We start from the raw sequence: 57,671 nt of genomic DNA on the forward strand, positions 1-57,671 counted from the left end.
AATGTTGCCAAAGGAATCCCCACCAAACAAACCCGAAAGGTCTGCCCAGTGCGGGGTATAAATCATAATTGGCACTGGCTTATCAAGCACCCTGTTGAGTTCTCAAAGAACAACCACACACCACCCGAAAGCCCCGACCAACAGGACCCCCGACCTGGGGTATCTCGTTCACCGTTTCCGGCGCTTCCGCGCTGGGCACTTTTACTACGTTACCTCACCGTCCGCCCCGTGTCAACCGGTATATCCCGGTGTGTCACGCTTTGTACGGCCTTGCTCCGCTGAGCGCACACAGCGACCAGCGCTGTGCTTGATCATCGGATTTGACAGAACCGGCCGCTACGGTCTCCCGTAGGCTCGCCCGGTGCTCTGCCGATCGACAACACTACCCGGTCGGTTCCGCCCGTCCAAATCCGCCCTGCGGCGTTTCGGTGAGCCCCACCCGGTCCGTGTCGTAGTGGACTGATGCCCTCGACGACCCGGTGCCAAACCTGGAACCTGACTCCTGGGGCTTTCGTCCCGTTTGCCCGTTCCGCGCTGACAGAGAGAAAGTTACGCGGTTTCGGGTTTGATCGTCAAATCCGCAGGTCATCGCCGGGAAGCCCGGCGCGCTGCCCGCCAACCCCGGATGCCGAGCACCCCCACCGTGGTCCCGATGACCAGTGCGGCGGCGATCAGGAGCAGGTGGATCCAGAAGAAGCCGGTCGGTGCGCTCCCGCCGACCGTCCCACCGGCCCAGGCCCGCGCGTCGTTCCAGATGGCCAGCCCGAACCTCGGCCAGATCGCCCAGGTCCACACCCCGACCCCGATCAGGAACAGCGACCAACCCCGCGACAACACCATGGTCACACGAGTATTCCAGTGCTCCCGGTCCCCACCGGGGGCGAGCACGGATGCGCACCCCCGACAGCCGCGTGCCCGCCAGGTCCGCCGTCGGCACCGACGCGGACAGTCGCTTCGTTTCCGCCATGCCCATCGGCCGAGCCAGACCGAGCCAGGCACGTCTACCAGGCCAGCCAGGCCCGCCGGGGCCAGCCAGCGCCGACCAGGGCCGGCCGAGCCAACCACGCCCGCCGTGCCGACCAAGCCCTCCGTGCCGACCAAGCCGCCCACGCCGGCCACGCCAGCCGGGCCAACCACGTCTCCCAGGGCCAACCAAGCCAGCCACGTTTACCAGGCCAGCCACGCCCGCCCGGGCCAGCCAGGGCCGACCAGGCCAGCCACGCCCGCCCGGGCCAGCCACGCCCGCTGGGGCCGGCCAGGCCCAACGGGTCAAACGGGCCAAACGGGCTGGCGTCGCCGCCGGTGGGCAGTCGAGAACCGGGTGTACCCGCCGTCTGTCGGCCCGCTACCGTTGCGGCATGACCAGCGCGCCCGCCCGGCACCCCGGAACGTCGTACGACGTCCAGGTCGGTGCGGAGCGACGCCGGCGATCCGTCGCCCGCCCGCGCTGACCCATTCCCTGCGACCGGCGGATCGAGCCGCCGGTCACCGCCGCTGTCCTCGGTCCGTCCGCAGACTCTCCCGTCCCGGAGATCCGCGTTGACGGATCCGAGCAGATCGGCGTACCCATGGATCTTGAAAGGCTGCTCACCGACCGGCTGACGCCGGCGTTCACCGCCGTGGCCGGCGGCCCGGTCGACCCCGTGGTACGGCGCTCGCCGCGCGCGGACTTCCAGTCCGACGCGGCGTTGGCGCTGGCCCGGCGGCTCGGCCGGCCGCCGCGCGAGATCGCCCAGGCGGTGCTGGACCGTGCGGTCCTCGACGACGTCTGCGCGACGGCGGAGGTCTCCGGTCCGGGCTTCGTCAACCTGACGATCGACGACGGCGCGCTGGCCGGCATGGTCGCCGCGCTGGCCGCCGACGACCGGCTCGGGGTGCCGGTGACGGCCGCACCGGAGACCGTCGTGGTCGACTACTCGGGGCCCAACGTGGCGAAGGAGATGCACGTCGGGCACCTGCGCTCCACGGTCATCGGCGACGCGGCGGTCCGGCTGCTGGGCTGGTTCGGGCACCGGGTCGTGCGGGTCAACCACCTCGGCGACTGGGGCACCCCGTTCGGGATGCTGATCGCGCATCTGGTGGACCTCGGTGAGGCGGAGGCGGCACAGGAGCTGTCCATCGGCGACCTCGACGGGTTCTACCGGGCGGCCCGGTCGAAGTTCGACGCCGACCCGGCCTTCCGGGACCGGGCGCGGCAGCGGGTGGTCGCGTTGCAGGGTGGCGATCCGGAGACGCGGCGGCTGTGGCGGCTGCTGGTCGAGCAGTCCCAGCGGTACTTCCTGACCGTGTACCAACTGCTCGACGTCACCCTGACCGAAGGCGACTTCCGGGGCGAGAGCGCGTACGACGACCGGCTCGGTGCGGTGGTGGGCGACCTCGACCGGCTCGGGCTGCTCACCGACAGCGCCGGGGCGACCTGCGCCTTCCCACCGGGGTTCACCGGGCGGGACGGCGCACCGCTGCCGTTGATCGTGCGCAAGGGCGACGGCGGGTACGGCTATCCGGCGACCGACCTGGCCGCGCTGCGGCTGCGTACCGGCGAGCTGGGCGCGACCCGGCTGCTCTACGTGGTAGGCCTGCCGCAGCGGCAGCACTTCGCGATGGTGTTCGCGGTGGCCGGGCAGGCCGGCTGGTTGCGCCCGCCAACCCGCGCCGAGCACCTCGGCTTCGGCTCGGTCCTCGGTCCGGACGGGCGGATGCTGCGCAGTCGGACCGGGGAGTCGGTGAAGCTGGTCGACCTGCTGACGGAGGCGGTGACCCGGGCGACCGCGCTGGCCCGGACCAAGAACCCCGCGCTGGACGAGGCGGACGCGGCCGAGATCGGCCGGGCCGTCGGTATCGGCGCGGTCAAGTACGCCGACCTGGTCACCGACCGCACCCGCGACTACGTGCTGGACTGGGAGCGGATGCTGGCACTCGACGGCAACACCGCCCCCTACCTGCAGTACGCGTACGCCCGGACCAGGTCTGTGTCGCGGCGGGCCGGCACCGCTGTCGACCCGGACGCCCGGGTCGTGCTCACCGCGCCGGCCGAGCGGGCGCTGGCGTTCGAGCTGCTCGGGTTCGCCACCGTCGTCCACGAGGTGGCCCGGACGATGGAGTTCCACCAGCTCGCCGGCTACCTGCACCGGTTGGCGACCCGGTTCAGCGCGTTCTACGAGCGCTGCCCGGTGCTGCGGGCAGACGGGGACCTGCGGGCCAGCCGGTTGCTGCTGACCGACCTGACCGGCCGCACCCTGCGGCAGGGGCTCTACCTGCTCGGCATCCGTACCGTCGAGCGGATGTGAGCCGATCGGCCCGTGGTCGACCCGGGCCGGGCCGGGTGGCGCGGCCCGGGTCGTCAGCTGGCCCCGGTGCGCAGTTGCTCGAAGTAGGGCTTCATCGCCGGGTAGTAGTCACCGAAGTCGGCCTTCGGGGCGTCCGCCGGGGCGTCCGGGCCGGCGGCCACCAGGAGATCGAGGTAGAACTCCCAGCCGGGGCCGATCTCGCCGACGTGCTCCTCGCTGTCGAGGTGGTGGGTGAACCGCAGTTCGGTGGTGCCGGCCGTCTCGGTGAGCGCCAGCTCGATCCGCCAGCCGCCCGACTCGTCGGCCGACGACACGGCCAGGTGCCGGGGCGCCTCGCACGCCTCGATCCGCAGCGCCGTCCAGGGGGTGCCGTCCTCGAAGGCCATCTGCAACCGGATCGTGCGGCCGGGGCCGGCGTCGCCCTCCCACCGCCCGAACCAGCGGGCGGTGCGGTCGGGTTCGGTGACGCTCGCCCAGACGTCCTCGATCGGGGCGCGGAAGGTGCGCACCAGCACCAGGTCGGTGCCGGTGAGGGTGCGGAACAACTGGCCGGTGGGGATGCCGGTCATGCGGTCTCTCCTACTGCTCGGGGTGCCGTGTCGCGGGTGCGCCGCTCACGGCGGGTGCGGTGGACCTCTGTCTCCAGCGCGTCGAGGTGCTGCGCCCAACCGCGCGGATGACGCAACCGGGCGAGCCAGTCGACCAGCTCGGTGAGCCGGTCGGTGTCGAGCCGGTAGCGCCGCTGCCGACCCACCAGCTCGCTGTGGACCAGGCCGCTGTCCCGCAGCACCCGCAGGTGGCGGCTGACGGCCGGTCTGCTCACCGGGAACCGGTCGGCGATCTCCCCGGCCGGGAGGTCACCGTCGCGCAGCAGCTCAAGGATGCTGCGGCGGATCGGATCGGATATCGCCGCCGCCACCTCGTCCACCCGGAAAGCGTAACCCATCGGTTACGGGTTTCCCGGGGTGCCCCCGTCAGCGCAGCGGGGCCGGCAGTGGGCGTACCCCGGTGAGCTCTTCGGAGCGGGCCCAGAGGTCGGCCGCGAGCTGCCGGTCGGTGGCGGTACCGCGCAGCGGCGCGAAGGTGGGCTCCGCGCGGCGGAACAGCCGGCCGGGGCCGATGTGCCGGCCGGTGGGCGCGGTCGGCACGGTGGCCGCGAAGAGCATCGGTGCCGCAGCCTCGTCGAGAGGGCGGCGCAGCGGCCCCATGACGACGGTCTCGACCCGCCGGGCGAGGGAGGGCAGGTCCCGGGAGAGGTCGGTCCTGGTCATCCCGGGGTGGGTGAGCAGACTGCGCACCGGTGAGCCGGCGGTCCGCAGCCGTCGGTCGAGTTCCAGCCCGAACAGCACGTTGGCCAGCTTCGATGTGGCGTACGCCCCGCCGGGGGAGTAGCGGCGCTCGGCGGCCAGGTCGGTCAGGTCGAGTCGACCGAGCCGGTAGAGACCCGAGGAGACGGTGACCACGACCGGCGTCCGGCCGGCGGTCAACACGGGCAGCAGCCGCCCGGTGAGGGCGAAGTGGCCGAGGTGGTTGGTGGCGAACTGGCTCTCCACCCCCTGTGGGCTCAGCCGTCGGGGAACGGTGCCGATGCCGGCGTTGTTGACCAGCGCGTCCACCACGTCGACCGCACTCCCGAGGTCCTCGGTGAAGGCGCGGACCGAGTCCAGGTCGAGCAGGTCCAGTCGACGCACGACGAGATCGGCCCGGGGGTGGTCGCGCAGGATCCCGGCCCGGACCCGGGCACCCTTGGCGGTTTCCCGGACGGCCATCACCACCCGGCCCCCGCGGGCGGCCAGGTGGCGGGTGATCGCCACGCCGAGCCCGCTGCTGGCGCCGGTGACCACGAACGTCCGGCCGGACTGGTCGGTGAGATCGGCGACGGTCCAACCGGGTGCGCTGTCCATGGGGTGCCTTCCGGTGGAGGAATGAAGTGGATTACCTATCCGATTGAACCCGGAGGTAAACGGATTGTCAATCCGATCGGATGGTCCATCCGTCGGGTTAGGCTGGCGCGGTGACGACGACACTGCGTGCGGACGCCGCCCGCAACCGGGAACGGGTGCTCACCACCGCCCGTGCCGTGGTGGCGGAAGGTGACCTGTCGTTGCCGCTCAACGAGATCGCCCGGCGGGCCGCAGTCGGCGTCGGCACGGTCTACCGGCACTTCCCGACCCGACGGGCGCTGCTGGAGGCGCTCGCCGCCGACGCCTTCGCCGCGCTGCTCGACCAGGCACGGGCGGCAACCCGCGAGGACGACCCGTGGGTCGGCGTGGAGCTGCTGCTACGGGCCTTCCTGCGCAGTCAACTTGACGATCCGGCCCTCGCCGAGGTGCTCGCGACCCCCGCTGAACAGGACGCCACCACGCAGACCACAGCCGGTCGCGCGGAGTTGGGCGACCTGGCCGCGACCGTGCTGGAGCAGGCGACCCGGGCCGGCCGGCTGCGCCCCGGCCTCACGCTGGACGATCTGCAACACCTGGTCTGCGGTACCGCGTTCGCCGCCCGGATCGCCGGCACGCCCCGGCACCGCGACGAGCTGTACCTGACCGTGCTGCTCGCCGGGGTCCGCGCACCCGACCCCGGCGAGGGGTCACGGCAGGCCGACTAACCGGGCCGGACGCACGGGTCGGCGGTCGTGGTCGACGGGCTGTCCGCCGTACGGCCGTCGGTGCCGGTCACCCGCACCGACCAGGTCACCGCCGAGGCACCGAGCCCACCCACCGTCACCTGGGCGGACGGCCCGTCCACGGTCATCGCCCGGCCCGCCGCCCGGCCGCCCGCAGGTGTCCACCGCACCCGGGCCGTCCCGAGCGTGGCACTGCCGGTGGCCCGGACGACCAGGCTCCAGGTGGCCGCGCCGCAGCGCACGTGCGCGTTCGCCGTCACCGTGAAGGGCACGGCCAGCGGCAGCGCGGCCGGCGGGTGGGGCACGGCCGGTTTTCCGGTCGGGGCGGGGACCGGCGGCATACCCGCAGGCGGCACGACGGCGGTCGGCTGCCCGGCTCCGGCCGACGGCGAAGCGACGACCGGCGGCGGGACCGCCGTGGCCGGCACACCGGCACCGACCGGACCCGACGGCGACGCACCCCGCTGCGGGGAACCGCCGCCCGTCGGGGCGGTCGACGACGTGCCACCGGACAGCTCGCCGGAGGTCACCGCCGCCTGCTCGGCGGCCGGCCCGCCGGGTGACAACGCCCAGGTCCCGGCCCCGAGGAGCAGCAACAACAGCAGCAGACCGGCGAGCCGCCGCCGGTTGCGCCGGCGGGCCGGCGGGCCGGCGGTGACCGCGACCGGCCGCTGCGGGCCGGCGGCGGTGCCCGCAGCCGCCGCGCCATCCGAGGTCACCACCGCCACGGGCGCGGCGACCGGCACCGCGTGGACGACCCGTCCGCCAGCGACGACATCCGGGGCGTCCCCCGCGACGACGGAGTCCCCCGGCGACGCAGCGGTCTCGGACGACGGAGGCGTCTCGGTCCGGCCGTCGGACGCCCCGACCGGACCGGCCGGGTCGGGGACCTCTCCCGGGGCGGCGGCGTCGACGGCACCCCCATCGGTCGGACCCGCATCGGCGGAGCCCCCGTCGGCAGGGTCGCCGCCGGCAGGGTCGGGGTCGGGGCCGGCGACCTGGCCGGTGGCGGGATCCACGTCGGCGAGTCGCGGCCAGACCGAGTCGGCGACCACCAGGAACCCCGGTGCCGTGTACGCGGTCAGCAGCGCCGCCGGATTGCACTGCTCGCGCCGGAGCAGCCCGCACCGGGCGCAGTCGTCGATGTGCCGGGCGACCCGCTTGCGCAGGGTCGGGGTGAGCCGGCCCTGCCAGTCGTCGAGCACGTCGGCCAGGGCCGGGCAGTCCCGCGCCCCGCCCCGGGCGACGAGCAGCGCACCCAGAGCCCGTTCGAGCTGGGACCGGGCCCGGGACAACCGGGCGTGCGCATGGTTGGCGGGCACCCCGAGCGCCGCGCCGATGTCGGCGGAGGACAGGTCGTGACGGATCGCCAGGTGCACCACCTCACGGTCACCGGGGTTGAGCGCGGCGACCGCCAGGTGCACCAGGTCGCGTACCTGGTCGGCGTTGACGGCGGCGGCCGGATCGGCGGTGTCGGCGACCGGCTCGGTCGCCTCTGCCAGCGGCGCGGAGCGGGACCGCTCCCGCAACTGCCGCAGGCATTCGGTCCGCACGATCGCGTACAGCCAGGACCGCAGCCGGTCCGGGTCACGCAGCTGGTCGATGCGCTGACCGGCGAGGAGGAACGCGTCGTGGACGGCGTCCGCGGCGGCCTCCGGCTCGCGCAGCATCACCCGGGCGTACGTGTAGAGCCGGTCGGCGTACCGCCGGTAGATGCCCTCCAGGCCGACCCGGTCACCCCGTCGCAGTGCCTCGACCAGCGCCCGGTCGTCCAGCGCCGTCACATCCATCCGTGCCCCCACCACTCGTCCACCGGTCCAGTAGAGCGAAGAAAAAATTTCCCGGGAACTTTCTGTTGGCATGCCGACCCCCCGGCACTCCCACGGGTGTCATCGCAGCGCCGACACCGGGAGACACCCATGACAACGACACGTTCCTCGACCCGCCGACCGGGCACCGGTCGACGCCGGTACCTGGCCACCGTAGTGGTCGCGACGCTCGCGGCCGGACTCGTCGCGACCACCTCGGTGGACGCCACCGCCGCCACCGTCCCGGGTGGCCCGACCGGGGTGCCCGGGGCCGCCGGTGTCGAGCCGCTGGCCTTCCGGGTCGACCCGGGCCTGACCGCGCCCCGGCTGTCACTCGACACCGTCGGTCGGGTCGGCACCGACCGGGAGGTCGGTGTGGTGGCCGGGCCGGACGGGAAGCCCGCCGGCCTGGTGCTCGACGAGGTGATGGTGCGGGTCGCCGGCCAGTCCGAACTGGACGCCTTCCTGGCCCGCTGGGGTGGTCAGGTGCTCGACTCGTTCGCCCCCGACGAGCAGGGGCAGGACCACCTGGTCCGGGTGGACGCCAACCGGGCCGACCCGGCGGGGCTGGTCGCCGACCTGCTCGCCGCCGAGCCACGCCAGTCCGGCGGGTACCGGGTCGGCGACGAGCGCGCGTTGCGGCTGCTCGCGCTGGCCGCCGCCGAGTGGCGTACGGGCACCGAGCTGGTCCTCGACTGGCTGGTGGAGCCGTCCGGCATCACCGACGGCCAGGTGTTCGAGGCCCCGGACATCGGCAAGAACGTCTTCGACTGGACGTTCATGCGGGCCGGTGGCGCGATGGACATCGGGGTGGCGCCGGCCTGGCAGCTGCTGGAGAGCAAGGGCCGGCTGAACAAGCAGGTGAAGTACCTGGTGCAGGACGGCGGCTTCCAGTTCAACTCCGACTTCCCCAGCAAGGTCTCGCTGCACAAGGCGGAATGGGGCGAGAGCAACACCAACGACTGCACCGGCGGCACGCCCTGCCCGTGGCACGCCTCCAGCGTGGTCCTCGCCGGGATGGGCCGGGTCGACAACGACTACGGCACCGCCGGTCCGGCCGGGCCGGTGGTGCAGGAACTGGTCGCCGTCCGCAACGGCATCGACTACTGGACGGTCCTGCGCCGGCTGGAGAAGGCCGCCGAGTCGACCCACCCGGACGTGGTCAACCTCAGCTTCACCCGGGACGTGAACCTCGGCGTCAGCCACGCGCGCACCTGGACCGACCGGCGGATGAAGCACGTCCGGGACACCGGGGCGCTGATCGTCGCCGCCGCCGGCAACAACGGCACGAACGTCGACGGCGACACCCTCTGGGTGCCCTGCGAGAGCACGCACGTCATGTGCGTGGGCGGGATGAACACGAACGCGACGGTGTCCGGCGGGTCGAACTGGGGCACCAAGGACCTCACCACGTCGGTGGAGATCTACGGTCCGATGTGTGTGGCGGGCCTGACCGATCCGGGTACGCCCGCGGTCAACACCACGAAGAGCACCTGCGGCACCAGTGTCGCCTCGCCGTTCGTGGGCGGGGTCGCCGCCCTGGTGATGGCCGCCGACCCGACGCTCACCTCCGAGCAGGTCCGCGAGATCCTCAACGACACCGCCCACGTCGGCGGGCTGGGCGACAAGGTGACCGGCAGCCAGCGCCGGGTCGACGCGCTGGCCGCCGTCGCCGAGGCGCTGGGCGTGACCGTCGGCAAGCCCACGGTGACCATCAGCACCCCGAAGACCAAGCAGAAGGTCGCGGTGAACCAGTCGGTGGACCTGTGGGGCACCGCCACCGACTTCCTGGGCAAGGAGATCCCGCTCACCTGGACCAGCAGCCTCGACGGTGAGCTGGCCACCGGGTCGCAGACGTTCGTGCCGTCGCTGTCGGCCGGCAGCCACGTCATCACCGCCAGCGCCACCGACAGTCTGGGGCGTACCGGCTCGGCGTCGGTGACCGTCACGGTGGTGGACAGCCCGACGACGGTGGGGATCATCTCGCCGCCGGCGGGGCTGACCCTCACGGCGGGGCAGTCGGTCGGACTGCTCGGCACCTCGAACGATCCGGACCTCTTCGGGCAGCTCCCCGACGCGGAGGTGTCCTGGACGGTCCGGCGCGGCAACACGGTGGTCCTGGAGAAGGCCGGTCACCAGGCCCTGCTGCCGGCGAACGCGGTCACGCCGGGGGCGTACACCGTGACGTTCGCGGCGGGTGGGGCGAGCGTGCAGCGGGCCTTCGCGGTCACCTCGGCACCGGCCGGGCAGTCCCGGCCGGTCGCCACGATCACCCTGCCGACGCCGGCCCTGGAGCTGACCACGATCGAGTCCGGGCCGAAGTCGGTCGCGTTCGTCGGGACCGGGTTCGACGTCGAGGACGGCGTGGTCGCCGGGACCCGGTTCCGGTGGACGGCGTACGGCGACGGCGGCGTCAAGCAGGTGCTGTGCCAGGGCGGCGGGGTGCCCACCGGCGAACCGGCCGACGACAAGGGCACGCCGAAGAACTGTGCTTCCTTCACGGCGGCGCTGGCCCAGCTGACCAGCGGGACGGACACCACCACCTGGTCGGTGTGGCTGGAGGTCTTCGACGCGTCGGGTCTGGTCGGCACGGACTCCGTGCCGGTCCGGATCCGGCGGGTCACCCCCTGACGGTCCGTTTCCCCATCCGAACTCCGCCCGGGGCCGACCGGTTCCGGGACCGCACGACACGAGGAGAGAACATCATGCGCAGCCAAGAGTGGACGCGGCGGACGGTCGCCCTGGGTGGTGCCCTGCTGAGCGCGGTGGTGCTCGGTCAGGTCGCGCTCAGCGGGCCGGTGGCGGCGGTGCCCGGCCTGCTGATCCGCACGACGGTCGGGCCGAGCAACAGCGTCGCCAAGTCGCAGAGCGCGGTCTGCCCGACCGGCACCGCGGTCATCGGTGGGGGTGGCGCGATCACCGGGTCGGGTCTCGGCCAGGTGGGCATGGACATCATGCAGCCGTTGGCCAATTCCGGGCTCTACTCGGTGACCGGCCGGGAGGACCCGAACGGTGTCGCCGGGAACTGGTCGGTCACCGCGAGTGCGATCTGCGCGCCGGCGCCGTCGGGGTTGGAGGTGGTGACCGGCCACTCCGCGTCCAACTCGGTCAACCCGAAGTTCCTGGAGTTGTTCTGCCCGGTGGGCAAGCGGGCCATCGGCGGCGGTGGTGCGGCCCTGGCCCTCGGCTCGGGGGCGAGTGACGTGCTCCTGGAGGACCTGCGGATCAACCAGAGCAGCGTGACGGTGGCGGGGGTCGAGGCCGGCAACGCCTTCGCGGGCAACTGGTCGGTGGACGCGTCGGTGATCTGCGTCAACCCGCTCCCCGGTGAGCAGCGGGTGATCGTGGACAGCGCCGACAACTCCACGGCCAGCCGTGCGGTCACCGCCACCTGCCCGGCCGGCACGCGCCTGCACGGGGTCGGCGGCGAGATCGTCGGCGGCGAGGGCCAGGTGCGGCTGACCGAGATGCGGCCCACCTCGTCGACCACGGCGACCGTCCGCGCCGCCGAGGACGAGAACGGTTTCAGCGGCAACTGGAAGGTGCGCGCGTACGCCGTCTGCGCGACCTGAGTCACCGGTCGTCGACCCGACGGCCACCCCTGCGGCCCTGCGGTCCCGCGCCGATTCTCCGGCGCGGACCGTGGGGCCGCCCGCCGTCGGGGCCGGGGTCCCCCCGGTTCCTCGTGCCGTCGGGCGCGGGAAACGGGCGGGGTGAGGAACGGGCGGCGGTCGCGGCGCAGGGTTGTGTCGACCTTCGCCGATGAGTAACGTCACGAATCGGTGCGACTACTCACCGTCATGGCAGGAGTGTTCCACATGACACAGACCACGCAGACCGACCTGCCCCACTGGCCGCCGGTCAACCCGGCCAGCAGCCCGTTCGCCCTGCTCGACGACGCCGAAAGGCTGCGCCTCGCCGATCAGGCGGTGACCCGGGTGCAGCTGCCCACCGGAGCCACCGCCTGGCTGGTCACCCGGCATCCCGAGGTGCGGCAGCTGCTGCGCCACCCGGCATTCAGCTCCGATCTGCAACGCCCCGGCTTTCCCCTGCTCCGCCCGTTGCCTCCCGAGGTGACGGCGGATTCCCAGGGGGCCTTCATCCGGATGGACGGCGAGGCGCACCTGCGGCTGCGCCGGATGCTCACCGCAGAGTTCATGATCAGGAATGTCCGCCGGATCGAACCGCTGATCCACCAGACCGTCTCCGAGGCCCTGGCCGACCTGGCCGCCGCCGGCCCACCGGCCGACTTCGTGTCGACGTTCGCCCTGCCGCTGCCGTCCAAGGTGATCTGTCACCTGCTCGGCGTCCCCTACGCCGACCACGACTTCTTCCAGTCCCGCAGCCGGCTGCTGCTCAACCGCCAGGTGCCGATGGACCAGCTCCAGCACGCCGCCCAGGAGCTGCGGGAATACCTCCGGTCGCTGATCGACGCCAAGCGGGCCCGGCCCGACGACGCCGACGACCTGCTCAGCCGGCTGATCCGGGAACGCGTCGAGCCGGGTGAACTCGGCGTCGACGAACTCGGCGGGATGGCCCTGCTGCTGCTCATCGCCGGCCACGAGACCACCGCCAACATGCTCGGCCTGAGCGTCCTGCTGCTGACCCGCCACCCCGGGCGGTACGCGCTCCTGCGCGACCGCCCCGACCTCGCCCCGAGCATGGTGGACGAGCTGCTGCGCTACCTCAGCATCGTCCGGACCGGGCTGTTCCGGGTGGCCACCGAGGACGTCGAGATCGGCGACCGGCTGATCCGGGCCGGCGAGGGCGTCATCGCCCTGCTCTCCCTGGCCAACCGGGACCCGGAGGTCTTCGACGACCCCGACGGGTTCGACCCGTACCGGCAGGCCCACCAGCACCTGGCCTTCGGGTTCGGGATGCACCAGTGCATCGGTCAGCCCCTCGCCCGAGCCGAACTGCGCGTCGCGCTGGTGGAGTTGGCACGCCGCTTCCCCGACCTGAGGGTGGCGGCGGACCCACAGGAGTTGACCACCCGGGACAACTCGGTCGTGTTCGGCCTGGACGCTCTCCCGGTGACCTGGTGACGCCCGCACCACGACAGCTGGGCGGGGAGGCGACACCCCGGGTGGCCGTCGACCGGGAGCGGTGCTGCGGGGCGGGCAACTGCGTCCTGACCGCCCCGGAGGTCTTCGACCAGGACGACACCGACGGCCTGGTGCTGCTACGCGACCCCGCCCCGGGGGCCGCGTCGCGCGACCGCGTCCAACGGGCCGTCGACCTCTGCCCGGCGGGTGCGATCCGGGTCGGCTGACGGCACCGGTGAGCGTCCGTCATCCCCATCCGCGCCGCGCTGGTCGGGTGCCCGGCCCCGTGACCCGGGCACCCGACCGGCGGCCGCTCACGGGAGGAGTTCGACGTACCCGTCGGTGCCGTGCACGCGGATCCGCTGCCCGTCCGGGATCAGCCGGGTGGCGTCCACCACCCCGACGACGGCCGGCAGGCCGTACTCCCGGGCGATCACCGCGCCGTGGGTCATCAGGCCACCGACCTCGGTAACCAGCCCGGCGACGGTGACGAACAGCGGCGTCCAACTGGGATCGGTGTACGGCGTGACGAGGATGTCCCCCGGTTCGAGATCGGCCCGTGCCACGTCCCGCACCACGCGCGCCCGACCCTCGACGGTCCCGGCGGAGACCGCCAGGCCGACCAGCGCGCCGACCGGCACGTCGTCCCGCTGGTACGTCCCGGCGACGATCTCGCCCTCCGAGGTGAGCACCCGGGGCGGGATGAGCGCCCGGTACGACAGGTGTTCCGCCGCCCGTCGGCGGATGAGCCCGTCGTCGACCCGGCGGGTACGGACGACCTCGTCGAGTTCGGGGAACGTGAGGTACCAGATGTCCTCCCGGTCCCGCAGCACACCGTCGGCCACCAGGCGGTCGGCCTCGGCCAGCAACGCCTGCTTGTACGCGAAGGTGCGGGTGACCATGCCGTACTTCGGGTACTCCCGGTAGCCGACGAACGTCCGGGCCCGGTCGATCATCCGTTTGGTCCGCTCGGCCTTGTCCGCGCCGCCGTCGGGCAGGGCCCGCAGCCGCTCCAGCACCTCCCGCTCCTTGTCCCGCGCCGTGCGCAGGCCCTGCTCGAAGTGCCGCCCGCCGGCCCCCGGTGCGAAGTTCCTGATGTTGCCCAGGATCAGCGGCACCAGCATGGCGGGACGTTCCCGCCAGCGGGGCCGGGTGATGTCGATCTCGCCGACCCCGCGCATGCCGTACCGGTCGAGCCAGGACCCGATGGCCACCCGGGCCTCCCGGCCACCGGCGAGCTGGTCCAGCCCGGCCAGCAGGTCGTCCGGCCCGCCGGGGGCGTCGCACTCCCGGCCGGGCCCGCCGTCGTCCGCCACCCGGCTCAGGAAGGCCACGACCTCCGGGTACGGCCGGATCGCGTCGGCGACGTCCAGCAGGGCCAGCCCCATCTCCGAGGTGACGTTGTGCGGGACGGACTGGGTGAGCGGGTCGGCGGCGTTGCGCTCACCGAGCCACTCCTGGAGGTGTTCGTTGAGCCACCAGACCGCCTCCATCCCGGCCATGATGACCGGGATGCTCCTCGGATCGATCATCATCCGGGTCAGCCGGGGGAAGTCGGTCCGGATGAAGTCGAGCAGCGCCGGCCCGGACTTCGTCCGGATCTCGCGGAGCAGGGCGGCGTTGGCGTCGTCGATCCGGGTGATCAGCTCGGTGACCAGCGCGGGATCGGTCTCGACGGGCGGTGCCGCCGGCCCGGGTGGCGGCCCGGCGGGCTTCTCGTCCGGCACCTCCCGGACGAAGTCACCGCGCTCCACGACGGTGCGCAACGCGTCCCCGATCAGCGGGTCGGACCTGCCCAGGGCCGCCAGCAGGCCGGCGCGGCCGGTCGGCGACGCCAGCTCGGGCGTCACGTCGGCGAACAACCGGCCGGCGGCCTCGTACATGGGCCGGGCGGCGATCAGCTGGTACATCGAGAACCCGAGGGGCTTCATCGGGTCGGTCATCATCTGCTGGTGGCCCACGGACACGTAGACGTGGTTGTCGGTGTCGTCGGCCACCGGGACGGGGAACAGCGTGGTGACCGGTCGGGTCTGGACGATCTGGAAGTCGTCGTCGACCAGGCACCACTCGATGTCCTGCGGCTGACCGAAGTGCGCCTCGATCCGCCGACCCAGCCGCACCAGCCGGACGACCTGCGGGTCGGTCAGCGCCGGCTGGTCCTGCCGCTGCGGGTCGACCGCCACCACCCGGGTCCCGCCGGTCGGCGTGGTCCGCACGGCGTGGCGTTTGGCGGCGATCGTCCGGGCGACGACACGGTCGTCGCGGACCCGGAAGACGTCCGCGTCGACCAGCCCGGAGACCAGGGCCTCGCCGAGGCCGAACCCGGCCTCCACGAAGGAGACCCGCCGGTTGCCGGTGACGGGATCGGCGGTGAACAGGACGCCCGCCGCCCCGGCGGGGACCATCCGCTGGACGACCACCGCCATCGCGACCCGGCGGTGGTCGATGCCGTTGCGCTGGCGGTAGGTGACGGCCCGCGCGGTGAACAGCGAGCCCCAGCACCGACTGATCTGCCGCAGGACCGCCGTCGGGCCGACCACGTTGAGGAAGCTGTCCTGCTGCCCCGCGAAGGAGGCGGTCGGCAGGTCCTCCGCCGTCGCGCTGGACCGGACGGCGTACCCGCCGTGCCCACCGAGCGCATCGAGGGCACGGGTGATCTCCGTCGCGACGTCGTCGGGGACGGTGACGTTCTCGATGGTGCGGCGGATCTGCGCGCTGAGGGTGCCGATCGCCGCCCGTTCGGTGGGTGCCAGCCGGGCCAGTCGATCGAGTTGCCCGTCGAGTCCCGACGCCAGCGCGGTGACCCGCCGGAAGGCGTCCGTCGTCACGCAGAAGCCCGCCGGCACCCGGACCCCGTCGAGCCGGGTGAGTCCACCGAGGTGGGCGCCCTTGCCGCCGACCAGGTTCCGCTGCGTCGGGTCGACCTCACGCAGCCCCCGTACGTACCGACCGGTCATCGGGCGACCTCCGGGACGGTCGAGCGTCGCCGCATGACGGCGGCCGGGTGGTTCAGCGGCCTCGAATATGTCATCGGGTACGTGGACATCGTTTCGCCTTCCGCTGGTGACAGGTCGCCGGCGCACCGTCGTGATGCATTTCCGCAGGTGGCGACCACGGCTGACGATTCTGCGGGGTGACCCGGGTCTTGCGGCAAGTCCCCCCGTCCGCTATATGTTGGGAGAGCAAGAAATGGTGCGCGCGTCGAAATGGCGAACGCGCCCGGCGAAAACGTTTTCACCAGGCCGCCTGTCGATATCGGGGCCGGGACGGTCGGCGTCAGGGCCCCGGTCGGGGACGGTCGCCGACCGGCGTCGGGGCGGTCGGGGCGGGGACGGTGGCCGACCGGCGTCGGGGGCGGTCCGGGGTGCGGTGCGGCGTGACACGCCGGTGAGCGGCGGGCCGACCTCAGCTGATCAGCGCGCCGACGTCCAGCCTTGTGCGCGCAGCCGTTCGATGCCGTCCAGCAGCAGGTCCAGCGCGAACTCGAACTCGAACTGGTCGTCGCAGCCCTGCCGCACGACGGACCCGTCGTCGTGGGAGGCCGCCTCGGCGATCTCGGCGACGTGCGGGAACCGCGCCGCGACCTCCGGCGGCAGGGACGCGGGGGGCGTCGGGGCGGCCGGTCCGGTCCGGCCGGCCTGCCGGGACGCGTCGAACAACTCCTGGCTGAAGCCCAGGATGCGGCTGCCCATGGCGTGCATGACGTGGTGGGTGAGGTCGGTGGAGAGGCCACCGGCGCGTAGCGCCCCGATCATCGAGTCGAGGTAGCCGAGGACGGCCGGCGTCGCCATGGTGCGCGACTCGATGGCGAGCGACGCCCAGGGGTGCCGGCGCAGCACCTGCCGGGCCGACAGGACACGTCGGCGGATGGCGGGCTGCCAGCCGACACCCGTCGTCAGCGGCTCGATCTCGCCGACCACCACGTCGATCATGCCGTCGAGGAGTTCGTCCTTGTTGGCCACGTGCTTGTAGAGGGCCATCGGCACGACGCCCAGTTCCTGCGCGAGGTTGCGCATGCTGAGCGACTCGATTCCGGCCCCGTCGGCCAGCGCGACGGCGGCGCGCAGGATGCGGTCCCTGCTCAGCGGCGTCCGGCGCAGCGTCTCAGCCTGCTCGGCCATCTCGGTCCCTGTCCTCGGTCGGCGAGGGAAACCTTAACCGGCATTGACAGGTGTACGCCGTACACCTACCGTGGTCGACATCTGGTGTACGGCGTACACTCCGAGGAGGGCGAGATGAAGGCGATCGTGCAGGACCGGTACGGGCCCCCCGAGACGTTGACCCTCAAGGACGTCGACGTGCCGGTGCCCACCGCCGACGAGGTGCTCGTGCGGGTCGAGGCCGCCGCGCTCAACGCGTACGACTGGCACGTGATGCGCGGCGATCCCCGGATGGCGCGGTTGGCGCTGGGCCTGACGCGGCCCCGGGCCCGCATCCGGGGTCGCGACTTCGCCGGTCGGGTCGAGGCCGTCGGCGTCGACGTGCGTCACCTGCGCCCCGGCGACAGCGTGTTCGGCGACCTCGGGGACGCCAACGGCGCGTTCGCCGAGTACGTGTGCGCCCCCGCCGCCCTGGTCGCACCGAAGCCGGCGAACCTGACCGCGCCGCAGGCGGCAGCCCTGCCACTGGCCGGGGTGACCGCGCTCCAGGGGCTGCGTGACGCGGCCCGGGTCGCGCCCGGCCAGCGCGTGCTCGTCAACGGCGCCTCCGGTGGTGTCGGCACCCTGGCCGTGCAGCTCGCCAGGGTGCTCGGCGCGACGGTGACCGGGGTGTGCAGCACCCGCAACGTCGACCTGGTCCACTCGCTCGGCGTCGACCACGTCGTCGACTACACCCGCGAGGACTTCACCCACGGGGACCGCCACGACGTGGTGTTCGACCTGGTCGGCAACCGCAGCCTCACCGCGCTGCGGCGGGCACTGACCCCGACCGGGACGCTGGTGCTCTCCGGCGGCGGCGCGTACCGGGGCGGCAGCCTCCTCGGGCCGGTCCGGCTCATCGCGCGGGGGCGGCTGCTGGCCCCCCTCGTCCGGCAGCGCGTCGTCGTCCTGACGGCGACCCCCGGCCGGGAGCACCTCGACACGCTGCGCGCCCACGCCGAGGCCGGCCACCTCACACCGGTCATCGACCGGACCTATCCGTTGCCCGAGGTGCCCCACGCCATCGGCTATCTCGAAGGCGAACACGCCAGGGCGAAGGTGGTCATCACCATCTGACCGGCCCGCAATCCGCCGGCCCCGACATCCGCGACGACGCCGACTCCACGGCCGGGCAGGCTCCCGATTCCCCGGTCAAGCGCGCCCGGCTCAGAGTTGCGTCAATATCAACTGTCAGTCAGCTGGCAATGGTGAAAGCGCTTCGATTTCCTGCTCCAGCACTGTCGGCGAGCGACGAATCTCATTTACCATCGTCGATGCAATGCCTCGTTCATCCGCCGTTCACCCTACCGACGGCCGGCCTTCGAGGCGTCCGCACCGCGCCCGGGACCGACGCACCCCACCCCGCCCGCCCCGAGGAACAGGACCCCCATGACAGCCACCGCACGTCGTACCGCCGTCCTGGCCGGACTCACCGCCACCCTGCTGGCCGGCCCGCTCGCCGTCGCCGCCGTCGCCGCCGCGACCGCCACGATCACCCTCAACGGCTCCGGCGCGAACGTCACCGGCAGCAACGTCACCGTCGCCGGCAGCGCCGTCACCATCACCGCGCCCGGCACCTACGAGATCAGGGGCACGCTGAACAACGGCCACATCGCGGTCGACACCGCCGTCACCGGCACCGTGGAACTCGTCCTCGCCGGGGCCTCCATCACCAACTCCACCTCCTCACCGCTGTACGTGACCAACGCCAGCGCGGTCACCGTCACCCTGGCCGCGGGCACCAGCAACAACCTCACCGACGCGGCCACGTACACCAACACCGGGGAGCCGGACGCCGCCCTGTTCAGCGCCGCCGACCTGACCATCGGCGGTACCGGCGCGCTGACCGTGCGCGCCAACCACGCCGACGGCATCGTCAGCAAGGACGACCTGGTCATCCAGTCCGGCACCATCACCGTCAACGCGGTGGACGACGCGATCCGGGGCAAGGACTCCCTCACCGTCAACGGCGGCACGATCGCCGTCACCTCGTCCGGCGGCGACGGGCTCAAGTCCAACGACACCGAGGCCGGCAAGGGCGTGCTCACCATCACCAACGGCACCATCACCGCCTCGGTCGCCGACGACGCCATCAAGGGCGAGAACGTCCTGAACATCTCCGGCGGCACCATCAACGTCACCCGGTCCTACGAAGCGTTGGAAGGGCTCCGGACCACCATCAGCGGCGGCAACATCACCGTCGTGGCCAGCGACGACGCGGTCAACGCCGCCGAGGAGGGCCTCGGCCACATGGAGCCGTCCGCGATCGCGTTCATCAAGGTCACCGGCGGCACGGTGGTGGCCACCGGCGGCACGGACGGCTTCGACTCCAACGGGTCGCTCACCTTCGCCGGTGGCACCGTGGTGGCCCGGGGCTCCAGCACCCGGGGCGGCGGCGAGGGCGCGATCGACGCCGACGGCCCGATCGCCTTCACCGGCGGCACGGTGGTGGGCGCGGCGCTGACCTCGCTGGCCGTGTTCCAGGCGGTGCCGAACACCGGCCAGGGCTGGGTGGCCCCCCGGTTCAACGCCAACCTGGCCGCCAACACCATCGTGCACGTGGTGTCCGGCAGCACGGTGCTGGGTTCGTACCGGACCTCGGCCACCGTCCGGGAGGTCGTCTTCTCGTCCAACCGGATCACCAACGGCCAGCGGTACGACATCTACACCGGCGGCAGCGTGACCGGCACCAACGTCGGCGGTCTCTACACCGGCGGCAGCATCACCGGCGCCACCCGGGTGCTGACCGGCGTCACCGCCGGCCGGTACGGGCGGTTCTGAGTCCGGGCCCTGCGGTTCGGGCCCGCCCGGGCCCGAACCGCGTAACCGGCCCGCCCGGGGCCCGAACCGCGCAACCGGCCCGCCGGTACACCACCGCCAGATCCGATGCCCCACCGCCGGACGCCGCACACGGCAAACGGCCGGCGGACACCCCAAGGAGCAAATATGTCGCGCTTGGTCCTGGCCGGAGTGGACCTGGTCGCCGTGGTCCTGCTCGTCTTCGCGCTGTACTTCCCGCGCCACCGACGACGGGACCTGGTGGTCGCCTACCTCGGCGTCAACGTCGGCGTGTTCGCCGTGGCCAGCTCACTGAGCAGCAGCACCGTCGGCGCCGGGCTCGGGCTGGGGCTCTTCGGCGTCCTGTCGATCATCCGGCTCCGCTCCACGGAACTCGACCAGCACGAGGTGGCGTACTACTTCTCGGCGCTCGCGCTCGGCATCCTCGGCCCGCTCTCCGGCACCTCGGTCCTGACGGTCGGCGCGTTGACGGCGCTGATCCTCGCCGTGATGTTCGTCGGGGACCACCCCCGACTGCTGCGCCGGTACCGGCGGCACGTCATCGTGCTGGACAGCGCGGTCACCGACTCGGTCGCCCTCACCGCACACCTGGAGCAGCTGCTCGGTGCCCGGGTGCACAACGTCAACGTCGAGCGCGTCGACCTGGTCAACGACACCACCGTCGTGGACGTCCGCTACTCGCGGCCCAGGGTCACCGCCACCGGCGGGCGGCGGCCGGTCGACGCGGGCGCCGCCCGGTGACCGCCCCCGACCCGCCCACCGCGGCCCTGATCCCGCCCACCGCGGCGCTGACCCCGCTCACCGGTGCGCTGGCCCCTCTCACGCCGATCGGGCTCGCGGAACTGACCGAACGCGCCGCGCTACAGACCCGGTTCGACCGCAAGTACCTCCTCCCGCTCGCCGAGCTGCCGCACCTGCTCGCCGGGCTCGACCACACCGACCAGGTGCTGGAGATCGACGGCAGGCGCGCGTTCCGCTACGAGTCGATCTACTTCGACACCGCCGACCTGGTCAGCTTCCGGCTCACCGCCCGCCGACGCCGCCGCCGCTTCAAGATCAGGACGAGGACGTACCTCGACTCCGGCCTCTGCTGGCTGGAGGTGAAGACGGAGGGCACCCGGGGCGGCACGGTCAAGGAACGGCTGCCCTACCGTCCCGACGACAGCGGCACCCTCACCCCCGGGCGGTCGTTCGTCGACGGGGTGCTCGCGGCGCTGCGCACCGGCCCCACCCTGGCCTTCGCGCCGACCCTCACCACCAGCTACCTGCGCAGCACGCTCTACCTGCCGGCGACCGCGAGCCGGGCGACCATCGACGTCGCGTTGCGCTGGGCGGACCACCGGGGCCGTCGGTTGGCGCTACCCGAACTGGCCATCATCGAGACGAAGACCGGCTCCACCGCCTCCCACGTCGACCGGCTGCTCTGGCGGCAGGGTCACCGCCCGGTGGCCATCTCCAAGTACGCGACCGGGCTGGCCGCCCTCGACCCCGACCTGCCCGCCGGGCGTTGGCGGCGCACCCTACGTCGGCACTTCCACCCCACCCTCCACGGGGATCCGGGCGCGCGACAGGAGACGTCTCACCGGGGCGGCCCCGCGACAGACCCCGCCGCCTCCTGCGCCCGTGGGGGCAGCCGTAACGCGTAACCGACACCCCGGACGGTGTGGATCAGGGGCGGGTCCCAGCGGTCGATCTTCCGCCGCAGGCAGTAGACGTACGACTCGACGATCCGGCCGTCGCCACCGAAGCGGTAGTTCCACACCCCGTCGAGGATCTGCGCCTTGCTGACCACCCGGCCCGCGTTGGCGAGCAGGAACCGCAGCAGGTTGAACTCGGTGGGCGACAGCGGCACCAGGCACCCGCCCCGGCGTACCTCGTGGGCCTGCTCGTCCAGCTCCAGGTCGGCGTAGCGCAGCAACCCGCCGTCCCGGGTGCCCTGATCCGCCCGGTAGCGGCGCAGCACCGCCCGCACCCGCAGCACCAGCTCCTCCAGGCTGAACGGCTTGGTGACGTAGTCGTCGGCCCCGGCGGTGAGCCCGGCGATGCGGTCGGCCACCTCGTCACGGGCGGTGAGGAACAGCACCGGCACTCCCGGACCGGGACCCGCACGCAGGCTCCGTGCGACCTGGAGACCGTCGAGATCCGGCAGCACCACGTCGAGCACCACCAGGTGCGGTTCGAAGTCCGCCGCCACGACCAGCGCCTCCCGGCCGCTGGAGGCCACCCGGACCTCGAAGTCGTGCCTTCCCAGCATCGCCGAGAGCAGCGCCCGGAGATGAGGGTCGTCGTCCACGACGAGCACCCTGGGCATCGGGGAGATCACCCACTGTTCGTACGGGACATGGTGGGGAGTGGCCTCGCAGTCGGCTGTGGATCAGCTGTGGGCAACCTGCCGGTCGTGCCACCCGTGGCGCACCGGGGCCGCCCACCCGTCGTGCCGACGGGTGGGCGGCCGACGCCTCAGGGGCTGGTGCAGGTCGGCGACGGGCTGCTCGGCGTGCCGGTGCCGAGGAAGCCGAAGGTCGTGGAGGTGCCGGGGGCCAACGCACCGTTGTAGGAGACGTTGCGGACGGTCGCGGTCGAGCCGCTGGTGCTCAGCGTGCCGTTCCAGACCTGGCTGATGCCCTGTCCACTGCCCAACTGCCAACGGGCGGTCCAGCCGTCGACGGCGGCGCTGCCGGCCGTCACCGTGACCTCAGCCTGGAAGCCACCCGACCACGAGCCGATCGTGCGGTACGTCGCGGTGCAGGCGGTGCCGGGCGGCGGGGTCGTCGGCGGCGGGGTGGTCGGCGGAGGCGTGGTGGGCGGTGGGGTGGTGGGCGGTGGGGTGGTCGGCGGTGGGGTGGTGGGCGGTGGGGTGGTCGGCGGTGGGGTGGTGGGCGGTGGGGTGGTGGGCGGCGGGGTCGTCGGCGGGGTGGGCGGGATCGTCGGCCCGCCCGGCGGCACCAGGGGGCAGGTGGAGCTGTACCGGGAGACGCCGGTGCTGTTCGCCAGCGGGCAGAGGAACTGCGTGTAGCGGGTGTCGTAGTCCAGGAAGATCTTGAGCCAGGGGATCAGCAGCCGCATCTCGGTCGGGTTCGACCGGGTGAACGACAGGTGGTCGTTGCCGGCCAGCTCCGCCCAGGCGTGCTCCACCCCGGCAGGCAGCGTGTTGTAGATGCCCTGCACGTAGGACGGGGTGACGGTGCCGTCGTTCTGCCCCGACAGGAGCAGGGTGGGGACCTGGGTGGTCGACATGTTCAGGTTGTTGCCGGGCGTACCCGGGGCGAGGCCGACCGCGGTCCGCAGCGACGGCCGCCGCAGCGCCGCCAGCAGGGTGCCGGCCCCGCCCGCGGAGTGGCCCATCACGCTGAGCCGGTTGGGGTCCACCCGGCTGCGCACCGGGCTGGTCCGGGTGAGGTAGTCCAGCCCCGCGAGCAGCTGGGTGGCCCGGGCGTCAGCACCGTCGGTACGGCTGTTGGTCTCGATCCCGAGCACCACGAAACCGAAGGACGCCAGCCAGGGGCCCATCCAGGCTTCCTCGTTGGCGAACAGGGCGGAGTACCCGGGCACGATCGCCACCGCGCCCCAGGTGCCCAGGCTGGTGTCGGTCGGGTAGTAGACGAACCCGCCGTTGAAGCCGTTGCCCGCCGGCACGGTCGCCTGCGTGGTGGCGAACGGCCCCCGGGTGGCGGCCACACTGGCCGGGGTCGGGTCCGGGCCACGCTGGTAGGGGTTGTCCGCCGCCGCTGCGGCGTGCGGCATGCTCGCGGTCGCCACGAGGCCGAGGAGCACCACGAGGCCGGCCGAGAGCCAGCTCACGAACCGGGGTACGGAGGTCCGGCGGCCGGCCGGGGGTGGGGTCGGGGGTCGATCTGTCGGTAGCGTCACTTCAGGCATCTCCTTCGGTTGACGGGGCTGCGGACTACCGCCGGCTCCACTGCTGGTTGGCCTGGCCGTTGCAGGTCCACAGGACGAGCTTCGTGCCGTTGGCGGTGGCCCCGCCGTTGGCGTCGAGGCAGAGGCCGGACTGCACGCCGGTGATGGTGCCGTTGGCGTTGAGGTTCCACTGCTGGTTGGTGCCGCCGTGGCAGTCGTACGTGGTGACCAGGGTGCCCGGGGTGGTGCCGTAGCCGGCGGCGTCCAGGCACTTGGTACCGAGCACGGTCAACGCCCGGCCGGAGGTGTACGTCCACTGCTGGTTGGTGCCGCCGTGGCAGTCCCAGAGCTGCAGCTGGAGCCCGTTGGTGGTGGCGGAACCGGGCACGTCGACGCACCGGCCCGAGGGGGTGCCGACGATCGTGGTGGTCTGTCCGCCGCTGTTGCCCGGGTTGCCGATGCTGCCGGGCACCGACTGCAGGGCGCTGTACCAACGGGCGGCCATCTTGTCGTAGCCGCCGGAGGTGGGGTGGATGCCGTCGATCAGGTCGGCGGTGGACAGGGCGCTCTGCATGTCGACCAGGTGCACCCGCTTGCCGGCGTTCACCTTGCTCTGCACGATGCCCGGGATCGCCGCGTTGAAGGTACGCGCGGCCGCCGCCTGGTTGCCGTTGGAGAGCGTGATGATCTGCGCGACGAACACCTCGGCGGTGGGTGCGGTGGTGGTGATCTTGTCGATCAGGGTGGAGAGCCGGTTCGGCGCGGTGCCCACGTTGTAGTTCTGCAGGATGTCGTTGGTGCCGATGTGCAGCAGCACGGTCTGCGGCCGTTGGTTGTTCAGCCAGCCGACGATGTTGGCGTCGATCTGGTCGATGCGCCAGCCGGGGTGCCCCTCGTGGTCGTGGTCACCGAGGCTGCCCGGCCCGTTGAACTGCGATCCGGTGAAGTCGGTCGTGTAGCGGCCGGCGGCCAGGCGCTGCCAGAGCCCGATCCGGTAGCCGCCCGGCACCTGGGTGCCCTCGGTGATGGAGTCGCCGAGCGGCATCACCCGTACCCCGCCGTTGGATTCGGCGTGGGCGGGGCCGGTCGGTGTCACCACCCCGGCGGTCATGACGCCGAGTACGGCGAGCGCCGCGAGCCATCGTGCCCTCGTTCGCATGGATTTCTCCCCTGGATCGGTGGAGCTGGCCGAGGGCGTGGGCCGGTCGGACGGCCACCGTGGTGAGGGGCGGCACGTCGGTGACGCGGGGCGGCCGGACCGGACAGCCCACCGGCCGCCGGTCCCGCCGGGCACACGCCGATCGCCACCTCGACAGGACGAGGTGGTCTCGGCACCGGGACGGGTGTGAGCGTTAACAAAGACCATTGTAAATACTTGTCGCTGACCTGGTCCAGTTCGGCCCACCAGCCACCCCGGGCGCAAGGCGATCGGGCACCCGGACGGGCCGACGCCGCGACACCCGTCCGCTCCGGGAGACGTACGCCCCGACCGAGGTCACCGGCTGACCCCACCACCCGAACCCCGACGGACGGGGCGGCTCACCACACCGGCGGGCCGCCCCGTCCGTTCGTCACCCGTACCTCAGGGCTGCGGCAGCGCCGCGTCGATGATCGCGGCCTGCTCGACCTCGTGCTGCTTGGCGGAGCCGACCGCCGGGGCGGCGGCGGCCGGGCGGGAGATGCGGCGCAGCCGCACCCCGTCCAGGTGCTCCACCAGGTTGAGCGCCACGAACGACCAGGCACCCTGGTTGGCCGGCTCCTCCTGCACCCAGGCGACGTCCTCCGCGTGGGGGTACCGGTCGAGCACCGCCCGGAGTTCCCCGACCGGCAGCGGGTAGAGCTGCTCCAACCGGACGATGGCGGTGTCGCCGATGCCCCGGTCGGCGCGGGCCTGCACCAGGTCGTAGTAGACCTTGCCGGAGCAGAGCAGCACCCGCCTGACCCTCCCGGCGGACGGCACCCCGACACCCGGCCCGCCGTCGTCCAGCACCGGCTGGAAACCGCCGGTGGTGAAGGCCGCCACGTCCGAGACGCAGAGCCGGTGCCGCAGCAGCGACTTCGGCGAGAAGACCACCAGCGGCTTGCGCTTGGCCGACAGGGCCTGCCGGCGCAGCAGATGGAAGTAGTTGGCCGGGGTGCTGGGGATGGCGACCCGCATGTTGTCCTGCGCGCACAGTTGCAGGAAGCGCTCCGGCCGCCCGGACGAGTGGTCCGGCCCCTGTCCCTCCTGCCCGTGCGGCAGCAGCAGCACCAACGACGACCGCTGACCCCACTTCAACTCGCCGGAGGAGAGGAACTCGTCGATGATGGACTGCGCACCGTTGGCGAAGTCACCGAACTGCGCCTCCCAGAGCACCAGCGCCTCGGGGTTCTCCACCGAGTAGCCGTACTCGAAGCCCATGGCGGCGTACTCGCTCAGCAGCGAGTCGTGCACGAAGAACCGGGCGTCGCCGGTGGCCAGGCGGGACAGCGGCAGGTACGACTCACCGGTGGCCGCGTCGACGACCGCGGCGTGCCGTGAGGTGAACGTGCCGCGTCGCGAATCCTGGCCGGCCAACCGGACGGTGACGCCCTGGCCCAGCAGCGAGCCGAAGGCGACCAGCTCACCGAAGCCCCAGTCGATACCGCCCTCGACCGCCATCCGCGCCCGCCGCTGCAACACCTGCTGGACCCGCTTGTGCGCGGTGAACCCCTCCGGCAGGTGCAGGTGCGCCTCGCCGACCGCACGGACGGCCGCCGCGTCGACGGCGGTGTCGACCTGCTGTTCGGGCGCCGCGGACCAGGACGGGCGGGTCCGCGACGGCGCGACGGCCACGTCCCGGCTGGCCTTGAAGACCCGCTCCAGCTCAGCCTGGTACTCGCGGAGCTGCTGCTGCGCGGTCTCGACGGTGATGTCGCCCCGGCCGATCAACTCCTCGGTGTAGATCTTCCGGACGCTGCGCTTGGCATCGATGATCTCGTACATCCGGGGATTGGTCATCGACGGGTCGTCGCCCTCGTTGTGCCCACGGCGGCGGTAGCAGACCAGGTCGATCACGACGTCCTTGTTGAACGCCTGCCGGTACTCGAAGGCCAGCCGGGCGACCCTGATCACCGCCTCCGGGTCGTCGCCGTTGACGTGGAAGATCGGCGCCTGGATCATCCGGGCCACGTCGGTGCAGTAGAGCGACGAACGGCTGTACTCCGGGGCGGTGGTGAAGCCGACCTGGTTGTTGACCACCACGTGCACGGTCCCGCCGGTGCGGTAGCCACGCAGCTGGGACAGGTTGAGCGTCTCGGCGACGACCCCCTGCCCGGCGAACGCGGCGTCACCGTGCACCAGCACCGGCAGCACCGTGTAGCCCTCCAGGCCCAGGTCGAGCCGGTCCTGCTTGGCCCGGACGATGCCCTCCAGCACCGGATCGACGGCCTCCAGGTGCGACGGGTTGGCCACCACGCTGACGGTGGTGCAGTGCTGGCCGTCGGGCGTGGTGTACCTGCCGGTCTGCCCGAGGTGGTATTTCACGTCGCCGGAGCCGTGCGCCGAGTCCGGGTCCATCTGGCCCTCGAACTCGTTGAAGATCTTCTCGTACGGCTTGCCGACGATGTTGGCGAGCACGTTGAGCCGGCCCCGGTGGGCCATGCCGATGACCAGCTCGTGGAAGCCGCCCTCGGCACAGGCCTGGAGCACCTCGTCGAGCAGCGGGATCAGCGACTCGCCACCCTCCAGCGAGAAGCGACGCTGACCGACGTACTTGGTCTGCAGGAAGGTCTCGAACGCCTCGGCGGCGTTGAGCCGGTTGAGCAGGTGCTGCTGTTCGTCCGGGTCCGGCTTGGTGTACCTGATCTCGATGCGCTCCTGGATCCAGCGACGCTCCTCCGGCTCCTGGATGTGCATGTACTCGACGCCGACCCGGCGGCAGTAGGTGTCCCGCAGGACGCCGAGCACGTCACGCAGCCGCATCTTCTGCCGGCCGGCGAAGCCACCGACCGGGAAGGTCCGGTCGAGGTCCCACAGGGTCAGACCGTGTTGCAGGACGTCCAGGTCGGGGTGCCGGCGGATCGTGAACTCGAGCGGATCGGTGTCGGCCATCAGGTGCCCGCGCACCCGGTAGGCGTGGATCAGCTCGATCACCCGGGCGGCCTTGTCGATCTGCCCCTCGGAGGTCCGGGCCACGTCCCGCATCCAGCGCACCGGCTCGTACGGGATGCGCAGCGAGGTGAAGATGTCGTCGTAGAGGCCGTGCTCACCGAGCAGCAGCTCGTGGACCGTCTTGAGGAACTCGCCGGACTGCGCGCCCTGGATCACCCGGTGGTCGTACGTGCTGGTCAACGTGGTGACCTTGCTGATGCCATGGTCGGCAAGCGTCTCGTCGGACATGCCCGAGTACGGCGCCGGGTACTCCATCGCGCCGACGCCGATGATCGCGCTCTGGCCGGGCATCAGCCGGGGCACCGAGTGCACGGTGCCGATGCCACCCGGGTTGGTCAGCGAGATCGTCGTGCCCGAGTGGTCCTCCATGGTCAGCTCGCCGCGCCGGGCCCGCCGGACCACGTCCTCGTACGCCTGCCAGAACTGCCGGAAGTCCATGCTTTCGCACTTCCTGATCGACGGTACGACCAGGGTGCGGGTGCCGTCCGGCCGGGCCAGGTCGATGGCGATACCGAGATTGACGTGCTCCGGCTGCACCAGCGCGGGCTTGCCGTCCACCTCGGCGTAGGAGTTGTTCATCTCCGGATGCGCGACGACCGCGCGCACCAGCGCCCAACCGATCAGGTGGGTGAAGCTGACCTTGCCACCCCGGCCCCGGGCGAGGTGATTGTTGATCACGATGCGGTTGTCCACCAGCAGTTTGGCCGGCACGGCGCGGACACTGGTGGCGGTCGGCACGTGCAGCGAGCTGCTCATGTTCTGCACGATGCGGGCCGCGACCCCGCGCAGCGGGAGCGTGCTCGCGGCGGTGGCCGGGTCACCCGCCGCGCCACCGCCGGACGTCTTCCCACCGGTCGCCCGGGTTCCGCCGGACCGCCCACCGGGCGACCCGGCCCGCTCGCCGGACGCGGGAGCCCGCCCGGCCCGGGCGGTCGGTGGGGTCGGTGCGCCCGCCCCGGTCGCCGCCCCGGCGTGGGCGTCCACGGGCCCCACCACATCCGGCGCAGCCGCGCCCTCTCGCGCGGGCGAGTCCCGAGGCAGGGCGGTCGAGCCCGGCGGCGGGGTGGGCGTGGCCGGCGGCGGGGCGGTCGAGCCCGGCGGCGGGGTGGGCGTGGCCGGCGGCGGGGTGGGCGTGGCCGGCGGCGGGGCGGTCGAGGCCGGCGGCGGGGCGGGGGTGGCCGGCGGCGGTCGGTAGTCGGCGAAGAAGTCGTGCCAGGCATGGTCGACGCTCGTCGGATCGGCCAGATAGCGCTGGTGCATCTCGTCGACGATCCACTCGTTGGGACCGAAATCCGCGAGCGGATTGTCCTGCGAGGTCTGCTGGGTCGACACAGCCGGGTTCGCCTCTTTCACCTCGGATTGACGGCACGCGGCGATCTCATCACGGTGGACGGAAACCACGTCCGATTCAGGCTACGCCGACACGTCCCAGCATTGTGGACACGGCCCACCGGCGGATCCCGCTCCACCGGAGGTCCGGTCCCGCTCCGCCGGGGGTCAGGTGCGGGCCCGGGCCGGTGCGGTCGCCGACCGGGATGGTCGGCGACCGCACCGCAGGTGGTGGTCCGGTGGTACGCCGTCGCGGCGACCGGACGCGCAGCGGACCCGGCTACCTGCCCAGGGTCACCTTGAGGATCCGCTCGTTGCTGTTGTTGGGGATGCTGTCCTTGTCGCCGCCGGTACTCGTGGTCAACCACAGGTTCCCGTCGAGGGTCGGCTCGACGGTCCGCAGCCGGCTGTACGTGCCGACGAAGTACTGCTGCACGTCGGTGAGGGTGTTCCCACTGATCACCGCCCGGTACATCCGGTTGCCCCGCAGGCAGCCGAGATACAGCACGTCCCGGACGATGGCCAGGCCGCTGCACGACGCCTCCGCCACCGGGTAGGTGCGTACCGGGGCGATGAAGTTCGGGTTGGTGCAGCTGCCCGTGGTTCCCTCGCAGGCCGGCCACCCGTAGTTGCCGCCCCGGACGATGATGTTGGTCTCGTCCATGACGTTGTTGCCGAACTCCTGCTCGAAGAGCCGGCCCCGGGAGTCGAACGCCAGCCCCTGCGGGTTGCGGTGCCCGTAGCTCCACACCGCGTTGCCGAACGGGTTGTCCGACGGCACGGTGCCGTCGGGGCGTACCCGCAGCACCTTGCCGCCCAGGTCGTTGACGTCCTGGGCGCGGTCCGGGCTCTGCCCGTCGCCGGTGGCGGCGTAGAGCATCCCGTCGGGGCCGAAGCGCAGCCGCCCGCCGTTGTGGTACTTGTTGCGCGGGATGCCGGTGACCAGCACCTGCACCGTGCCGGTCTGCAACGTGCCGTCGTAGCGGATGCGGACGATCCGGTTGTCGGTCGTGGTGGTGTGGTAGATGTACAGCCACCGGTCGGTGGTGAAACTCGACGACACGGCCAGGCCGAGCACCCCGCCCTCGCCGTTGGTGCCGGCCACGTTGGGCACCGTGCCGATGCTGCGCTTGTTGCTGCCGTCCGGGTTCATCGCGACGACGTCGAACAGGTCACGCCGGCCGTAGAGCACCGTGCCGTCGGGCAGTTGCACCAGCCCCCACGGCAGGTCCCGCTCGGTGGTGACCACCGTGGTGCCGCAGACCGCACTGGTGCAGGCCGACCCGGTACGCACGGTCACCGCGCTGCTCGCCGTGGAGGTGTTGCCCTGCGCGTCCCGGGCGACGACCGTGTACTGGTACTCGGTGGCGGCGGCCAGCCCGGTGTCGGTGAACGAGGTCGCCGGCGGGTTGGCGGCCGTGCCGGTGACCGAGCCGACCGTCACCCCGCCGCGCAGGATGTCGTACCGGGTGACCGCCACGTTGTCGGTGGACGCCGTCCAGGTCAGGGTCACGTCGGTGCCGTTGGCGGTGCCGGCGAGGTTTGTCGGGGTGGTGGGCCGCTGGGTGTCCGACTGGCAGAACGGCGGTGTCACGGAGAGCGTGGCACTGGCCTGCGACACGTTGCCGGCGGCGTCCCGGGCGTTGACGTACCACCCCCAGGTGACGCCCTGCGCGACGGTGAGGGTGGCGGTGAGCGTGTTGCCGGCGACCGAGGTGACCAGTTGGCCGTCGTGGTAGATGTCGTAGTACGCGACGCCGACGTCGTCCCGGGACGCGGACCAGGTGAGCGTGACGGACTGACAGGTCAGCCTGCTGCTGCGCAGGTAGCCCGGCGCGGTGGGCGGCCGGGTGTCGGCGGCGGCCCGGGCGAGGGTCGTCCCGCCCGGCGCGGTCGGCGGGCCGGCGGAGACGGGTGCGCCGGCCAGGATGGTGCAGGCGCTGGTCAACAGGGCCAGGGTGGCATGCCGAGGACTGATTCGCACGCGATACGTACCTTTCTCAGAGCCTGGTCGTGGTCAGTACGGGTAGCCGGGCACGTTGAGCCGCACGCTGTACAAACCGGAGTCGTTGGTACGGCCCGAGGTGACGAAGAGGGTGCGCCGGTCGGACCCGCCGAACGCCACGTTGGTGGTGCCGCTGGGGCCGGACCGGATCGTGCCGAGCTGGCTGCCCGTGGGCGAGTAGACGTGCACCAGCCCGTCGCCGCCGGACGTCCAGTAGACGTTGCCGGCGCAGTCGATCGTGCCGCCGTCCGGACCCCCGACGTAGTTGACGAACACGCTGCGGGGGCCGGTGCTGCCGTCGGGCTGGACGGCGTACTTGTAGATCTTGTTCTCGCCGTAGGCGCCGACGTAGAGGGTGCCGCCGTCCGGGGAGAGCGCGATGCCGTTGGGCTGGCGCAGCGCGTCGTCGACCAGCGACACCTGGCCGTTCGAGACACGGAAGACGCTGGTCCGCCCGCCCATCTGGTCGGGGCGGTTGCCGCGCTGGAAGTTGGGGTCGGTGAAGTAGACGACGCCGTCGGAGCGGACCGCCACGTCGTTCGGCGAGTTGAACGCCCGGCCCTGGTAGTTGCCGGCGACGACCCCCCGGGCCAGGTTGTCGAGCCGGTACGTCGAGACGCTGCGCTGGTCGTGCGTGGCGGCCACGAGCTGCTGCCCGTCGGGGGTGAGCGCGAGCCCGTTGCTGCCGGCGTTGCCGAGGAAGGTGTCGAAGGTGGCCGGCGGGGTGAACCGCCTGATCGTCGACGGCTGGACCCACTCCGACCCGGTCGCCGCAGCCATGTCGGAGAAGAGCAGGTAGCCCCGGTCGGCGATCCAGACGGGGCCCTCCAGGAAGGCGAAGCCGCCACGGATCTTCGTGGCCGTGACCGAGGTCGACGGCAGCGGCGGGCCGTATCCGGTGCCGGTCGGGCAGACACCGGGCGGTGCGCCGGGCGGGCCGGCGAGGGCGGCGGGCTGACCGGCCAGCGGTGCGGGCGCGGTGTCGGGGCCCGCCGGGACGGCGGCGGGCAGGGCGAGCAGGAGGCTGGCCAGCACGGTGGCGGCCGGTTGCAGGACCATCGGGAACTCCGATCGGCGAACGGAGCGGCCGTCGTTGGCGGTCGCGGGGTGGCACCGGCATTGATACACCGGCATCGATGTGTCACGGGCAGCATAAATTAGGAACCACCCCACCGCATGGGTGGCGATCCACCGATCCCGGCAATGATCCGGATTTCTTACTAAGATGCTGGTCAATGTCGATGGACTGCGGGGAACTCCCGGACACCGACCACCGGGCCGGTCCACATGGTGATCGGGTCTGGTCGATGGACTTCCCCGCGTCCGTCTGGCCGCTGCGACGCGGCCCGTCGCCGCACGGCGGAGACGTTCCGTCGTCGACCATCGTGGACCGGTCGACTGTGGACGCCGATCGGGTCGCGCAGACGCACCGACAGTCCTGATTCGCACTCTCCTGCCGCGTTACCGACAGAGGCGGAATCGACGATGGGAGCGCGCTCATCTACCCTCAGGGCAGATCCGACCCACGTCGTGGGCCGGCACCGGTTCGGCAGCCATGGGTGTCGTGGTCTCCCCGCCAGTATTCACCGACCATGGCCCTGTTCGGAGGGATCGAAGCGTTGACGAGCGACAAGGTGGCGCCGCCGGGCGTCGACACCACCCGGCCCAGCATCGCCCGGGTGTACGACTACTACCTCGGCGGCAAGGACAACTTCGCGGTCGACCGGGAGGCCGCCCAGATGGCGATGCAGGTCACCCCGGACGGTCCGGAGGCCGGGCGGGCCTGCCGGGCCTTCCTGCGCCGGTCGGTCCGCTACCTGGCCGCCGAAGCCGGCATCCGCCAGTTCCTCGACCTCGGCTCCGGCCTGCCCACCCGAGGCAACGTGCACGAGATCGCCCACCAGGTCGACCCGGACGCCCGGGTGGTCTACGTGGACAACGACCCGATGGCCCTCGCCCACGGCCGGGCCCTGCTCGCCGACGCCCGGACCACCACCGTGGTCGGTGCCGACGTCCGGCAGCCGGACGAGCTGCTGGCGGAGATGCGCGACCGCAAGCTGATCGACTTCGACCAGCCGGTCGGGCTGCTGCTCCTGGCGATCCTGCACCACCTGCACGACGACGACGATCCCGCCGGGGTGGCCCGCCGGCTGATCGACGCCCTGCCCACCGGCAGCTACCTGGCCATCTCGCACTTCTACGACCCGGGTGAGACCCAGCCCGAGGTCTCCGCGAAGGCGCGGGCGGTGGAGAAGGTCTTCAACGAGACGCTGGGCACCGGCCGGTGGCGTACCCGCGACGAGATCCTCGGCTTCTTCGGCGACCTGGAGCTGATCCCGCCCGGGCTGGTCCCGCTGGCCGAGTGGCACCCGGACGGCGAAGAGGACACCAGGCAGACCGCGACCTACCACACCATCGTCGGTGGGGTGGCCCGCAAGGTCTGAACGTCGGGCACTGCCGTCGGTGACCTGCCGCCGGCCCCACCCGTGGCCGGCGGCAGGCTCCCCGAGCACGCCACCGGCCACGGCCGGCGTCAGTAGCAGGTGTTCATCGCCGCCCGCACCTCGGCGAGGGTGGCGTCGGCGACCGCGCGCGCCCGCTCGTTGCCCTCACCCAGGATGGCCCGCAGGTGGGCACGGTCCTGCCCGTACTCGGCCCGACGGGCCCGGATCGGGGCCAGGTACTCGTTGACCGACTCGGTGACGACCTTCTTGAGCGCCGCCGCCCCCGCCGACCCGATGTCGGCGGCCACCTGCTCCGGGGTACGCCCCTGGCACAGGCCCGCCAGCAGCAGCAGCGACGACACCTCCGGTCGGGTGGCCGGGTCGTAGCTGATGTGCCGCTCCGAGTCGGTCTTGGCCCCCTTGACCAGGCGGGCGGTCTCGTCGGCGGTGGCGGCCAGGGTGATGGCGTTGTTCCGGCTCTTGCTCATCTTGGTGCCGTCCGTGCCGAGCAGCAGCGGAGCACTCGACAACAGCGCGTCGGGCTGGGGGAACACCGCCTTGCCGCAGCCGTACCGGTCGTTGAAACGACGGGCGATCGTCCGGGTGAGTTCGAGGTGCGGGAGCTGGTCCTGGCCGACCGGCACCAGATTCGCCTTGCAGAACAGGATGTCGGCAGCCTGGTGGACGGGATAGGTGAACATCAGGCCGCTGACGGCGGACTGCCGCGAATGCGAGATCTCGTCCTTGACGGTGGGATTGCGGTTGAGTTCCGACACCGAGACGAGGCTGAGAAACGGCAGCATCAACTGGTTGAGCGCCGGCACCGCCCCGTGCGTGAAGATCGTGCTGCGGGCCGGGTCCACTCCGATGGCCAGGTAGTCCAGGACCAGTTCCTCGACGTGCTGGAGCAGATTGTCCGCCACGTCGCGGTCGGTGAGGACCTGGTAGTCCGCGATGACCACGAACAGCTCCACCCCGAGTTCCTGGAGCCGGACCCGGTTGTGCAGCGTGCCGAAGAAGTGACCGAGGTGCAGGCGGCCGGTGGGACGGTCACCGGTGAGCACCCGGAACTGCCCCGGATCCTTACGGATCAGCTCCTCCAGCACGGCGCTGCGGGCCTGCGCGGCGGATGTCCCGAGCACGTCGGTCGGCCGGGCTGAGGCAGCGGCACCGGCATCTTCGGTCTGGGGTACGGCGGAATTCACACCATCTCCTGAAGGGTCGGTCTCGACGCCATGATGACACGGACCCCACTTCGGACACCGGCGACGCGATCCCGACCCCGCACCGAATCGGCGGGGACCGGATGACCGTCCGCGGCGGTGCGGAGGTTTCCGGTGGTACGCCGGGCGGGCATGTACTCCGCCACCCTCGGGAGGGAGTGACTCGATGCTGGTGACCGGTTATCTCGGTGCGGTGCTCATCGGTGCCCTCGTCGGCCTGCTCGGTCGGCTGGTGCTGCCCGGCCGGCAACGGATCGGTGTCTTCGCCACCTTCGTCATCGGTGTCGGTGCGGCCGTGCTCGGCACCGTGGTCGCCCGGGCGTTGGGCATCGCCGACGATGCTCCGGTGCAGGTCTGGGTGCTGCGCTGGGACTGGATCGTGCTCGCGCTCCAGGTCGGCTTCGGGGTGGTCGGTGTCGCCGTGGCGAACATGCTCACCTACACGCGGCTCGCCGGTGGCGACGACGACCGCCGGCGACCGACCCGGACCAGGACCCGCACCCGGAGCTGACCGGGTGCGGGTCGGGCGGGGCCACGGCCGGGCGGTACGGAACCGGTGCGGTCAGCGGCGGGCCAGCCAGACCGTCCGCCCGGTACGGACGCTGAGGTCGGCACGGGTCGCCAGACCTGCCACGGTCTGCTCCAGGGCGGAGAGGTCCAGGGCGGAGAGCCGCCCTTCCAGCCCGTGGCGCATCCGGCTCAGCGTGGCCCGCGCGTAGCGGGTGGTGGCGGCCGGTGCCGGTGGTCGCAGGTCGATGTCGAAGTGCCGCTCGGTGACCGAGGTGAATCCGGCCTGTCTCATCCGCTCGCCCCAGTTCTCGTGCATGTGCAGGCCCGCCTCCTGCCGCCGCTTCGCCGCCTCGGCGTGCCAGCGCCGCTCCACCTCCTCGTCCGGGGTGCCGGTGAGGAAGTGCGGGAACGATTCCAGTTCGGCGATCACCAGTAGACCGCCCGGTCGCAACATGCCGTACGCGGACGCGAGCGCGGTCGCCGGATCCTTCATGTGGTGCATCGACGCGGCGGCCCAGATCACCTCGACCGGCCGGAGGTCGGGCCAGGGCTGGTCGAGATCGGCTTCGACGGTGCGGATCCGGTCGCCCAGCCCGGCCGCGTCGGCCCGGTCACGCAGGTGGGACAGCATCTCCGGGGAGAGGTCGACCGCGGTGACGGTGGAGCCGGGCAGCTCCCGCGCGAGGGCGAGGGAGCCGGTGCCGGTGCCGGCACCGAGGTCGACGACGTGGGGTTGCGCGGTGGCCTCGCGGCCGACCCAGCCGATCACGTCGCGGAAATACTCGTGGAGCACCTCCGCGTCCAGGTCGAGCAGCTCGATGAGGTGGTCGTGTGCCATGGGGAAACGGTAGCCCGACCATGCCTGAATGGCATAGCATCTTGCCTATGAGGCAAGACAAGGATCTGGAGACCCTGGTCCGGCAGCGCATCCGCAGCCTGCGGGTGGCCCGGGGCTGGTCGCTGGACGAGCTGGCCCACCGCTGCCTGATCAGCCCGTCCACGCTCAGCCGGATCGAGACCGGACACCGGCGGGTCGCCCTGGACCAGATCACCACGATCGCCCGGGTGCTGGGCATCACCCTCGACCGGCTGGTCGAGTCCGACGCCGACGACGACGTCGTGATCCGTCCGCACTGCGACGAGGACCGGGGCGTCACCACCTGGCTGCTCTCCCGGGACAGCAACCAGACCGTCGCCAAGCTGCGGATCACCCGGGACGTCCCGACCGACCTGCGGGTGCACCCGGGCCGGGACTGGTTCACCGTGCTCTCCGGCACCATCGAGCTGCGCCTCGGAGACCGGACGATCCTCGTCGGCACGAACGAGGCCGCCGAGTTCTCCACCCTGGTCCCGCACGCGTTCGGCGCGCACGACGGCCCGGCCGAGATCCTCTGCATCCTCGACCACGAAGGCGAGCGCAGCCACCTCGGCCCACACCCGCCGCATCCGAGCCGCCCGGCGGCTAGCCGGTGATCACCGGCCAGGCGTAGGCCAGCAGCGCGCACGCCGCCCCGAGCAGCGCCAGCGAGAACCCCCGGGTGGGGATCGGCAGGGCGGCGAGCACGAGCAGGATGACCGCGATGACATAGAGAAACGCCTGTGCCGACATGACTGTCCCCTCAGGAGGTTGACGAACGGGCGGGATGCTCTCTACCCCGGACAGCCCGGTCGGGAAACCCACCCCCCGGGCAACCGTCCCGGGTCGACCTGTCCCGCCCTACACCCGTCCGGGCGGGACGACGACGGATCGTCGTCCCGCCCGGAGGGCGCAACCGGCAGGTGTCAGCAGCCGAGCCGCTTGGTGGACAGGGCGATGTCGTCGATCCACAGGTCGAACGCGCCCGGGGTCGTGCCACCCTGGTAGAGCTGCCAGCCGATCTTCACGGTGTCAACCTTGGGCAGCACGAAGGGCACGTCGTTGCCGCCGTGTGCGGTGGTGGAGGCGGTCAGGTCCGGGTTCGCCACGCCGTCGATCCACACGGCGACCCGGTTGTCCGCCGGGTCGAGCTGCCACTCGAAGCACTGCCAGGTGTCCTCGACGACCGGGGCGGACTCCCGCCAGTTGGTCCAGTCGCCGGTCGGGCCACCGTCGGCGCCCACCCCCCAGAAGGTGCCGGGGACGGTCGGCGCGTACTGGCCGCCGACCGGACGGACGACCTCCGTGCTGCCGGTCCCGGTCGCCTCGACCAGCGTGAAGTGCGCCCAGTCCGGGGCGGTGGGGAAGGCGTCGACCCGCAGCCGCATCCGCCCGTAGAAGCGGTTGCCGGGCGCGGCGAAGTCGTCGACCCGCAGGAAGGCTCGTCCGTTGTCGACCGTGTGCAGGTGCAGCACCTGGTTGCCGCGCCGGGCGCGCTCGACGGTGAGCGTGCCGTGGCGGGTGTCGACGCCCCAGTTCACCGTGCGGGGACCCCCGAGGGGCAGCCGGTCGAAGTCCTCACAGAACAGCAGGCCACGGGGGCACGACCGCTCGGCGGCCGTCGACGGGCCGGCCGGGACACTGCCGGCTGCGGTGCCGAGGATCAGGGCGGCGGTGAACACCGCGAGGAAACTGCGCATGGTCTTTCCTCCATGACGGCCGACCCCCACCACGCGGGCAGGGCTCAGCGGGAAATCCCGGCCGACCCGAGCACCACCGGCCTCGTCCCGGGCGCGTCGGACGCCTGCGGCGGTCAGAGGTGGGGCGGTCTCGGCGGGTGCGGGAAGACGAGGCGGGGACACCGACGACGGGACACCTGCCCGTCGCCGTTGGTGCTGGCCCGGCGATGCGGCACCCGCGGCTGCCGAACTGGCGCGGTGCCGGCACTGCGCTGCTCCCGTGCTCACCGTTGCCAGCGCGGTTGCCCCCGTGCTGCGGCGATCTGAGCCATTCCAGCACGACCGGATCCGATCCGGCAACATCGACAGACATCAGCACGCCCGGTGGGCCCGGGCGAGCCGGTCGATCCCGGCGCGGAGCCCGGTCGCCACCCGACCGGGTCGCGGCGCACGGCTCCCCAGCTAGCCGACCGCGCCCCGGTCGACCAGGCTGAACGTGGTGCCCACCGGGGCGTCGCCGAGAACCTCCACGTAGATCTTCCTCTGGGACGGGCTCCACTGCACCACGCCGTACTGCTCGCTGACGATGGCGTAGGCGAGTCGCCCCTTGTCGTCCTTGCCCTCCCGGGAGATCCCGAAGAGCGTCGCCGCGGTCGGCTCGCAGTCGGTGCCCACCAGGGAGGCGTACCCCTGCGCGTCGAGCTTGACGCCGAGGCAGGGCCGGTGGGCGATCTGCGGATTCAGCGACTTGATCATGAAGTCGACGCCGACCGGGTCGAGCACGAAACGGGCGTCCGGCGTGGTCCCGTCGCCGACCCCCACCACACCGTCGAACGGCAGCGAGAGGTCACGGTCGATCTCCACCACGTGCAGCAGGATCTGCCGCTGCCCGGCCAGGATGGCCCGGGTACGGTCCGCGGCGGACGGCGACGCGGGTGGCGTACCCGATCCGGATGCGGTGGTCGTCGGGCCACCCGCCGTCGGCCCGCCGGCTGCCGCGCCGGTCGGATCCGGGGTCGACCGGTCGCCGACCAGTCGCGGGCCGAACACCGCGCCCGACACCAGCACCGCGACCACCGCGACGGCCGCTCCCACCCCGACGAACAGGCGACGCCGGGACGAGACCCGTCGGCCGGCCACGACCACCCCCGCCGCCGACGGTTCGCCCGGGCCACCCGATGCCGACGCCGGATCACCCGGGCCGTCGCCGGGGACGCCGGTCGCCGCGACCGGTGCCGGCGACCCGGCCGACGGCCGGTCGGCACCGGCGGAGGACGGCGCGACGGGCGGGGCCGGATCGCCCGCCGGGGCCGGATCGCCCACCGGGGCCGGAACACCCGCCGGGGCCGGAACACCCGCCGGGACCGTGACCGTCAACAGCCCGTCGAGCAGCTCCCGCGCGGTGGGCCGCACGTCGGGGTCCTTCTCCAGCGCCCGGGAGACCAGCTCCCGCAACGGCCCCCGCAGACCGGTCAGGTCCGGCGGTTGGGTGAGGATCCGCATCGCGGTCGCGGTCGCGGAGTCACCCCCGAACGGATTCCGGCCCGTCGCGGCGTAGGCGACCACGGCACCCCAGGCGAAGATGTCCGCGGCCGGGCCCACCGCCCGACCGGACGCGGTGTCGAACCGCTCCGGCGCCATGTACGAGACGGTCCCGACCATCTGATGGGTCCGGGTGTGCTGGCTGGTCGCCTCGAACGCCCGCGCGATCCCGAAGTCGATGACCTTGATCCCGCCGGGTGCCACCAGCACGTTCGCCGGCTTCAGGTCCCGGTGGATCACCCCCGCACCGTGGATCGCGGTGAGCGCGGTGGCCACCCCGACCGCGATGCCGTGCAGTTGCGCCGAGCCCAGCGGCCCACCGTCGCGGATCACCTGGGCCAGGCTGGGGCCCTCGACGTACTCCACCACGAGGTAGGGCGGGTCGTGGTCCGGGTCGGCGTCCAGCACCTCGGCGGTGCAGAACGGCGGGACCTGGCGGGCCCGGTTCACCTCACTGCGGAACCGGCCCCGGAACTCGTCGTCGTGGGACAGCTCCGGACGCACGACCTTCACCGCCACCCGGCGGCCCTGCGGCGACCGGGCCAGGAAGACACTGCCCATGCCCCCCTCGCCGAGGCGGTCGAGCAGCTCGTACCCCCCGAGTCGGGCCGGGTCGCCGGGACGCAGCCCGTCGTTCACGTCGGCTGCCCGCAGACCACGACCAGCCCGCGAACCGTTGCGCCACTCACGCGTACCCCTCAGATCACTCGGACACCGTCGGCAGCCTATCGCCCGCCAGCCCGGGACCGCCGGTGCCGTCGGCGGGCCCACCGGCGCGGACGAGCACGACGGGCCCCGCCGGGATGACCGGCGGGGCCCTCTTCGTGGTCACCCGGATCGTGGCGGACGACCAGACTGCTGCGCCGCTTCCCGTGAGGTCCCCAGGGGCGGCCGGGAGGGGGTCAGTTGCAGGTGGTGCCGTTGAGCTTGAAGGGTGCCGGCACGGTGGGGGACCCGCTGGCGGTGAAGCCGAAGCTGACCGCCCCGTTGGTCGGGATGCTGGCGTTGTGGTTCGCGTTGCCCACCGTGACCGCAGCGCCGGTCTGCTGGAAGACGCCGTTCCAGTAGCCCTGGACCAGCTGGCTGCCGGGGAAGGTCCAGCCGAGCGACCACCCGTTGACGGCCGGGCCGTCGTTGTAGACGGTGACGCTGACGTTGAAGCCGGCGTTCCAGGAGTTGGTCACCACGTACGACACCCGGCAGGTGCTCGCGAGGGTGGTGGCCGGCCGGATGTCGCCGTAGTCGTCCCGGGCGGTGGCGAAGTCCTGGAAGCCGAAGCCGGGACCGGCCGACCGGGTGGTGGTGCCGGCCGCGAGGACGGTGCCGTTGGCGTTGACCGAGTAGACCGGCCCACCGCTGTCGCCGCCCCGGGCCGACTCGTCGCCGTCGAGCTGGGTGGCCTCGACCAGGTCCTCGATGTCGTCGTAGTGGAAGTCGACCCGCAGGTTGCAGACCGGGCCGCCGATCTCACCGGCCGAGGTGTAACCCGACTGGCAGAGCAGCTGGCCGGGGAAGACCTGGGTCCAGCCGGTCACCTGGGCGCGTACCTCGTCGTTCTGCCCACCGACATAGATGTGGCTGCCCGGCGACGAGGTCGACACCAGCATGGTGTCGTGGTCGTCGTTGCTGGCGACCGAGTAGCCGATCAACGTGCCGGTGTTGGTGTTGGTGTTCCAGCCGACGTGCCAGGGCTGACCGATGGGGCCGCAGTGTTCCGCGGTGAGCAGGTAGCCCACGTTGGTCGTGTAGTTGCGGACACCGAAGCCGGCGGTGCAGCCGTAGGTGGTCAGGCCGATGCCGATGCCGCCGTCGTACGGCGCGGAGTCGTTGTAACGGGACCGCTCGACCATCCGCTCCCGGACGACCGTCCGGGTGCTGACCCCGGTCGCCGGCAGCTTCGGCTGCTTCGCGCCGGCCTTCGGGTCGACGGCGACCTCGATGCCGGAACCGTCGGTACGCAGCCGGACGGCGTGCGCGGCGTCCTTCGGGTCGGCGTCCACCACGGGGGTGAGCTTCGCCGCCGCCTTCTTCAACTCGGTACGGGAGTACGTGGCCGCGACCACCTCGACCGGGGCGGTGCGGCGAGCGGTCGTCACGGCCGTCGCGACGTCCTTGGGCAGGGTGCCCTTCCACCAGAGCGTGACATGGTCGTCCACCAGCCCGATGCCGGCGTAGCCGCGCGGGGTGCCGGCGTCGACGGCGGTGCGGATGACGTTGGCGGCGTCGACGAGCGGGGTCTGGGCGATCATCCGGTCCCGGGTCTGCGCCGGGATCAGGTCGAGCAGGGAGCGGCCGTTCTCGGACGTCGGCGTCGTCGCCGACGTGCCGAACGGCTGGCTGGGCGCGGCCTGCGAGGCCGCCGTCAGTGGACCGACCAGCACCGTGGTGCCGAGCAGCACACCGGCGACCACCGAGCGGGGGGTCGCTTTCCAGGTTTGCGTCATGACTAAGAGTCAAGTGACTCCGCCGCCCCGGGAACATGCAGAAGCATCGGCAAGAATCGGCCACGACGGTGGCGTCGCCCACACCCTGGTCGACCACGACGCCCGGTCGCCGCCGGCCGGCCCGGACGCCGACCGGGTCCGGAGCTGGTGGCTGCGGCCCCGGTCGGCGTGGGTGGTGTGCCCGCCGTCAGGCGGTGGTGCGGGGGATCAGGCGGTGGCGCAGGAGATGTTGCCGGGCGCGGTGCTGCTGCTGCCGTTGGCCAGGAAACCGAGGGTGGTCGAGGCGTTCGGGCCGAGGGCGCCGTTGTAGGAGGCGTTGCGGATGCTCACCGCGCCGCTGTTGCCGGTGTTGGTGCCGTTCCAGACGTTCTGGATGGTCTGTCCGCTGGCCATCGTCAGCTGCACCGTCCAGCCGCTGATGGCGGCGGAGCCGTTGGTCACGATGATCTCGGCCTGGAAGCCACCGTTCCAACTGCTGACCGTGCGGTACGTCGCGGTGCAGCCACCCGGCTGCCCGGTGGGCGGCGGCGTGGTCGGCGGCTCGCTGGTCGGCGGGGTGGTCGGTGGCGTGGTGGGCGGGGTGGTCGGCGGAGCGCTGGTCGGTGGGGTGGTGGGCGGCGGGGTGGTCGTCCCCGGCACCGTGGTGGAGGCCGCGTTGAGGGCGTTGAGGACGGAGGTGTACGCCGGCTTGGGGTTGCTGTTGCGGTCGAACAGCAGCGGGTTCTCGTTGCCCCGCCAGGAGTCGCTGTCCCGGATGCCCCAGGTGGTGATGCCGACGCAGCGGGGGACGTTCATGCAGGCCTGGGTCAGCCCGGCGTACTGGGTGGTCGAGGCGTTGGTGACGTCGGCCTCGGTCAACGCCACGTCCACCCCGAGGGCGGCGAAGCTGGACAGCGTCTGCTGGAAGTTGCCCGGCAGCGAGCTGCCCCCGGTGAAGTGGGTCTGCAGACCGACGCAGTCGACCGGGACGCCCCGAGCCTTGAAGTCCTTGATCATGTTGTATACGCCCTGCGTCTTGGCGTACGTCCAGTTCTCGATGTTGTAGTCGTTGTAGCAGAGCTTCACCGACGGGTCGGCGGCCCGGGCGGTGCGGAACGCCACCTCGATCCAGTCGTTGCCGGTGGACTGGAGGTTCGACGACCGTCGGCTGCCGTTCTCGGCGTACGCCTCGTTCACCACGTCCCAGGCGTAGAGCTTGCCCTTGTAGTGGGCCATCACGCCGTTGATGTGGCTGATCATCGCCTGCCGCAGCGCGCTGCCGCTCAGGCTGCCCCAGAACCGCGGCTGCTGGGCGTGCCAGGCCAGGGTGTGGCCCCGGAACCGCATGCCGCGCTGGGTGGCCCAGTTGTAGATCGCGTCACCCCTGCTGAAGTCGAACTGGCCGGGGTTGGGCTCGGTCGCGTCGGGCTTCATCTCGTTGACGGCCGTCATCATGTCGAACTCGCGGCTGGCGATGTTCAGGAAGCCGGAGTCGTTGAGCCGGTCCGCCCCCATGGCCGCACCGAAGTACCTGCCGCTGCGCTCGGCGGCGGCCTTCAGCGTGGTCCCGGGCGGCCCGCTGAGGTCGGCCTGGGCGGTGGTGGCCACGACCATCGAGGTCACGGTGATCGCCAGGGCGCAGGCCCCGCCCAGCAGCAGCCTGACGCTGCTCCTGGTAAGGCGTTTCGATGGAGCGGGTACGTCGTTCATCTGTGCGTTTCCTCTCGGTGTTCTGTCTGGTCCGTCGCCGCACCAGCACGGAACCGGCCGATCGTTGTGGGGTCGACGACCGGAGCACCGCACTCGCCGCGCGGGACCAGCACGACACAGGGGACGCCGGGCCGGCACTCACCCGGCCGCGTCCTCATCGGTGACCACCGGCCGGCTGCCCGGTCCGCCCGGTGGATCGCGAACACTCCGCGTCGTACGCCCGTGCGGGGTGACGCTGCCCTGCGGTGATGTTATATCGAATGCATTCGATCTGCGACAGGTGTCGGGAGGGTCCTGGCGACCCGACACCCTGCGCCACCGCCCGACCACCCGGCGACGTCGCCCTCAGCGGGCACGGACCCGCCGGGTGGCCAGCTCGGTGCGGTTACGGACCCCGAGTTTGCGGAAGATGTTGCCGAGGTGGAACTCGATCGTCTTGACCGACAGGAAGAGCCGTTGGGCCGCCTCCCGGTTGCTGAGCCCGTTGGCGATCGCGGTGGCGACCCGGGCCTCCGCCTCGGTCAACGTCGGCCCGCCCGGGGGCGCCCCGAACACCGGCCCGACGACCGGGGAGAGGTCCACCCCCGACGGGCCCGCGACGGGTGCACCGCCGAGCGCCCGGAGATCCCGCATCACCAGCGTCAGCATCCCGGCGGCACCCGTGCGGGCGTAACCCGCGCACGCCTGCTCCAACAACCGGGCCGCCTCGCCCCGCCGGCCGGCCCGACCGTGGTGCGTGCCGAGCAGCCAGGCCAGCCGGGCGGCCAGCAACTGCTCGGTGGGTCGGGTCAGCAGGTCGAGCGCAGCCGTGAGCGCCGCCGTCGTCCCGACCGCGTCCGGGTCGAGGATCCAGGCCCGCCAGGCCGGCAGCACCGGCCCACCCGGCCAGGAGACGGGCGGGTCGTCGACCCCGGCGAGCAGTTCACCGGCCACCCCGGGTCGGCCGGCCAGGGCGTGATGGGTGGCCAGCTCCCAGCGGTGCTCGTACTGCAGGCCGGCGGTCGCCCCGACGTCGGTGGCCACCACGAGTTCGAGCAGCCCGGCCCAGGTCTCCCGGTCACCCCGGGCGAACGCCAGCGCGGCCGTGCACTCGGGCAGGTGGTGGGCGACCCACGCCGACCCGACCCGCGCGGCCAGCTCGCGGGCCTGGTCCAGGTGGACGGCGGCATCGTCCAGGTCACCGCGCAGCGCGTCGCACTTGGCCAGCCAGGAGGTCACCTCGGCCTGCACGTCGAGGCTGCCGCACTGCCCGGCCAACCGGGCCGCCTCCCGCAGCTCGGCCTGGCCCCGGACCAGGTTGCCGGCCCAGGCGTCGCCCACCCCGATCAGCGCGAGCATCCGGGCCCGGTCCACCGGCGTCAGGTCCAGGTCGGCCAGCAGCGGGGCGAACCGCCGCGCCTCGTGCGGACGCATCAGGGTCATCACGGCGGTCAGCGCACACTCGACCAGCACCGGGTCGTCACCGAAGGCGTGCCGGTCGAAGATCCGTACGGCGGCGTCGAGGTGCTCCGGGCCCTCGGCGAGGCCGGCCCGGGTCGCCGCCGTCCCCGCCAGGGTGCGGTAGATCAGCTCGGTCCGCGCCGAACCGCTCACCTCGTGGGCCCGCCGCACCCGGTCCAGCAACGCGAGCAACCGGTCGCGGTCGGCGGTGCGGGACAGCGCGAGGAACGCCTGGAACACCAGGCGCGCGGACTGATCCGGGTCGGCACGGTCGGCCGCCGACAGCAGGCGCTCGGCCGTGATCTCGGTGGACACCGGCCGAGCGTAGAACCCGGGACCAACCCTGGGGATTTCCCTGGTGCCCAGCTCACCCCGGTCGGCACAGACTGCTCGCACCAGCCGGTCCAGCCGGCCGGCCGGCGTTGCGAACCAGATAGAGGTAACACCATGAAGCGCAGGACCGTACAGATCGACACCATTCCCGCCGACGGGGTGGAGCTGGCCGACGAGCAGCTCGCCGGGATGCTCGGTGGGCTGCCGCGCAACGGCGCGGGCTCGTCGAAGACCATCGACGACATCCCCGGCGGGGGTCGACCGGACACCGACACCGACTTCTGATCCGTCACCGTCGGCGATCCGGCCCGCCCTCCGGGTGGCCGGACCGCCGGCGGGCCCCCGCCCGGAGCACCCATGATCCTCATCCTGACCGCCCCCGACGACGTGCACGCCGACGCGGCCGAGGTGGAGCTGGGCCGGCGCGGCGTCCACTGGGCCCGCTTCGACCCGGCCGACGTGCCGTCCCGCGCATCGCTGTCGGTGACCATCCGGGACGGTCGGCTGACCCGCACCCTGGTCCGGCACGCCGACCCGCTCGGGACCGGTGACCGGGTCCTCGACCTCGACGCGGTGACCGCCGTCTGGTTCCGCCGCCCCGGCATCCCGGTCGCCCCGGCCCACCTGGGCGAACCACACGCCGGTTTCGTGGTCGAGGAGAGCCGGCAGTTCGTCGGCGACGTCTGGGAGACCCTCGACGTGCCGGCGCTGCCCGCCGCCCGGCCGGTGGTGCTGCGGGCCCAGCAGAAGGTCCGCCAGCTCCAGCTCGCCCTGCGCCTCGGTTTCGACGTGCCGGCCACCGCCGTCGGCAACGACCCCGGGGCCGTGCTCGACCTGTTCGACCACACCGCCGGTCGGATGATCACCAAGCAGGTCGGGCTGACCAGCCTCCGCGACGAACTGATGCGCTTCACCGAACCGGTCACCCACCGCGATGTCGGCCACGTCGACGGGGTACGCCACTGCCCCCTCATCGCGCAGGAACGGGTGCCCAAGCGGGTCGAGCTGCGGGTCACCGTCGTCGGCGACCGGGTGTTCACCGCCGCCATCGACTCCCAGCGGTCCAACCACGCCCGACACGACTGGCGTCGCCAGGACGACCGGAACACCCCGCTGAGCCGCTACGACCTGCCCACCGACGTCGCCGCCCGGTGCGTGGCGCTGACCCGCGCGCTCGGCCTGCGCTACAGCGCCCTCGACCTGATCGTCACCCCTGACGACCGGTACGTCTACCTCGAGATCAACCCCAGCGGCCAGTACCTGTGGGTGGAGGAGGAGACCGGGCTGCCCATCACCGCCGCCGTGGTCGACCTGCTCACCACGCCCACCCCCACCCCCGGAGCCACCACATGACCACCCTGGACCCGGCCCTGCTCGACGCGGCCCTCACCCTGGTGCGGGAGCTGACCGTCGACCGGGCCGGACTGCCCGAGGCCCGCCGACGCCTCACCCCGCTGCGGGAGCGCTGGCCCGGGGCCGATCCGGCGATCGTGCGGGACGAGGAGGTCGCCGACGGCTCCGTCTCCTTCGACGTGCTGCTGCGTGAACCCGCCGGCACGGTCTCCGTGGCGTACAGCCCGACGCCGGCCCTGCCGTGGCCGCTGCGTGGGGCGGTCCGGCACTCCGACCACCACCTCGCCCGGGTCGGCACCCGGACGCTGCGGGTGGGCGAGGCGCTCACCGCCCTCGACTTCCTCTGGTACGACCACGACGTGCTCGCCCGGCTGGTCGACACCGGTCTGGTCGCCGAGGAGCTGGAGCAGCACCCGGTCGAGGTCGACGACGGTGAACTCCAGGCGGCGGCCGACGCGTACCGCCGGGCCAAGGGGCTGCTCGATGCCGAGTCGACCGCCCGGTGGCTGGCCGAGCGGGGGCTCTCCGCCGAGGACTTCGCCGACCTGGTCGCGCATACCGTGGCGGTCGCCCGGCTGCGGGCCCGGGTGGTGGGTGACCGGCTGCCGGAGTGGTTCGCCGCGCACCGGTCCACGTTCGACCGGCTCCTGATCGCCTGGACCGCCGAGGGGACGCCCCCCACCGACCGCGCGACGGCGCTCGCGACGGTGGCCGCCGCCGTCCGCGCTGGCCGGGCCGCCGGCGTCCTGCGGCCGGTGGCGGTCGCGGCCCCGGCGGAGCTGCGCGACGCAACCGGGCCGGTGCCGACCACGATCGCGGGGATCGCGGTGACGGCGGTGGTGGTCGACCGCGAGCCGGCCGTCCTCGACGACGGCACCCGGGCGCTGGTCGAGCGGGCCATGTTCGACGAGTGGCTGGCGCGGCGCCGGGCCGACACCGACGTCGAGTGGTTCTGGTTGCCCCGGGACCGGACGACCCGGGTCCGGTGACCGGGCGGCGTCGGGTGCCGGTGGTGCTCCAGGTCGCCGCCACCGACTGTGGGCCCAGTGCGCTCGCCATGCTGCTCGCCGCCTGCGGTCGGGCGGTCCCGGCGTCGTACCTGCGGGCCCGGCTCGACGTCGGCCGGGACGGCCTGAGCCTGCGTGACCTGCGCGACGCGGCGCAGGAGCACGGGCTGCGCTGCCGGGCGATCGCCCTGCCCGCACTGCGCCGGGACGCCACCCGGCTGCGGGAACTGGCGATGCCCCTGCTGGCGCACTGGAACGGCGACCACTACCTGGTGGTGGAGCGGGTGGGCCGGCGCGGCATCGACGTCGTCGACCCGGCCGTGGGTCGGCGGCGGCTGTCACCCGCCCAGTTCTGCGCCGGGACCACCGGAGTGGTGCTGCTGGCCGCACCCGACGGGCCCGCCCCGCCGGTCCCACCGGCCCCGTCACCGGTACGCGACCTGCTGGTGCCGGTGCTGCGTCGGCACACCGGCCTGCTCGCGCTGCTGGCGGCGACCTCGGTGCTGCTCACCGCGACCGGCCTGGCCGTACCGTGGGCGACCGCCGCGCTCATCGACGCCGTCGTGCCCCCGGCGGCGTCCTGGCTCGTCGCCGTCGCCGCGCTGGCCGTGCTCACCGGGGCGTTGTCCCTGGCCCGGGGGCTGACCGTGACCGCCCTGCAACGGCGTATCGGCAGCCGGCTCGGCACCGAGACGGTGCACCGGCTGTTCGCGGTGGTCTACCGGTACTTCCACCGCCGGTCCGCCGGTGACCTGGTCGACCGGGTCCGGGCGGTGGCCGGTGTCCGGGACCTGTTGGCGTCGGCGCTGGTGGCGACCGTGCTCGACGGGTTGCTGGTGGTCGGCTACCTGACCGTGGTGACGGTGCTGGCGCCGGTGCTGGGGCTGGTGGCCGCCGCCGTGATCGCCGTCCAGGCGGGTACCGCGTTGTGGGTGGGCCGCCGCTCCGGCGCCCTGCAACGGGAGGAGCTGCTCGCCTCCGGGGAGGAGGCGGCCCGGCTGGCCGACGCGGTGCAGGGCATGGCGGCGATCCGGGTCGCCGGGGCCCAGCAGCGGGTACGGCAGCGCTGGCAGGAGTCGTTCGACCGGGGCGTGTGGGCGGCGCACCGGCTGGCCCGGTTGTCGGCGGTCGCGGACGCGCTGCTCGCCGCTTGGTCGATGGCGAGCCCGGTGCTCATGCTCCTGGTGGCGGTCGGGCAGGCCGATTCGCCGGGTCGGGCGGCCGGGCTGTCCGCGCTCGCGGTCGCCGCGATCACCCCGGCGGTCGCGCTGACCCAGCGGTTGCCGTCGTTCACCCTGCTCGCGCCCACCATGGACCGACTGGCCGACATCGCGGACGCACCGCTGGAGCAACCCGTCCCCGGCGTACCCGCACCCAGGCTGACCGGCCTGGTCACCCTCGACGGGGTGAGTTTCCGGTACGACCGGCGGTCGCCCTGGGCGTTGCGCGACGTCACCGCCGTGATCCCGCCCGGCAGCAAGGTGGCGGTGGTGGGCGGTTCGGGCAGCGGCAAGAGCACCCTGGTCGGCCTGCTGACCGGCCTGTACGCCCCGACCGGGGGGTGCATCCGCGTCGACGGCCACGACCTGGCCACGCTGGACCTGTCCTCGGTGCGCCGGCAGATCGGGGTGGTTCTGCAGGGGACCTACCTCGGCGCGGGCACCCTGCGGGAGGCACTGACGCTGTCCCGCCCGGACGCCTCCGACGCCGCCGTCGCCCGGGCGCTGCGGCTCGCCGCGCTGCACGAGGACGTGGCGGCCCTGCCGATGGGGTTGCACACCCACCTCGGCGACGGTGGCGCCGGCCTGTCCGGCGGGCAACGTCAGCGGGTCGCGCTGGCCCGCGCGCTGCTGGCCGACCCGGCCCTGCTCATCCTGGACGAGGCGACCAGCGCGCTGGACGCGGTGACCGAGGCGGCCGTCGAGGCGAGCCTGCGCACGCTGCCGATGACCCGACTGGTCATCGCACACCGGTTGTCGACGGTCGCGGACGCCGACCTGGTGCTGGTGCTCGACCGGGGGCGGTTGGTGGAGAGTGGGCCGCCCCGGGTGCTGCTGACCGCCGGTGGGCCGTTCGCCCGGCTGGCCGGGGTACCCGGTGCCGTCGGGTCGTGGCCCGATCCGGTCCGTTGAGCCGGTCACGGCGCGTGCGGGACGGCGGCGAACTCGACGAGGTCGAGGCGGCCGTGGGTGGACGCATAGCGGGTGAGTGAGGTGTTGGCGACCGGGGTGGTGGCGAGGACCGCGTCGAGGTCGGCGAACGACAACCCCTCCAGGACGTGCCGGGCGGCGACGACCACGGCGTCGTGGGCCACCACCCACACCCGGCGGCCGGCGTGCCGGCGGTGCAGGTCGGCCAGGGCGGCGCGGACGCGGGCGGCGACGTCGTCGAACGTCTCGCCGCCGGGTGGCCGGTAGGCGTGGAGGCCGTCGGCGGCGAGCCGGGCCGCCTCGGCGGGGAACCGTTCGGCGATCATCAGCGGGGTCAGCAGTTCCAGGTCGCCCATGAGCCGGTCGACCAGCCGCCCGTCGAGGTCGACCGGGGCCGGGGTGACGCCGAGGGCTGCGGCGGTGTCCGCCACCCGTGCCCAGGTCTGCCGGGCCCGCCGGTACGGGGAGCAGACGACGTGGTCGGGGTGCCGGTCGGCGGGTTGCGCCGCGAGCCAGCGGCCGAGCCGGGTGGCCTGTCGCCGGCCCAGTGGTGACAGCGGGACGTCGGCGTCGCGTCCGGTGAGCCCGTGGGTGGCGACGCCCCGCGCGTGGGCCTCGGCGAACGCGACGTTGGCGACGCTCTGCCCGTGCCGGACGATGGTCAACTCCGCGACGGTGTCCACGGTTCCACTGTCCGGCAGCAGCCGGTGCGGGGCGACGCCGGGCGGCGGGACGCTGCCGGGAACGACGGCGGTATCCGGCAGCTCGCCGGCCTCGACGCCCCCGACCGAACACGTTTCCGAAAGTTTCCGAAAGTCGTTGACGCGTTCGAAACGCCGCTGCAATACTCCGATTCACAGTGACATCCACGCATCTCGATAGAACCCAGCACCCCCAGGCAGCACCGCCCCCAGGAGGACCTGCGCATGATCTCCAGCACCGGTGACTCCGGTCACCCGTCCCGCTCCCGAGCCTCCCGCCTGACCGTCCGGCTGGCGGTGCTCGCCACCACCGTGGCGCTGGGCGCCGTCGGCGTCGCGGTCTCCGCCACCCCGTCCAGCGCCGCCGCCTGCAACGGCTACGTCGGTCTCACCTTCGACGACGGACCGACCGGCAGCACCGGCGCGCTGCTGAACGTGCTGCGCGCCAACAACGTCCGGGCGACCATGTTCAACGTCGGGCAGAACGTGCAGGGCAACCCGTCCGCCGCCCGGGCCCAGGTCGACGCCGGCATGTGGATCGGCAACCACAGCTGGAACCACGCGCACATGACCTCGATGGGTCAGAGCCAGATGCAGTCCGACCTCTCCCAGACCAACTCGGCGATCCAGTCGGCGACCGGCGTACGGCCGCAACTGTTCCGCCCGCCCTACGGCGAGACCAACTCGACCCTCCAGTCGGTCGCCTCGTCGCTCGGCATGCGCCAGGTGATCTGGGACGTCGACTCCCAGGACTGGAACGGCGCGAGCGTCAGCCAGATCGTCGCCAACGCCGGCCGGCTCCAGAACGGCCAGGTGATCCTGATGCACGACGGCATCCAGAACACCCGCGACGCGATTCCGCAGATCATGGCCAACCTGAACAGCCGTGGCCTCTGCCCGGGCATGATCTCGCCGAGCACCGGCCGGGCGGTGGCCCCGGACGGCACCCCGCCGACCAACCCCCCGACCACCCCGCCCACCGGCACCCCGACCACCCCGCCGGCCGGTGGGACGTGCACCGCGACGGCGACGTACCCGAACGTGTGGGGCGACCGGTACAACACCTCGGTGACGGTCCAGGGCGGCAGCAACTGGACGGTGGTGGTGGCGCTGACCGCGCCGCAGAAGGTCAACACCACCTGGAACGGCACGCCCAGCTGGGACAGCTCCGGTTACGTGATGACGATGCGGTCCAACGGCAGCGGCAACACCTTCGGCTTCACCACGATGATGAACGGCAACAGCGGCGCCCGGCCACAGATCCGCTCCTGCACCACGGGCTGACCGGCACGCCGCTGTCGAGTCACCGGCCGGGGCGCAGCGCCCGGACCCCGTCCCGACCACCGGCCCTCCCCGGACGTCTCCACGGCGTCCGGGGAGGGCCGTTTCGTGACCCCGGAGACGACCTCGAAACTATCGGGTCACCTGCTCGAAACTACCGGTTGAAAACCCCGGGATTACCTGCCAACCTGAAATCCATCGATAATCGTGAACGTAAACAGCACGCTACGGGGCCACCCACCATCCACCACCAGGAGGTACCGACAGTGCGCGGACACGTACCCCACTCTCCGCCCCCGGAGCAGCCCCACCCCGCCCGGGTGTCCCCCCGTCGGCGGGGAAGGCTGTTCACGCTGGTCACGGCCGGGATCGCCGCCGCCGTCGCCGGGTTGTTCACCATGACGGTGGCGACCGGGACGGCGTCGGCCGCCGACAACCCGTACCAGCGGGGCCCCGACCCCACCCGGAGCAGCGTCGCGGCCGTGAACGGCCCGTTCGCCAACACCTCGGTCGCCGTCCCGACCGGGTACGGCTTCAACGGCGGCCGGATCTACTACCCGACCGACACCAGCCAGGGCACCTTCGGGGCGGTCGCCATCTCGCCCGGCTACACCGCGCTGTTCTCCGTCGAGCTGGCCTGGATGGGGCCGTGGCTGGCCTCGCACGGCTTCGTCGTGATCGGCATCGAGACCAACAGCCGCAACGACTTCGACACGGCCCGGGGCACCCAGTTGCTCGCCGCGCTGGACTACCTGGTGCAGCAGAGCCCGGTCCGGGACCGGATCGACCCCACCCGGCTGGCCGTCTCCGGTCACTCGATGGGTGGCGGCGGGGCGCTCAGCGCGGCCCTGCGCCGCCCGGCGTTGAAGGCGGCGGTCGGCATCGCGCCGTACTCGCCGTCGTCGAACCTGGCCAACGACCGGGTGCCCACGATGGTCTTCGCCGGGCAGGCGGACACGGTGGTCACCCCGTCCTACGCCACCGGGCTCTACAACAGCCTCCCGGCCACGACCGAGAGCGCCTACCTGGAGGTCGCGGGGGCCGACCACGGGTTCATGGTCGGCCGGTCCAACCCGGTGCTGATCCGGACCATGCTGCCGTTCCTCAAGATGTTCGTCGACAACGACGCCCGGTACAGCCAGTTCCTCTGCCCACTGGCGGACAACAGCGGCGTGGTCAGCTACCGCAGCACCTGCCCGCTGCTGCCGCCGACCGCGACCACCCCGCCGCCGATCCCGTCGGACACCCCGCCGCCGATCCCGACCACCCCGCCGCAGACCACGCCGCCGCCGAGCAACCCGCCCGGTGCCGCCAGCCTGATCGTCGGCGCACAGTCCAACCGGTGCCTCGACGTGCCCAACGCCTCCCGCGCCAACGGCACCCGGGTCCAGCTCTGGGACTGCAACCGCGGGACCAACCAGTCGTGGACGTACACCACGAACAAACAACTCCGGGTGTACGGCGACATGTGCCTGGACGCGGCTGGCTCCGGTAACGGTGCGGCGGTCCAGATCTACGGCTGCCACAGCCAGACCAACCAGCAGTGGAACGTCAACGCCAACGGCACCATCAGCAGCGTGCAGTCCGGGCGGTGCCTGGACGTCTGGAGCACGGCCAACGGGGCGCAGGTCCAGCTCTACGACTGTCACGGGCAGACCAACCAGCGGTTCACCCTGACGCCCCTGACCTGACGGTCGACCGGCGACCGCTCCCGCAGCACGCGGACCGGGCCGGCGTCTCCCGCATCCGGGGAGACGCCGGCCCGGCCCGGTGGCGTACGCGGCGGAGGTGACTTCCGCCCGGTGCCGACCGTTCGCACCGCTAATCGACGTTGGCGGGACAAGCCGTGTCCGGTTTGCGAGGCTTATCGGGTGCGGAGGGATGATCCCGCGCCACACCCGACAGCCGGGGGTCGGCGTCTGGTGGCCCGTGACCCCGGGGCCATCGGCGATGTGAGCTGGGTCGAGCTCTTCGTCGATCTACTCTTCGTGTTCGCGTTCCTGGCCGTCACCACGCTGATGGCCGAGCATTTCAGCCCCCTCGGGTTGGTCCAGGGCGTGCTCGTGATCCTCCTACTCTGGCACTGCTGGACCCCGTGTGTCTGGCTGGGCAACGTGGTGCACCTCGACCGGGGGATCATGCCCCCGGTCATGCTCGGCATCGCCGCCGCCCTGCTGGCGATCGGGGTCGCGATACCCGAGGCGTTCACCGACCGGGCGGGCGGGCTGCCCGGCCCAATGGTGCTGATCTGCGGATATCTGCTGATCAGGGCGACCGCCATGGTCGTCCTCACGTTCGTCAGCCACCGGGGCGAGGGCGGCCGGCCGTCGGTGGTAGCCGCCTGGTTGATCTTCATCGCCGGTGGGCTGGTGCTGCTCGCCTCCTATCTGGTGCCGCCGCTGCTGCCGGCGGTCGTCGACGCCGCCCTGGTGCAGGCTGTGCTGTTCGCGAGCGCCCTCATGATCGACTCGCTGATCCTCGTGGTGGCCAGCAAGGGCGGCTGGCGGGTCGTCTCGCCCTGGCACCTGGCCGAACGGCACGCCCTGATCGTGCTCATCGCGCTCGGCGAGACGATCATCTCGATCGGCGCCAGCGAGGGGCTCGGCGTGGACCGCCCGGTGACCTCCCAGTTGGCCGTCGGGGCGGTGCTGGGCATCACCGTGGTCTTCGCGCTGTGGTGGAGCTACTTCGACCTGGCCAAGGTGATCATCGAACGGGCCCTGCGGGCCAGCTCCGGGCGGGACCGCGCCCGGGTCGGTCGGGACGTCTACAGCGGGCTGCACCTGCCCATGATCGGCGGGTTGATCTTCTTCGCGCTGGGGCTGAAGTACCTCAACACGCACGCCACCCCGAAGAGCACCCAGCCGTGGCCGTCGGCCGGCGTCGCCATCCTGTACGGCGGTGTGCTGCTCTATCTGGGCGCGCTCGTCGTGGTGGAGTGGCGGGCGGTCCGGTTGCTGGGTCGGGGTCCGCTGGTGGGGGTGGCGCTGCTGACGGCGCTGCTGACGGTGGTCGGACGGCTGACCGCGGTGCAGGCGCTGGTGGTGCTCGTCGCCGCCGTCTGCACGATGCTGGTGCTGGACAACACCCTCTTCCGGCGGAAACACCGGCAACTTCACGAGTCGGTCGAGCAGGAGAGCCTCCACGTCGGGACGGTCGACCCCCGGGAACTCTTCGTCGACCTCGTGTTCGTGTACGCCTTCATCGAGGTCACCGCGGTGATGAACCGGTTTCCGACCCTGCTCGGCCTGGCCCAGGGCATGATCCTGCTGGCGCTGCTGTGGTGGGCCTGGACGTCGTACACCTGGCTCGCCAACGCCGTGCGGCACGACAGCACGGTGGTGCGGCTGTGCACAGCGGGCATCATGACGGCGGTGCTGCTGATCGGGCTGGCGATCCCGCAGGCCTTCGTCCCCCTGCCCGGCAGCCTCCCCGGCCCGCTGCTGGTCGTCGGGTGTTACATCGGCGTCCAGCTCATGCAGGGGTTGATCTTCCGGCAGCTCGTCCGGGAGAACTCCGACCTGCGGGGCACCCGGACCCGGTTCGTCGCCACGACCGCCACCATCGCCATCCTGCTGGTGATCGCCGTCGTCGAGGTGGTCGCCCCCGACGCGGTCGCCCGGCACCCCGCCGTCACGCTGCTCTGGGTGGCCGCGCTGCTCGTGCAGTACGTCGCCGGGTACTGGGCCGGTGGGCGGCTGTGGCGGATCAGGCTGGTCCGGCACTGGGCCGACCGGCACGCCCTGGTCATCCTGATCGCCGTCGGCGAGGCGGTCCTCTCCGTCGGCATCTCCATCGACAACGTGCCGATCTCCGCCCCCACGCTGGTCGTCGTCGTCGCGTCGGTGGTGGCCCTCGGCACGATCTGGTGGAGCTACTTCACCGGCATCGACGCGGCCCGGATCACCCTCGGGGCCTACGAGGGGGACCGTCGGGTCCGCGCCGCGCGGGACGCGTACACCTATCTGCACCTGCCGATGATGGCCGGGATCGTCCTGGTCGCCTACGGCCTGCACCAGACCCTGGCCGCGTCCCAGGAGCGGCACAGCGCCCTGCTGGGTCACTACATGCTGTTCTTCGGGGTGGCGTTGTACCTGCTCGGCAACCAGATGTTCTGGCTGCGGATCTTCCGGACGGTCAGCCCCCACCGGCTCATCGGCGCGGGGGCGGTCACCGTCCTCGCGCCGGTGACCGTCGCGCTGCCGTCCGTGGTCTCGTTACTGCTGCTGACCGTGCTCGGCGTCGTCTTCGCCGTCGTCGAGGCGGTGCAACAGGGTGACCCACGGACCCGGCGGCCCGCCCGGACGTGACCCGGGCGGGCCGGGCTCAGCCGGCGGTGCAGGGGCTGCCGTTGAGCCCGAAGCTGGTCGGCGGCGCGTTGCTGGTGCTCCAGCTGCCCTGGATGCCGAAGCTCACCGAGCCGTTCGGCGCGACGACGCGGTTCCAGTCGACGTTACGGGCCGTCACCGTGGCCCCGCTCTGGCTGGTCGTCGCGTTCCACCCGGAGGTGACCTGCTGGTCCCCCCGGAAGCTGAAGGTGAGCGTCCAGCCGTCCACCGGCGCGGTCGCGGTGTTCTGGACCGTCACGACGGTGACGAACCCGCCCTGCCACTCGGACTGGTTCTGGTAGGTCACCCGGCAGGTGGGCGGCGGCGGCATCGGCGTCGTCGGTGGAGTGGGCGTCGTCGGCGCGAAGACCGCGTTGGAGGCGATCGACAGGTTGCCGGCCGCGTCCCGGGCACGCACGTAGAACTGGTACCGCAGCGGCGTCGACGGCGGGGGCGGCGGCGGGAGCGCGATCGGGTACGTCGTCGTCGACACGGTGGCGACCAGGAACGAGCTGTACCAGCCGTCGAAGCGGTAGACGTTGTAGCCGGTCACCCCGACGTCGTCGGTCGAGGGTGACCAGGAGAGCGTGGCGGTCGAGTCGGTCACGTCGCCGAGGGTCAGGTTCTGCGGCGCGCTCGGCGGGGTGGTGTCCGGTCCGGTGTCGGTGACCGGGGTGACCACGGTGACCGGCTCCGACGACAGGGAGCGGTGCCCGACGACGTCCCGGGCGGAGATCCGGAACAGGTACTGCCGGCCCGGGGTGATGTAGTTGCTGATCGTGGTGGTGGTGACGTCGCCGACGCTTGCCGACATGACGACGTCGTCGAAGGGGCTGTAGTACGTGATGTCGTAGCCGGCGATGGCGCAGCAGCCACGGGTCGCGGCCGTCCAGGTGAGGGTGACCGACCTCGTCTTGACCTGGCTGGCGGTGACGTTCGTGGGCACGCCCGGCGGGAAGGGCGAGGTGTCCGGTGTGCCCGGCGGGGTGGTGGGTGCCGCGGTCGGCGGCGGCGTCGTAGCTGCTCCCGCCAGGGGCGCCACGGCGGGTGCGGGCGCGACCCCGGGGAGCCCACCGACGGCCGGTAAGGAGGGCGTCGTGGTGCCGGCACCGGCGGCCGGTACGGCGATCGCTCCCAGGCCGAACACGGCGATCGACGAGACGACGGCGGCGAGCAGGCCGGGCCGCACGCGGCGGCGCGGCACGGACGAACGGGCCCCTGGCATACGTCCACCGTGCGGCAACACATCGACGCTTGTCAACGGCTTACATCATCCGGTGCGCGGTTCCGGCCAGCTCCGACCCGGCCGGTACCGACGCCGGGCACGACAGCCACCCACCGCCAAACTCACCATACCTCGAAACTGTTAACGCAAACATCACATGACTTGCTTGGCGGCCACTTCTCCCGTCCGATCGAATAACCGCAGGTAGAGCAGCTTTACAGCCTGGCAGAGGGGCCGGAATAGCCGGTTTGACAGCCGCGAACCGAGGCCGGAGGAGTTTCGAGAAAGTCCGTGTCACATCTTGACGGACCACGTATGCATCCACGAGAGTCCATATCAGCGGACGTGGCGCACGGTCGGGAGAACCGAGGCGTCGCTCAACCGCAGCTGAGGGTGCCCGGGCAGCACCTGTTAACGCTAACAGAACGACGGTCGACG

The 57,671-nt window shown here is 72.3% G+C and carries 43 protein-coding genes; 20 read left to right on the forward strand and 23 right to left on the reverse strand.

What is annotated here, in order from left to right:
• Positions 1-585: 585 nt before the first annotated feature.
• Positions 586-840, reverse strand: a complete 255-nt coding sequence (locus JQN83_RS00005) for an SCO4848 family membrane protein (RefSeq protein WP_208565769.1) — start codon at positions 838-840, stop codon at positions 586-588.
• A gap of 728 nt (positions 841-1,568) precedes the next feature.
• Here JQN83_RS00005 and argS point away from each other — a divergent pair.
• A complete protein-coding gene (gene argS / locus JQN83_RS00010; RefSeq protein WP_208564948.1) occupies positions 1,569-3,287 on the forward strand; it encodes an arginine--tRNA ligase in 1,719 nt (572 codons plus the stop codon).
• Positions 3,288-3,340: 53 nt separating this feature from the next.
• Here the strand turns inward: argS and JQN83_RS00015 are convergent, their stop codons facing one another.
• The 3 genes from JQN83_RS00015 to JQN83_RS00025 are packed head-to-tail and all read right to left on the reverse strand — an operon-like array spanning position 3,341 to position 5,191.
• Positions 3,341-3,856, reverse strand: coding sequence for an SRPBCC family protein (locus tag JQN83_RS00015; RefSeq protein ID WP_208564949.1), 516 nt, complete (start codon positions 3,854-3,856; stop codon positions 3,341-3,343).
• Positions 3,853-4,215 (reverse strand): metalloregulator ArsR/SmtB family transcription factor, encoded by a 363-nt coding sequence (locus JQN83_RS00020; protein WP_208564950.1) that lies wholly within the window; start codon positions 4,213-4,215, stop codon positions 3,853-3,855. The genes JQN83_RS00015 and JQN83_RS00020 overlap by 4 nt, the downstream gene beginning before the upstream one ends.
• A gap of 46 nt (positions 4,216-4,261) precedes the next feature.
• Entirely contained in the window at positions 4,262-5,191 is a 930-nt protein-coding gene (locus JQN83_RS00025) for an oxidoreductase (RefSeq protein WP_208564951.1), read from the reverse strand.
• A gap of 110 nt (positions 5,192-5,301) precedes the next feature.
• Between JQN83_RS00025 and JQN83_RS00030 the strand changes: the two genes are divergently transcribed.
• On the forward strand, positions 5,302-5,895 hold the full coding sequence (locus JQN83_RS00030) for a TetR/AcrR family transcriptional regulator (RefSeq protein WP_208564952.1): 594 nt from the start codon (positions 5,302-5,304) through the stop codon (positions 5,893-5,895).
• Here JQN83_RS00030 and JQN83_RS00035 read toward each other — a convergent pair.
• Complete coding sequence (locus JQN83_RS00035; protein WP_208564953.1) at positions 5,892-7,703, reverse strand: sigma-70 family RNA polymerase sigma factor; 1,812 nt, start codon at positions 7,701-7,703, stop codon at positions 5,892-5,894. The two genes, JQN83_RS00030 and JQN83_RS00035, sit on opposite strands and share 4 nt — an antisense overlap.
• Positions 7,704-7,832: 129 nt before the next feature.
• Between JQN83_RS00035 and JQN83_RS00040 the strand changes: the two genes are divergently transcribed.
• The 4 genes from JQN83_RS00040 to JQN83_RS00055 all read left to right on the forward strand — a co-directional run bounded on the left by JQN83_RS00040 (position 7,833) and on the right by JQN83_RS00055 (position 12,993).
• Positions 7,833-10,352 (forward strand): S8/S53 family peptidase, encoded by a 2,520-nt coding sequence (locus tag JQN83_RS00040; RefSeq protein WP_208564954.1) that lies wholly within the window; start codon positions 7,833-7,835, stop codon positions 10,350-10,352.
• A gap of 74 nt (positions 10,353-10,426) precedes the next feature.
• Positions 10,427-11,293 (forward strand): hypothetical protein, encoded by an 867-nt coding sequence (locus tag JQN83_RS00045; RefSeq protein ID WP_208564955.1) that lies wholly within the window; start codon positions 10,427-10,429, stop codon positions 11,291-11,293.
• 246 nt (positions 11,294-11,539) lie between these two features.
• A complete protein-coding gene (locus JQN83_RS00050; protein ID WP_208564956.1) occupies positions 11,540-12,766 on the forward strand; it encodes a cytochrome P450 in 1,227 nt (408 codons plus the stop codon).
• Entirely contained in the window at positions 12,763-12,993 is a 231-nt protein-coding gene (locus tag JQN83_RS00055; protein WP_307798928.1) for a ferredoxin, read from the forward strand. The genes JQN83_RS00050 and JQN83_RS00055 overlap by 4 nt, the downstream gene beginning before the upstream one ends.
• Before the next feature lie 87 nt (positions 12,994-13,080).
• Here JQN83_RS00055 and rph read toward each other — a convergent pair whose 3' ends face one another.
• On the reverse strand, positions 13,081-15,723 hold the full coding sequence (gene rph / locus JQN83_RS00060) for a rifamycin-inactivating phosphotransferase (RefSeq protein ID WP_208564957.1): 2,643 nt from the start codon (positions 15,721-15,723) through the stop codon (positions 13,081-13,083).
• Positions 15,724-16,179: 456 nt separating this feature from the next.
• Positions 16,180-16,887, reverse strand: a complete 708-nt coding sequence (locus JQN83_RS00065) for a TetR/AcrR family transcriptional regulator (RefSeq protein ID WP_208564958.1) — start codon at positions 16,885-16,887, stop codon at positions 16,180-16,182.
• Between the two features lie 114 nt (positions 16,888-17,001).
• On the opposite strand from JQN83_RS00065, the gene JQN83_RS00070 reads away from it, so the two are divergent.
• From JQN83_RS00070 to JQN83_RS00085, 4 genes are all read left to right on the forward strand, one after another.
• Entirely contained in the window at positions 17,002-17,982 is a 981-nt protein-coding gene (locus JQN83_RS00070) for an NAD(P)-dependent alcohol dehydrogenase (protein ID WP_208564959.1), read from the forward strand.
• Positions 17,983-18,294: 312 nt separating this feature from the next.
• A complete protein-coding gene (locus tag JQN83_RS00075; RefSeq protein ID WP_208564960.1) occupies positions 18,295-19,686 on the forward strand; it encodes a carbohydrate-binding domain-containing protein in 1,392 nt (463 codons plus the stop codon).
• A 165-nt stretch (positions 19,687-19,851) separates the two neighbouring features.
• A complete protein-coding gene (locus JQN83_RS00080; RefSeq protein WP_208564961.1) occupies positions 19,852-20,445 on the forward strand; it encodes a DUF4956 domain-containing protein in 594 nt (197 codons plus the stop codon).
• The gene (locus tag JQN83_RS00085; RefSeq protein ID WP_307798929.1) at positions 20,442-21,350 is read left to right on the forward strand and encodes a polyphosphate polymerase domain-containing protein; all 909 of its coding nucleotides are present in this window, start codon (positions 20,442-20,444) and stop codon (positions 21,348-21,350) included. The genes JQN83_RS00080 and JQN83_RS00085 overlap by 4 nt, the downstream gene beginning before the upstream one ends.
• Here JQN83_RS00085 and JQN83_RS00090 read toward each other — a convergent pair.
• The 6 genes from JQN83_RS00090 to JQN83_RS00115 all read right to left on the reverse strand — a co-directional run bounded on the left by JQN83_RS00090 (position 21,284) and on the right by JQN83_RS00115 (position 32,087).
• On the reverse strand, positions 21,284-22,015 hold the full coding sequence (locus JQN83_RS00090) for a response regulator transcription factor (RefSeq protein WP_208565772.1): 732 nt from the start codon (positions 22,013-22,015) through the stop codon (positions 21,284-21,286). The two genes, JQN83_RS00085 and JQN83_RS00090, sit on opposite strands and share 67 nt — an antisense overlap.
• 149 nt (positions 22,016-22,164) lie before the next feature.
• Entirely contained in the window at positions 22,165-23,505 is a 1,341-nt protein-coding gene (locus JQN83_RS00095) for a poly(ethylene terephthalate) hydrolase family protein (protein WP_307798930.1), read from the reverse strand.
• Positions 23,506-23,608: 103 nt separating this feature from the next.
• Positions 23,609-24,721, reverse strand: coding sequence for a ricin-type beta-trefoil lectin domain protein (locus tag JQN83_RS00100; protein WP_208564963.1), 1,113 nt, complete (start codon positions 24,719-24,721; stop codon positions 23,609-23,611).
• A 423-nt stretch (positions 24,722-25,144) separates the two neighbouring features.
• The gene (locus JQN83_RS00105) at positions 25,145-29,026 is read right to left on the reverse strand and encodes a multifunctional oxoglutarate decarboxylase/oxoglutarate dehydrogenase thiamine pyrophosphate-binding subunit/dihydrolipoyllysine-residue succinyltransferase subunit (RefSeq protein WP_208564964.1); all 3,882 of its coding nucleotides are present in this window, start codon (positions 29,024-29,026) and stop codon (positions 25,145-25,147) included.
• A gap of 277 nt (positions 29,027-29,303) precedes the next feature.
• Entirely contained in the window at positions 29,304-31,007 is a 1,704-nt protein-coding gene (locus tag JQN83_RS33620; protein ID WP_307798931.1) for a PQQ-dependent sugar dehydrogenase, read from the reverse strand.
• A gap of 33 nt (positions 31,008-31,040) precedes the next feature.
• Positions 31,041-32,087, reverse strand: coding sequence for an SMP-30/gluconolactonase/LRE family protein (locus JQN83_RS00115; protein WP_208564965.1), 1,047 nt, complete (start codon positions 32,085-32,087; stop codon positions 31,041-31,043).
• A 533-nt stretch (positions 32,088-32,620) separates the two neighbouring features.
• Here JQN83_RS00115 and JQN83_RS00120 point away from each other — a divergent pair.
• The gene (locus tag JQN83_RS00120; RefSeq protein ID WP_244251529.1) at positions 32,621-33,472 is read left to right on the forward strand and encodes an SAM-dependent methyltransferase; all 852 of its coding nucleotides are present in this window, start codon (positions 32,621-32,623) and stop codon (positions 33,470-33,472) included.
• 89 nt (positions 33,473-33,561) lie between these two features.
• Here JQN83_RS00120 and trpS read toward each other — a convergent pair whose 3' ends face one another.
• Entirely contained in the window at positions 33,562-34,677 is a 1,116-nt protein-coding gene (gene trpS, locus JQN83_RS00125) for a tryptophan--tRNA ligase (protein WP_443674009.1), read from the reverse strand.
• Between the two features lie 184 nt (positions 34,678-34,861).
• Here trpS and JQN83_RS00130 point away from each other — a divergent pair, with 184 nt between their 5' ends.
• Positions 34,862-35,206 (forward strand): GlsB/YeaQ/YmgE family stress response membrane protein, encoded by a 345-nt coding sequence (locus JQN83_RS00130; protein WP_244251530.1) that lies wholly within the window; start codon positions 34,862-34,864, stop codon positions 35,204-35,206.
• 51 nt (positions 35,207-35,257) lie between these two features.
• Here the strand turns inward: JQN83_RS00130 and JQN83_RS00135 are convergent, their stop codons facing one another.
• Complete coding sequence (locus JQN83_RS00135; RefSeq protein WP_208564966.1) at positions 35,258-36,043, reverse strand: class I SAM-dependent methyltransferase; 786 nt, start codon at positions 36,041-36,043, stop codon at positions 35,258-35,260.
• Positions 36,044-36,090: 47 nt separating this feature from the next.
• Here JQN83_RS00135 and JQN83_RS00140 point away from each other — a divergent pair, with 47 nt between their 5' ends.
• Positions 36,091-36,678, forward strand: a complete 588-nt coding sequence (locus JQN83_RS00140; RefSeq protein WP_208564967.1) for a helix-turn-helix domain-containing protein — start codon at positions 36,091-36,093, stop codon at positions 36,676-36,678.
• On the opposite strand, the gene JQN83_RS00145 is transcribed toward JQN83_RS00140, so the two are convergent.
• The 6 genes from JQN83_RS00145 to JQN83_RS33995 all read right to left on the reverse strand — a co-directional run bounded on the left by JQN83_RS00145 (position 36,668) and on the right by JQN83_RS33995 (position 45,170).
• Positions 36,668-36,814 carry a hypothetical protein gene (locus tag JQN83_RS00145; RefSeq protein ID WP_208564968.1) on the reverse strand — a complete coding sequence of 49 codons (147 nt, stop codon included), beginning with the start codon at positions 36,812-36,814 and terminating at the stop codon, positions 36,668-36,670. The genes JQN83_RS00140 and JQN83_RS00145 overlap by 11 nt on opposite strands.
• A 173-nt stretch (positions 36,815-36,987) precedes the next feature.
• Complete coding sequence (locus tag JQN83_RS00150) at positions 36,988-37,761, reverse strand: hypothetical protein (protein WP_208564969.1); 774 nt, start codon at positions 37,759-37,761, stop codon at positions 36,988-36,990.
• Positions 37,762-38,202: 441 nt separating this feature from the next.
• Positions 38,203-39,921: a serine/threonine protein kinase gene (locus JQN83_RS00155; protein WP_208564970.1), complete on the reverse strand. Its 1,719-nt coding sequence runs from the start codon at positions 39,919-39,921 to the stop codon at positions 38,203-38,205.
• Between the two features lie 263 nt (positions 39,922-40,184).
• On the reverse strand, positions 40,185-41,726 hold the full coding sequence (locus tag JQN83_RS00160) for a cellulose binding domain-containing protein (RefSeq protein WP_208564971.1): 1,542 nt from the start codon (positions 41,724-41,726) through the stop codon (positions 40,185-40,187).
• A gap of 207 nt (positions 41,727-41,933) precedes the next feature.
• Positions 41,934-43,415 carry an endo-1,4-beta-xylanase gene (locus JQN83_RS00165; protein ID WP_208564972.1) on the reverse strand — a complete coding sequence of 494 codons (1,482 nt, stop codon included), beginning with the start codon at positions 43,413-43,415 and terminating at the stop codon, positions 41,934-41,936.
• Positions 43,416-43,760: 345 nt separating this feature from the next.
• Positions 43,761-45,170, reverse strand: a complete 1,410-nt coding sequence (locus tag JQN83_RS33995) for a helix-turn-helix domain-containing protein (protein WP_208564973.1) — start codon at positions 45,168-45,170, stop codon at positions 43,761-43,763.
• 132 nt (positions 45,171-45,302) lie between these two features.
• Here JQN83_RS33995 and JQN83_RS00175 point away from each other — a divergent pair, with 132 nt between their 5' ends.
• The 4 genes from JQN83_RS00175 to JQN83_RS00190 all read left to right on the forward strand — a co-directional run bounded on the left by JQN83_RS00175 (position 45,303) and on the right by JQN83_RS00190 (position 49,680).
• A complete protein-coding gene (locus JQN83_RS00175) occupies positions 45,303-45,473 on the forward strand; it encodes a putative ATP-grasp target RiPP (protein WP_208564974.1) in 171 nt (56 codons plus the stop codon).
• 72 nt (positions 45,474-45,545) lie between these two features.
• Positions 45,546-46,541, forward strand: a complete 996-nt coding sequence (locus tag JQN83_RS00180; RefSeq protein WP_208564975.1) for an MvdC/MvdD family ATP grasp protein — start codon at positions 45,546-45,548, stop codon at positions 46,539-46,541.
• Positions 46,538-47,530: a TIGR04500 family putative peptide maturation system protein gene (locus JQN83_RS00185; protein ID WP_208564976.1), complete on the forward strand. Its 993-nt coding sequence runs from the start codon at positions 46,538-46,540 to the stop codon at positions 47,528-47,530. The genes JQN83_RS00180 and JQN83_RS00185 overlap by 4 nt, the downstream gene beginning before the upstream one ends.
• Positions 47,527-49,680: a peptidase domain-containing ABC transporter gene (locus JQN83_RS00190; protein WP_208564977.1), complete on the forward strand. Its 2,154-nt coding sequence runs from the start codon at positions 47,527-47,529 to the stop codon at positions 49,678-49,680. The genes JQN83_RS00185 and JQN83_RS00190 overlap by 4 nt, the downstream gene beginning before the upstream one ends.
• A gap of 5 nt (positions 49,681-49,685) precedes the next feature.
• On the opposite strand, the gene JQN83_RS00195 is transcribed toward JQN83_RS00190, so the two are convergent.
• Positions 49,686-50,381 (reverse strand): histidine phosphatase family protein, encoded by a 696-nt coding sequence (locus JQN83_RS00195; protein ID WP_208564978.1) that lies wholly within the window; start codon positions 50,379-50,381, stop codon positions 49,686-49,688.
• Positions 50,382-50,624: 243 nt separating this feature from the next.
• Here JQN83_RS00195 and JQN83_RS00200 point away from each other — a divergent pair, with 243 nt between their 5' ends.
• The 3 genes from JQN83_RS00200 to JQN83_RS00210 all read left to right on the forward strand — a co-directional run bounded on the left by JQN83_RS00200 (position 50,625) and on the right by JQN83_RS00210 (position 55,990).
• Positions 50,625-51,683: a polysaccharide deacetylase family protein gene (locus tag JQN83_RS00200; protein ID WP_208564979.1), complete on the forward strand. Its 1,059-nt coding sequence runs from the start codon at positions 50,625-50,627 to the stop codon at positions 51,681-51,683.
• Positions 51,684-52,000: 317 nt separating this feature from the next.
• Positions 52,001-53,371 carry a poly(ethylene terephthalate) hydrolase family protein gene (locus JQN83_RS00205; RefSeq protein ID WP_307798932.1) on the forward strand — a complete coding sequence of 457 codons (1,371 nt, stop codon included), beginning with the start codon at positions 52,001-52,003 and terminating at the stop codon, positions 53,369-53,371.
• Positions 53,372-53,632: 261 nt separating this feature from the next.
• Positions 53,633-55,990 (forward strand): low temperature requirement protein A, encoded by a 2,358-nt coding sequence (locus JQN83_RS00210; RefSeq protein WP_208564981.1) that lies wholly within the window; start codon positions 53,633-53,635, stop codon positions 55,988-55,990.
• Positions 55,991-56,006: 16 nt separating this feature from the next.
• On the opposite strand, the gene JQN83_RS00215 is transcribed toward JQN83_RS00210, so the two are convergent.
• Complete coding sequence (locus tag JQN83_RS00215; protein WP_208564982.1) at positions 56,007-57,233, reverse strand: cellulose binding domain-containing protein; 1,227 nt, start codon at positions 57,231-57,233, stop codon at positions 56,007-56,009.
• Positions 57,234-57,671: the final 438 nt, after the last annotated feature.

This window comes from Micromonospora antibiotica (assembly GCF_017599305.1).
GTDB lineage: Bacteria > Actinomycetota > Actinomycetes > Mycobacteriales > Micromonosporaceae > Micromonospora > Micromonospora antibiotica.

Bases quoted from the DNA above. Each gene is read 5' to 3' on its own strand.
- JQN83_RS00005 (WP_208565769.1), bottom strand. From the start codon at position 840: ATGGTGTTGTCGCGGGGTTGGTCGCTGTTCCTGATCGGGGTCGGGGTG.
- argS (WP_208564948.1), top strand. From the start codon at position 1,569: ATGGATCTTGAAAGGCTGCTCACCGACCGGCTGACGCCGGCGTTCACC.
- JQN83_RS00015 (WP_208564949.1), bottom strand. From the start codon at position 3,856: ATGACCGGCATCCCCACCGGCCAGTTGTTCCGCACCCTCACCGGCACC.
- JQN83_RS00025 (WP_208564951.1), bottom strand. From the start codon at position 5,191: ATGGACAGCGCACCCGGTTGGACCGTCGCCGATCTCACCGACCAGTCC.
- JQN83_RS00035 (WP_208564953.1), bottom strand. From the start codon at position 7,703: ATGGATGTGACGGCGCTGGACGACCGGGCGCTGGTCGAGGCACTGCGA.
- JQN83_RS00040 (WP_208564954.1), top strand. From the start codon at position 7,833: ATGACAACGACACGTTCCTCGACCCGCCGACCGGGCACCGGTCGACGC.
- JQN83_RS00045 (WP_208564955.1), top strand. From the start codon at position 10,427: ATGCGCAGCCAAGAGTGGACGCGGCGGACGGTCGCCCTGGGTGGTGCC.
- JQN83_RS00050 (WP_208564956.1), top strand. From the start codon at position 11,540: ATGACACAGACCACGCAGACCGACCTGCCCCACTGGCCGCCGGTCAAC.
- rph (WP_208564957.1), bottom strand. From the start codon at position 15,723: ATGACCGGTCGGTACGTACGGGGGCTGCGTGAGGTCGACCCGACGCAG.
- JQN83_RS00065 (WP_208564958.1), bottom strand. From the start codon at position 16,887: ATGGCCGAGCAGGCTGAGACGCTGCGCCGGACGCCGCTGAGCAGGGAC.
- JQN83_RS00070 (WP_208564959.1), top strand. From the start codon at position 17,002: ATGAAGGCGATCGTGCAGGACCGGTACGGGCCCCCCGAGACGTTGACC.
- JQN83_RS00075 (WP_208564960.1), top strand. From the start codon at position 18,295: ATGACAGCCACCGCACGTCGTACCGCCGTCCTGGCCGGACTCACCGCC.
- JQN83_RS00080 (WP_208564961.1), top strand. From the start codon at position 19,852: ATGTCGCGCTTGGTCCTGGCCGGAGTGGACCTGGTCGCCGTGGTCCTG.
- JQN83_RS00090 (WP_208565772.1), bottom strand. From the start codon at position 22,015: ATGCCCAGGGTGCTCGTCGTGGACGACGACCCTCATCTCCGGGCGCTG.
- JQN83_RS00100 (WP_208564963.1), bottom strand. From the start codon at position 24,721: ATGCGAACGAGGGCACGATGGCTCGCGGCGCTCGCCGTACTCGGCGTC.
- JQN83_RS00115 (WP_208564965.1), bottom strand. From the start codon at position 32,087: ATGGTCCTGCAACCGGCCGCCACCGTGCTGGCCAGCCTCCTGCTCGCC.
- JQN83_RS00120 (WP_244251529.1), top strand. From the start codon at position 32,621: ATGGCCCTGTTCGGAGGGATCGAAGCGTTGACGAGCGACAAGGTGGCG.
- JQN83_RS00130 (WP_244251530.1), top strand. From the start codon at position 34,862: ATGCTGGTGACCGGTTATCTCGGTGCGGTGCTCATCGGTGCCCTCGTC.
- JQN83_RS00135 (WP_208564966.1), bottom strand. From the start codon at position 36,043: ATGGCACACGACCACCTCATCGAGCTGCTCGACCTGGACGCGGAGGTG.
- JQN83_RS00140 (WP_208564967.1), top strand. From the start codon at position 36,091: ATGAGGCAAGACAAGGATCTGGAGACCCTGGTCCGGCAGCGCATCCGC.
- JQN83_RS00145 (WP_208564968.1), bottom strand. From the start codon at position 36,814: ATGTCGGCACAGGCGTTTCTCTATGTCATCGCGGTCATCCTGCTCGTG.
- JQN83_RS00150 (WP_208564969.1), bottom strand. From the start codon at position 37,761: ATGCGCAGTTTCCTCGCGGTGTTCACCGCCGCCCTGATCCTCGGCACC.
- JQN83_RS00160 (WP_208564971.1), bottom strand. From the start codon at position 41,726: ATGACGCAAACCTGGAAAGCGACCCCCCGCTCGGTGGTCGCCGGTGTG.
- JQN83_RS00165 (WP_208564972.1), bottom strand. From the start codon at position 43,415: ATGAACGACGTACCCGCTCCATCGAAACGCCTTACCAGGAGCAGCGTC.
- JQN83_RS00175 (WP_208564974.1), top strand. From the start codon at position 45,303: ATGAAGCGCAGGACCGTACAGATCGACACCATTCCCGCCGACGGGGTG.
- JQN83_RS00180 (WP_208564975.1), top strand. From the start codon at position 45,546: ATGATCCTCATCCTGACCGCCCCCGACGACGTGCACGCCGACGCGGCC.
- JQN83_RS00185 (WP_208564976.1), top strand. From the start codon at position 46,538: ATGACCACCCTGGACCCGGCCCTGCTCGACGCGGCCCTCACCCTGGTG.
- JQN83_RS00200 (WP_208564979.1), top strand. From the start codon at position 50,625: ATGATCTCCAGCACCGGTGACTCCGGTCACCCGTCCCGCTCCCGAGCC.
- JQN83_RS00215 (WP_208564982.1), bottom strand. From the start codon at position 57,233: ATGCCAGGGGCCCGTTCGTCCGTGCCGCGCCGCCGCGTGCGGCCCGGC.